This is a genomic window from Pararobbsia alpina, assembly GCF_902859895.1.
Classification (GTDB): domain Bacteria; phylum Pseudomonadota; class Gammaproteobacteria; order Burkholderiales; family Burkholderiaceae; genus Pararobbsia; species Pararobbsia alpina.
Window position 1 is genome coordinate 56713 of record NZ_CADIKM010000019.1, and the last position, 42377, is coordinate 99089.

Genomic DNA, 42377 nt, shown 5'->3' on the forward strand with positions numbered 1-42377 from the left:
CAGCGCGCATTCGCCGGCGCTGATGACCCTGCGACACTCGAAAACGAGAAGGCGCGGTTCCTCGGCAAGACCGGCAAGATCACCGAGCTGATGAAAGGTCTCGGCAAGCTCGATCCCGACGCACGCAAGGCCGAAGGCGCACGGATCAATGCCGCCAAGCAACAAGTCGAAGAAGCGCTGAACGGCCGCCGCCAGGCGCTCGCCGATGCGCTGCTCAACCGCCGTCTCGCCGCCGAGGCGATCGACGTGACGCTGCCGGGCCGGGGCACGGGCATGGGCACGCTGCACCCGATGATGAACACGTGGGAGCGGGTCGAGCAGATCTTCCGGTCGATCGGCTTCGATGTGGCCGACGGCCCCGAGATCGAAACCGACTGGTACAACTTCACCGCATTGAACAGCCCGGAGAACCATCCCGCGCGTTCGATGCAGGACACCTTCTACGTCGACGCCAAGGACGAGCAGGGCCGCCCGCTGCTGCTGCGCACGCATACGAGCCCGATGCAGGTTCGCTATGCGCGCATGCACAAGCCGCCGATCAAGGTCATCGCGCCGGGCCGCACCTATCGCGTCGACAGCGATGCGACGCACTCGCCGATGTTCAGCCAGGTCGAAGGGCTCTGGATCGGCGAGAACGTGAGCTTCGCGGATCTCAAGGGCGTCTATACCGATTTCCTGCGCAAGTTTTTCGAGCGCGACGACATCAGCATTCGTTTTCGGCCCTCGTACTTTCCGTTCACCGAACCGTCGGCCGAGATCGACATGCGCTTCGAAGGTGGCCGGAATGCGGGACGCTGGCTCGAGATCTCCGGCTCGGGTCAGGTGCATCCGACGGTGATACGCAATATGGGCCTCGACCCCGAACGCTATATCGGCTTCGCATTCGGCAGTGGTCTCGAACGGCTGGCGATGTTGCGTTATGGCGTCGACGATCTGCGCTTGTTCTTTGAAGGCGACCTGCGCTTCCTGAGGCAGTTTGCTTGAGGCGCGTGCTTGATGCATTGCGGAGCGTGTGGCGGATGCCCGTGCTCCTCATCGGGTCAATGCCTGTGACAGGGCTTGAGCCGAGACTGTTTCAGCAAGCCTGATCATCCGGATGGATCAGAATCCGGGCGATCAGCCGGGCAGCCGACCCACGCGGTCCACCCAACAAAACGAACGTTAGCGATCCATGCAATTCCCAGAATCCTGGCTCAGAAGCTTCGTCAGCCCGCAACTGACGACCGACGAACTTGCTCATGCATTGACGATGTCCGGGCTCGAGGTCGAAGACCTGCGTCCGATCGCCCCGCCGACGTCGAAGATCGTCGTCGGCCAGGTGCTGTCCGTCGAAAAGCATCCGAACGCCGACAAGCTGAACGTCTGCCAGGTCGACGCCGGTACCGGCGCGACGCTGCAGATCGTCTGCGGCGCACCGAATGTCGCGCCGGGCATCAAGATACCGTGCGCGCTGGTGGGTGCCGAGCTTGCACCGGCTGAAGAGGGGGGCGCGCCGTTCGCGATCAAGCTGTCGAAGCTGCGCGGCGTCGAGAGCCAGGGGATGCTGTGCTCCGCCCGCGAGCTGAAGCTTAGCGAAGACCACAGCGGCCTGATGATCCTGCCGGTCGATACCCCGGTCGGCGAGGACATCCGCAAGGTCCTGAACCTCGACGACACGATCTTTGAAATCAAGCTCACGCCGAACAAGGCCGATTGCCTGTCAGTGTTCGGTGTCGCGCGCGAGGTCGCGGCGATTACCGGCGCGCCGTTGCAAACACCGGTATTTGCACCCGCGGCCGTCACACTTGCGGACACGCTGCCGGTGCGTATTGCCGCGCCCGATCTGTGTGGCCGGTTTTCGGGCCGAATCATTCGTGGCGTCGATGCCCATGCGAAGACGCCCGACTGGATGGTCGAGCGCCTCGAGCGCTCTGGCCAGCGCAGCCTCTCGGCTCTTGTCGATATCTCGAACTATGTGATGCTCGAGCTGGGCCGTCCGACCCATGTCTTCGATCTCGACAAGATCCATGGCTCGCTCGATGTGCGCTGGGGCCGCAAGGGTGAAACCCTCAAGCTGCTGAACGGCAACACGATCGAGGTCGACGACAAGGTCGGCGTGATTGCTGACGAACGCGAAGTCGAAAGTCTCGCCGGCATCATGGGCGGCGACAGCACTGCGGTCAGCCTCGATACGAAGAACATCTATGTCGAAGCCGCTTTCTGGTGGCCCGATAGCATTCGCGGCCGCGCGCGCCGCTACAATTTTTCGACCGATGCCGCTCATCGCTTCGAGCGCGGTGTCGACTACTCGACGACGGTTGAACATATCGAGTACATCACCCGGTTGATCCTCGACGTCTGTGGCGGCCATGCCGGCCCGGTCGACGACCAGCAAGTGAATGTGCCGGTGCGCAAGCCTGTTGTAATGCGTGTCGCCCGTGCGGGCCGCGTGATCGGGATTCCGATCAACGGCGAAGAGATCGCGGCCGTCTTCACGCGCCTTGGCCTGTCGTTCGAACACCGCGGTGCGGGCAGCGCCGACGAACAGTTCATCGTTACGCCGCCGCCGTACCGCTTCGACATCGAGATCGAAGAAGATCTGATCGAGGAAGTCGCGCGTATCCACGGCTTCGAGAACCTGCCGGCGGAGCCGCCGGTCGCGCCCAGCGAGATGCGGCCGACCGACGAGACCCTGCGCTCGATTCATGCATTGCGCCACGCCCTGGCGGCGCGCGACTACTCTGAAACCGTCAACTTCGGTTTTGTCGAAGAGGCGTGGGAACAGGACTTCGCGGGCAATACCGATCCGATTCGCGTGCTCAATCCGATCGCCTCACAGTACTCCGTGATGCGCAGCACCCTATTCGGCAGCCTGCTGAACACCCTGCGTTTCAACCTGAACCGTAAGGCAGACCGGGTGCGTCTGTTCGAACTCGGCCGGGTGTTCATGGCCGATTCGACCGTGGAGGCCGGCGAGCTTCAGGTCGCCGGTTTTCTGCAGCCCAAGCGAATCGGTGCGCTCGCTTACGGACCCGTGCTCGAAGAGCAGTGGGGTGTGAAGAGTCGTCCCGTCGACTATTTCGATGTGAAGGGCGATCTCGAGGCGCTGTTGGCGCCGGCTGTGCCGCGGTTCGTGAAAGACATGCATCCCGCCTTGCATCCGGGCCGTTCCGCGCGAGTCGAGTTGCACGGGAAGACGATCGGCTGGATTGGTGAACTGCATCCGCGCTGGCTGCAAAAATACGAGCTCCCGAATGCGCCCGTCGTATTCGAAATCGACGTCGATGCCGCGCAGATCCGTCCGTTGCCGGCCCTTGTCGAGGTGTCGAAATTCCAGCCCGTGAAGCGCGATATCGCGATCGTCGTCGACCAGAAAATCGAAGTCCAGAGCTTGCTGGACGAGTTTGCAAAAGCCCAGGAAGAACCTGCTTGCAAATACGTCCAAAAGGTTGTTTTATTTGATGAATTCCGTCCAACGGCGACCGTTTCAGGAGGCCTCGGAGTGGACCAAAAAAGCCTTGCGTTCCGTGTAACCCTGCAAGATACTGGCGGGACTTTGCAGGACGAAACGGTCGAACTGGCCATCAAGACATTGATGGATCGCCTGGCTCGAGTCTATGGCGCGCGCTTGCGCGGGTAAGCTACCTCCCGCGTAAAAATGCGCCTGTTTTTTTTGACCCTTAGAAAAAATGAACTCGAGTGAATTTGAGGCGCTTCTCGCAGCGCAGCGCACCGCGATGACAGAAGACAACGACATCAGCATCAACGGAAGCGGGTTGGCGCAGACAGACACGCCGACCCTGACCAAGGCCGAGCTGGCCGAGTTGCTGTTCGATCACGTCGGACTGAACAAGCGCGAAGCGAAAGACATGGTCGAAGCCTTCTTCGAGGTAATTCGCGACGCGCTCGAGAGCGGCGACAGCGTCAAGCTGTCCGGCTTCGGCAATTTTCAGCTACGCGACAAACCGCAGCGGCCCGGGCGCAATCCGAAGACCGGCGAGGCGATTCCGATCGCCGCGCGCCGCGTCGTGACATTCCACGCGAGCCAGAAGTTGAAGTCGCTTGTGGAGACCGGTGTCGGCCAGACCTCGTCGAACCTTTGAACGTGGGTTTGCGGGGTTTGCGTTGTTGCCCACCATTTATCGTTCCACTTTTTTGAGTCGACGGCCTGGCCTCGATGGAAAAAGTCACATTGCCTCCCATACCCGCGAAGCGCTACTTCACCATCGGTGAGGTCAGCGAGCTATGTGGCGTCAAGCCGCATGTGTTGCGCTATTGGGAACAGGAATTCACCCAGTTACGACCGGTTAAACGACGCGGTAACCGGCGGTACTACCAGCATCATGAAGTGCTGCTGATCCGGCGCATCAGGGAGCTGTTGTATGAGCAGGGCTTCACGATCAACGGTGCACGCAACCGGCTCGATGCCCAGGGCAACGAGATCGTGGAACCGATGGTGGAGCAGGTTGGGAAGGTGGGGCAGGGCAGTGGTGGTAGTGGGAGCAGTGTGCAAGGAATGGTCGATTTCGATGCCTTGCGTGCCGAGTTGCAGCATGTGATCGCATTGCTTGGAAAGCGATAGAAGTCTGCACAATGCGGTCGATTGCTCTGTTATAATTTCGTTCTTTCGGGGCGTAGCGCAGCCTGGTAGCGTACCTGCATGGGGTGCAGGTGGTCGGAGGTTCAAATCCTCTCGCCCCGACCAAAGAAATCAAGGCCTTATGGATGCATGTCCATAAGGCCTTTTTCTTTTTGCTGCGCCGTTACCGTCTGGTTACCTGAATGGCGGAAGGTCAGACTATCATCCGAACATTTTCGAATCGCAGGCAGATCGCGAGCTGATCGTTTGCGAGGACCGGTGCCGCGTAACTCGAGGGGAGGGCGTGTTTGTCCAACGACGCGGCCGCCTCACCAGCAGTGGCGCAGATCCATCCCGGCCATTTAGAATGGTTTCATGGTCACGCTCAACAAGATCAATACATGGCAACCCGACTGCTGGTGCATTGCGCAACTACAGTTGTGCGACCAGCATCTCGAGGAAACGCCGGCCGAAATCTTCCGCTATCCCGCCCAGTGGGTGTGGTTCGCCTGGCGACCAGGCGGTAGGGGCCTGCCGTTCCGGCTGCCGGATGGCTGGGGGCTGGCGCTGGAACCAGCCGACACTGCGCTAACCGACGAGATCGGCACGGCGCCAGTCTATCTGCTCGATGAAGACCAAGCCGACTGGCCTGCGCTGCTCGACATCCTGCTGGTTCATCGGATGCTACGCCATCGTTGGGGCCGATCATCGAGCAACTCCATAGCCTGAAAAGGCAGGTGTTGACACAGCGCTGCATAGCGCTCTACGGCGCCAATGAAGCCATCGCGTTCGAGCGTTTCATTCAAAGGACGGTTGCACATGCAACCGGTTCAGACCAGGAGCCAGCTTCGGTGAACGACGAACAGCACTGCGCGGAAGTCCGGTCGATCAAACTCAACTCGTTTTCGCGCAGTACCGCAACGGTCCAGCTGACGGACGACGGCGGCCTTCTGTTCGACTTTTATGACTTCGATTATCTCGGAAGCGGGCGTGCCGACATGTACCGGGTCGCGGTTCAATCGCTGCCCGGTCTTTACCAGGCCATGGCACACACGACTGGCGACAGCCTCCGAACTCCGGCGGAACTGCTTGCCTGTATCGGGCGGCACTATCCGGCCTGGGACGACGCGTTCAGCTGGCTCAAAAGCTCGGGCGTTCCATTCACGCACGAAGTCGACCCTTGGGCATAGGCACATAAACTAACTACGAAGAAAGGACCAATCCATGCTGACCGAAACCATCGGGCGCGCTGTCTTCGAGCGATTCACGGCTGGCGAGGAGGGCACGCTCTGGTACTACGGTGAGCTGTCGCGAATTTTTGCTGAGCGGCTGCCAGGTACACTATCGATGGAGATAGCCCGTACTGTGGATTCTATAGGGACGGCGGTCGCCAGTTGATGCTCCGAACGAGGCACGCAGTCAGACGAAAGGTTGCCCTCTGATCTCCGCCTCGTACGGCTTGCTGGTGTCGGTCATTGACTATCCGGAATCAACTCCAGCGCTACACCGACGGTTGCGGACCCGATCTTCGGCTAATGACTCGTGCGGCAGCCATCAAGGCAAGGAGATGGTCGAACACACGCGTTTCTTCTATTGTGTTGCATCGACCGGTTGAATCCACAGTCGACTACGGCCGCCCGCATTGGGCAGTAGTCGGCCAGTTGCGGCCGTTGGTCCACGCGTGCCAGGGGGCACTCTAGCGGCGGCTTTATGCTGATAGCGGCCCGCTGGAATCGCTCTCCTGTGCATTTCAAGGCGATGACCGCGGAGAGGAACGTATCTACCAATACGGGGTTCGGAATGCGAGTGCAGAATCCGGCGTTGACGATCGATGCCGCTGGAACGCAATGGCAGAACCGCGGAGGTTGCCGTCGAGACGCGCTTAACGCCGTTGCCCCCAATCGCTCACCGGGAATAGTCTGACGATGATGCCGCGCGAGTCGCAGCACGAGACGCGGCACCACCTGATCCTAAACGGCCCAGCACGAGCACCCCAAGGCTCCCCAGAAGCCCTTGAGGTCGGACGTCGGCACACTCTTCGACCATGCTCGCGCATGAGCGTGGGCGTGCACGCCACAGGCATTCGCGCAGCCGCAGCTTTGCGCGGCCTGGGCACGCTGCAACGGTGCGCCTTGCGCAGCACCCCAACCCGCGTAGCCACCGTACGCACGCACGGGTGACCAGTCAGGCATCGCGGGCGGCAGCTGCAGATCGTGGTCTGCAAATGGTCCGGCTGCGTAGACGACCTTGCCACCGACCACGGTCAGCAGCGCCGTCGTATGGGAGATCTCGGCCTCGGGGCAACTCAAATAGTCGCGATCCGGTACGATCAGGTCGGCAAATTGCCCCACCTCTATGCGGCCTTTCTTGCCCTCTTCGTTCGAGAACCACGTGACGTTTTCGGTCCACATGCGCAACGCGGTTTCACGGTCCAGACAGTTGCGTTGCGGATAGATCCGCAGCCCCGTCAGCGTTCTACCCGTGACCAGCCACGAGAGCGCCACCCATGGGTTGTAGGACGCAACCCGTGTCGCATCGGTTCCCGCCGATGTCTTCACGCCCTTCTCGAGTATGCGTGCGATGGGGGGCGTCGCCTCGGCTGCTTCTGCGCCGTAGCGCTCGACGAAGTACTCGCCCTGGTACGCCATCCGGTGCTGCACGGCGATGCCGCCGCCAAGTGCCGCAATGCGATCGATCGATCGTTCACTGATTGTCTCCGCATGATCGAAAAACCAGTTGAGCCCCTTGAGCGGAATGTCGCGATTGACCTTCTCGAAGACGTCGAGCGCGCGGCTGATGGTCTCGTCGTATGTCGCATGCATTCGCCACGGCCAGCGGTTTTCCGCGAGCACACGCACCACCTGTTCCAGGTCCTCCTCCATGTCCGCGCCCATATCGGGGCGCGGCTGGCGAAAGTCCTCGAAATCCGCGGCTGAGAACACCAGCATTTCGCCTGCGCCGTTATGCCGGAAGTAGTCGTCTCCCTGCTTGTACTTCGACGTCCTGGTCCAGTTCAGGAAATCCTCCTTCTCGCCCTTCGGTTTTTGCGTGAAGAGGTTGTAGGCGAGGCGGATTGTCAGCAGACCCTCGTCAGACAGCTTCTGGACCACGGCATAGTCTTCCGGATAGTTCTGGAAGCCACCGCCCGCATCAATCGCGCCCGTCACGCCAAGTCGGTTCAATTCTCGCATGAAATGACGCGTCGAATTGATCTGGTACTCGAGCGGAAGCTTTGGGCCTTTCGCCAACGTGGCATAGAGGATGCCCGCATTCGGCTTGGCGAGTAATAACCCCGTTGGATTGCCCGCGGAATCGCGCACAATTTCGCCTCCGGGCGGCTCGGGCGTGTCCTTCGTATAGCCGACCACACGCAGCGCAGCCGCATTGAGCATCGCGCGGTCATACAGATGCAGAATGAATACCGGTGTGTCGGGAGCGGCCGCATTGAGTTCCTCGATAGTCGGAAGGCGCTTTTCGACGAACTGATGTGCGGTAAAGCCTCCGACGACGCGTACCCATTGTGGGGGTGGCGTAATCGCCACCTGATGTTTGAGCATCTCCATTGCGACAGCGAGCGAGGGTACGCCGTCCCAACGCAACTCCATGTTGAAGTTCAGGCCGCCGCGAATGATGTGCAGATGGTTGTCGATCAGCCCCGGCAAGACGCGCTGCCCTCGCAGGTCGATCTGCTTCGTGGTGCTGCCTGCGAGCGGCACGATCTCGGCGTCGGTGCCAACGGCGCTGAACACGCCTTGCCGGATCGCGACGGCAGTGGCCTCGGGCTTGCTGCGGTCGAGCGTGGTAAAGCGGCCGTGATGCAGGATCAGATCGGGAGTATCAGTCACGCTGGTATTCATGAGCGTTTCTCCGGTGAATCGGCCGCGGCGGTACGAGCCGTGTCGCTGGCGTGACGTCCGGGCAATGACCCGAACATATGCTGGTTGCACTTCGACTCGCTCCACGCGGTGTGAAAGCCACTACCCGACAGCATCTGTTTCACAACCGGAACGATCTGCTCGCCGCCCAGGATGCCGAGCAGCCCGACCAGCGCGACGAGCGGCGGAGCCGGAGAGCGTACGTTGATAAGGCTATAGATCACGCCAACCAGGACGCCGGCGAGCAGGGAAAAAAGATAGAGTTTCATCGGCTTGTTTCCTGTAGTTCACGCGTTGTGTGAAGGCAGTACAAACGCGGGGGTGGTAGAAAACGGCGACAACAGGGGGCGCCCCCCTTTGTTGGTGGATCGATGAAAACTGAGGGCAATACGCTGAAGCCGCAACACCGGCAGCGCCGGGCATGCGAATCGTCATTCCGCGGCGAGCCTTGGTCTCGCAAAGACCGGCCCCATCGGCACCGGGCGGCACAGGCGACATGTCATGCTCCTCTGACGGCTGGACGCGGGATGCGTCGCTGCGTCACGCCAATGGCTGCTGGCACGCGAAAGAGTATCGGGTTTAAAGCGCGATGAAAATAGGGAGTGCGCCGCCGTTCTTCAGCGCATGCGTCTTTTGGAAATGCACTTATTTAATTTCTTTGGTGATCTCCATTACGTTGGAAAGGGATCGCCTCAGTGAGGTCTCACGACATAAATTGATCTGGTGAAGCACGAAAGCGCCAGGTTCGCGAGGGAATCCAAATTAACTTTGATGTCGAATGATCCTTGCATACACTTTCTAGCGTTGGCTTCGCGGAAGGCGGTTCGGGCTGACGAAAGCAATCTGCCTTGCACGGTATACCTTGTGCGGGCGGTGCCTCTCTTCTATCTAAAAGCGGATGGATCACACCATGAGCAACCCCAAGCTTGAAGTTCTGACGCCCACTAACAGTCAGATCCTTTTCATCGACCAGCAACCACAAATGGCGTTCGGCGTTCAATCGATCGACCGTCAGGTGCTCAAAAACAATGTCGTGGGGCTGGCTAAGGCAGCGAAGGTGTTCAACATTCCGACCACCATCACAGCAGTAGAAAGCGAAAGCTTCTCTGGTTATACGTATCCCGAATTGCTGGACGTATTCCCGGGTCATCCAATACTCGAGCGTACGTCGATGAACTCGTGGGACGATCAGAAGGTCCGTGACGCATTGGCAAAGAATGGCCGCAAGAAAGTGGTGGTATCGGGCCTGTGGACAGAGGTATGCAATAACACGTTCGCGCTGTGCGCGATGGCGGAGGGCGGCTACGAGATCTACATGGTTGCGGATGCATCGGGCGCCACGTCGAAGGACGCGCATGACTACGCAATGCAGCGAATGATCCAGGCCGGAGTCGTTCCGGTGACGTGGCAGCAGGTCATGCTCGAATGGCAACGCGACTGGGCAAACAGGGATACTTACGATGCGGTCATGGCCATTGTCAAAGAGCATTCTGGCGCATACGGCATGGGTGTCGACTACGCCTATACGATGGTTCATAAGGCTGCTCAACGTGTGAAGGACACGCACGAAGTTCTTGCGCCGGTCGCGGCGCCAATCGCGAAGTAGTCGCTGGATCGATAGCTATGCTGCGGCACCGCGCTTGGTCGGGTATGCGAAAGACACGCCGGAACGTCCCGGTGGACAGATCATGCATGACTGCGACGGTAACCCGACGGGGCTGTTGCTTGCCAAACCGAACGCGTCGATCCTCTATGCAACCCTGGCGAAGGGACCGAAGCTGCTATTCGAGTATCAGCTTAATTCGACGCCTCATTTCATGCGAGACGTCGGACCGTATTACGGCGCTTGGAGGAGGCATCGCGGTGCAGCACAGAATGGCGTACCAGGGCAAGTACTTCGTCAGACGCTATGGCACGGCTGCCGCGAAAGCCACACCGCCTGTTGCGAGAATGCTGGAGAAGGGTGTTCGAACGTCAGCGGGTACGGATGCGACGCGCGTGGCATCCCACAACCCGTGGGTGTCGCTCGCATGGCTCGTGACCCGCAAGACGGTCGGTCACCGGCGTCTCTATCTGCAGCGCAAGCTCTCGGACCTCACGATCGTCGGCGGCCGTATCCTTTATGGCGCAGGCGAGCTCGGTCATCTCGATCGCAATGCGTCGCTGCTGGGCCGTCTGACGTGAGCCGCGACGCACAGAAAAATCCCGGCTGGGTCACTGCGATCCTTGCCCAGCCATGGCTGCTCCCGGCGGCACGTGCGGCGCTCGTCTCCGCCTATGTCGTTGGCGGTCTGGCCAAGCTCCTGAACTTTCATTCCGCCGTGCTGGAGCAGGAGCATTTTGGCCTGCACCCTGGATGGGCGTGGGCGATGCTCGCGATCGTCATCGAGCTTGGCGGGTCGGTCTGCGTGATCGTCAACCGGATGGTATGGCTGGGCGCAGGCGGACTGGGCGCATTGACAGCTGTCGCCATGCTCGTCGCCAACGACTTCTGGAATCTGACAGGCGAAGCGCGCTTCATGGCTTTAAATGCCTTCTTCGAGCACCTGGGACTGATCGCGGCCCTCGTCATGGCGACATGCCTCGCAGGTGTCAAACATTCGTCCGGCATTGCCGGTGTCCACGAACAACCTTAATGGACCTTCACCATCATGCATAGCCTCCGTTCCCTGATTGGGACGATGATCGTTGCCGTCGGTCTTGCAGCATCGTCTGCCGCGACGGCCAGGCCGGCAGCCGCGTTGCAGGTCGCCGTCGGACCGCAATACGACACTACGCATATCTATGTCGCGCCGGAAGACTTCGACAAGTTCACGGACAGCTTCGCCGCGACGTTCGGCGGTCACAAGTCGCAACAGGGCGTCTTTCAGGTGACGCCCACGCCGAGCCAGACGATGTCGCAACTCGTTTTCACGCCAGTCGGCACGGTGTCGGTGTTCGGCTTTAAGACACCGGTTCCGTACCCGTTCGGTAATGAGCGCACCGGGTATCTCGTGACCGACATGGACGCGGCCGTCAAGTCGGCAAAGGCGCACGGTGCGGACGTCACGGTCGCGACGTTCCCCGATCCGATCGGGCGCGACGCGATCATCGCGTGGCCTGGCGGCGTCAACATGCAGCTCTACTGGCACAAGCAGGCACCGAACTACGAACCGCTGCAGACCGTCCCGGAGAATCGGGTTTACGTGTCGCCGGAACGTGCCGATGCGCTGATCCGCAATTTCGTGGCCTTCTCGCACGGCAAGATCGTATCGGATGATCGCAAGGCGCCTGGCGTCGAAATTGGCCGGTCCAACGACACATACCGGCGCGTGCGTATCGAGTCGGGCTTCGGCAAGATGACGGTGCTGGTGACGGACGGCCATCTGCCCTATCCATTTGGCCGCGAGATCACGGGCTATGAAGTGGCAAACTTCGCCGACACGCTGCAGAAGGCGAAGGGAGCAGGAGCGACGGTGCTGGTTCCGCCGTTTACGTCGGATAAGCGCGAAGCCGCGCTCGTACAGTTCCCGGGTGGCTATATCGCCGAGATTCATGCAGTTGCGCAGTAATCGCGAGTCGTGCTCCGGGAAGTGCAGCGGGCGCTTTTCGGACCGTGGCCACATGCACGAGGCCGAGCCAGTTCACTTTGATTCGGCCCTTAGACGGGGGGCGGTCGATGAAATCTGAAGACAGCGTGCTCGCAACCATCGCGGGCTACGTGGACACGCTCAGCTTTGTTGCACTCTTCGGTCTGTTCGCCGCGCACGTCACAGGCAACTTCGTGCTGATCGGTGCTGAGGCGGCAGGGTTCGGTCAGGGCGTGTTCATGAAGCTGATGGCCTTCCCGGCATTCGTCGCGGGTGTGGTCATCAGTAGTGTTCTCGCGAAACGCGTCCGGGCCACGACGCCAAACCGAGCGGCCTGCCTTCTCTATGCTGTCCAGGCTGCGCTGATGCTGGCTTTTTGCGTCGCTGGCGTCGGTGCCGCTCCTGTCGTTCATCCGAACAGCACGCCAGTCATCGTCTGCGGGATGGTCGGCGCGGCGGCGATGGGCGTGCAAAACGCGCATGCCCGGCTCGTCTCTCGCCCCGGGGTGCCGAATACCGTGATGACGGGCAACGTGACGCAGGCCGTGCTCGACGCGATCGATCTCCTGTCGCCGAAAGCGCCATCCGATGCAAAAGCCGCGGCTCGAGAGCGTCTGGGCAAGATGCTGCCGACGATCCTCGCGTTTGCAGCCGGTGCGATTGCGGGCGCCATCGCCTACCGGCATGTGGGGTTCTGGGCATTGCTGCTTCCGTTTGTCGCCCTGGTGTGGCTCGCGTTCAAGGCATGGAGCAGTCAGCCGGACATGACGGCTCCCACGAGCGCGGCAGATTCCAGGAAATAGCCGGGCAGGCCGGGGGACTGCCGTTCGCCGCAGTTCGCAGGTCTCATTGAGGGGTGTGTGCGTGATGCACTTCAGGTATGCCCGATGGGGGTCACGGGCATCGTATCGCTCAAACTTCAACACGGGGAGATCTTATGATGCGTGTGTGGCCCAGGCCGCTTGCTGGTACGGACGCTGTCGCGTTCCTTTCCATTCTCGTTGCCGGCGGGGCTTTGGCGCTGAGCGACGGTGCGCGGGCGGATACGGACGAGACTGCGCCCGCTGATGGAGCTGCGTCCGCCTGTACCGCAAAACGGCCGGTGGTGCTGTTCAACCGCTGGCAGGAAGACTGGTCTGTGCTTGCGGACAAGTGTGTGCCCCGGGAACCACTGGACAGTCTCAAGTACATTCCGCTCGGCGGCGATCCCGATTCTTACCTGTCGCTTGGCGCCAATCTGCGCGAGCGGCTCGAGGTCAACGATGCGCCTCTCTTCGGAATTGGCTCGGCACACTCGGATACCTACGTGATCCAGCGCGCACAGGTCAGCGCCGATGCACGTATCGGCCCGTATCTTCAGTTCTTTGCGCAACTCGAGGATGCCAGGCCGTTCGGCAAAGATACGGTGACTCCTGTGGACAAGAATCCGCTCGATCTGGAGCAGGCATTCGTGGCGTGGGTCAGTCCGCTAGGACCCGGCACGGTGAAATTCCGCGTCGGTCGCCAGGAGATGGCGTTCGACCTTCAGCGATTCATTTCCGTTCGCGATGGTCCGAATGTACGGCAGGCATACGACGCGATATGGGCTGATTACGAGTACCAGAAATGGCGCTTCATCGGTTACCTGACGCAGCCTGTGCAATACCGCGATGTGACGGTGTTTGACGATGTCTCAAACCGGAATCTCACGTTCAGCGGCGTGCGTTTCGAACGTCAGGACGTCGGACCAGGCGACCTCTCCGGATACTACTCCCTTTACAACCGATCCAATGCACGCTTTCTGGATGCGACAGGCGATGAGCACCGGGATGTCTTCGACCTCCGGTACTCGGGAAAGGCAGGCCGCGTCGACTGGGATGTGGAAACGATGTTCCAGACAGGGCACGTGGGCACCAACACGATCGGCGCGTGGGCGGTGGGATCGCTTGCCGGTTACACACTCGACTTTCCATGGGCACCACGTGTCGGCATACAGATCGATGCGGCGTCGGGCGATAGACATCCCGGTGATGGAAGGGTGGAGACGTTCAATCCGTTGTTCCCGAATGGATACTACTTCACACTCGCGGGCTACACAGGGTATGCGAACCTCATCCATGTCAAGCCTTCCATCACGATGAAGCCAACGAGCAGCCTGGCGCTACTCGGAGCGGTCGGATTCCAGTGGCGCGAGACAACGGCAGATGCCGTGTATCAGCAGGCGAGTGCGGTGGTGCCGGGAACAGCCGGACATGGCAGCCTGTGGACGGGCATGTATGTGCAACTGCGGGCCGACTTGATGATCGCCGCGAACTTGATCGGCTCAGTGGAAGCCGTCCATTTCCAGGTCGGAGACTCGATTCGCAATGCCGGTGGCAGCAATGCAGACTACGTGGGTCTTGAGCTGAAGTACGGGTGGTAGTCATGTCGGATCAGTCGGCATACATAGTGCGTCAGCGCATGTACTTGGCGTCACGTTGCCCTCGTTGAGCAAGTCGAGGGGTGACGCCTTCGCGAAGCGCGTCGTTTCGCTGCTCAATAAAATCTTGAGCTTGCGGACTGGAGGACGCTTCGCAACGGAAATGAGAGCGACCAGGTAGTTCCGGTAGTTCGAAATAAGCTGGTGTATGGAAATCACGTTTCAAGGTACGCGGAGATGACACAGGGTTGTCCGAATGAATGATTTCTACGCGGCAACATCTGGGAATGGTCGAGCGAATGAATGGCTACGTCTAACTAAGTTTTTATTCAATTCCAAAGCGCCGTTGGCAGAAGCGCCAGGTCGCATGCTGTTGGCCCGATTAGGTATCACGGGTCAGCATAGCCGGATCGTCGCGCCTAGCCCGGCCAGGCGAAACGCGGGCTTCCCGGGGGCCGCGAAACGGCATCGGCCTCGCCATCATGTCGGCCGCCGCAATTCGAACCGGAGCGCTAGCGAGCCGTCGCGCGAGAAGTGCATTTGTCTGTACGACAGCCAACGCGGAAAGCCATCTGATCGTTAGGGTTTGCCTGGCAGCAAGTCGCGCTTTCTTCGACTATTTTTCGAAAACATTAGCGTATAAATACAAGAACCTTACGTGTCTCCAGTAGACGGCCGCACATGATTCAAAGTGACCGGATGTTTGAGCACGACTGTTCCCCCGGAACACGCGTAAGGTATCGGTCCCCTGTGAATGCACGCGTCCACCTTTCTCGTAGACTCGAGGAGCAGACCATGTTCGGGGCAGAAAGTCGAAGCCGATCATCGAGCAGAATGATCTTGTTGGCCGTCGCTGCGGCGGCGGTGGTATTGCCTGCATGCACGATCCAACTGGCACCCGCACCCGACCAGGCACTGAGTGACGGAATCCGGGGCGTGAACAACGACATCATGAACCTGTACGCATCGGCGAGCATGGGGGCAACGAAAGACACCTTCCCGCAGCGGGTCGAGCGATACAACAAGATTATCGGTACGACCGACGCGCTCGCGTTGCAGTCGCAAAGCCGCCCGGTACCGGATAGCGCTATTCGAGACAGGCTCGAACATGCCATCCGGGAACGGCTAGCTAGTGATCCGAGACCCTCCACCGCGTCGGTTGAGGCGCTGACAATGGCAGCCGACGAATGCGCCGAGGAACGCCATGTGCCGCGATCACCCGTCACATCTGCGGCAATGGCCCCACCCGCCGAAGGGCAGCAATACGTCCCGGCCAGCGCGATGGCGCTGACACAGGTTTCGCGTGCAATCGCATTCCTTCGCGATACTGACTGCGCCCATGGTCTCAACAGCGGGCGGGTGGCGTCGAACAAAGGGGAGGTACAGCACTTCATTTCAGAAGCGCTCTTCTACGAATACATTTTGCAAAGATGAATCTGCGACCCTAAGGAGTTGTCATGGCACTGGATCTGACAGAGACCGCTGCGGTTTTCAAGGATGGCATTTCGTCAGCCGTCAAGACCGTGACCAGCAAGGACTTGGCGAATGTGGCGGGATTTGCTCAAAGCCAGCTCCGATCGCTTGCTCAACAGTCTGCACTTGTGGCCGGGATGATCGAGGCCAATGCGTTCACTGCCGCCGAGCGAATCTTCTATCTCGATGGGCTCGAGCAGATGGCAAAAGGGTTCGTGGAGACACTGGTTCAGGTCATCGTGGTCGAGATCGAGAAGATATACAACGCGGTGGTTTCAGCAATATATGAATCCATCAACAAGTTGACCGGCGTTGCGTTGGTCGCATCACACGCGGCGGTGTGAGACTGAGTGCGCAAAGCCGCCTTTGCCGCCTGAGTGGAGGGGGTCCCGATCCAAGGAGAAAGAGATGACGCAACTGAGTGAACACTTTGGGCTTGTCGAATTTACGCAGAGCCAGACCGCGACGCGGCGGGGCATCAATAACACGCCCTCGGCAAAGGTAATTCAAGACCTTACTCGGGTGGCGCAGTTGCTGGAAAGCGTGCGCACTCTTCTCGGCGACCGCGCGATATCGATCGCGTCGGGTTACAGGTCGCCTGGTGTGAATGCAGCAGTGGGTGGCGCGCCCAATAGCAGGCATCTCCTAGGGCTGGCGGTCGACTTCACTTGTCCGTCCTTTGGCACTTCGTGAGACATATGCCTCGAGATCAAGGACTCCACGCTGACGTTTGATCAACTGATTTTTGAGGGAAGCTGGGTGCATCTCGGACTCTCCCCGGCGGGAGGGCAGCCGAGGAGACAAGTCCTGACTGCGCACTTCAATGGCGGGACAGTCACCTATAGCGCGTCCCTAGCGTAAGTGAGCGATCAGCCGGCTTTGTTTAGGGAGGTTGGAGCACGCTCGACAATCGTGCACATCCTCGCTACATGACTCGCCATGCGTAGTTTGCGATGTGCGATGCCAGGCTCTGCCTGGCGAGGCATCCGCATCCCCGAAAACCGAGCCGGCTTCGCTCGTATCGGGGACGCCCGCCCCAAAAGGTACACCCGCGCGCCTTCCAAACAAGAAGGACTTTGGAATCCCCGGGGCGATTCAAGCATCAAGCAGCAGATGAATCCGGCCTACGAGCAACAAAGTCAATTTCGACGAGCGCGTCGCGCGCCAATCCAGTCACACCGATACAGGTCCGCGCCGGCAATTTCCCAGGCGGGAAACAGGCAGCATAGACCGCGTTCATCGTCGCGTAGTCTCGTTTGAACTCGGTCAGAAAGATCCGCACGGAGACGACATGTTCGAGGCCAAGCCCGATCCCCTTTAACACGAGGACCAGATTGTCCATGACCCGGGTCGTCTGTGCGGCGACGCCTTCGGGAAGCGGTGCGCTGTCATCGTCGGGCGATGTCGGCATCTGGCCGGTGAGAAACACCCAGCCGTCCTGTTCGGTTGCATGAGAGAAGGGACCGACGGGGGTAGGCGCGCCCTCGACCATCCAGAATTTCGTTGATGAATCCATCTGCTGTTACTCCATGAACAAAGAAAAGCGTCGTGCGCGTACCACGCCTGGCCGCGCCATAGCGAACGCATCACAAATTGATTAGCCCTCGAACAAGGCCTTGCGGATGATCGCGTGCACACCCCAGTTGCCATCGACAACCTGTGTCACGCCGAAGTCGACCGCAACGGACATCAACGAGATAGCTTCATCTTCGGTGAGGCCCTTGGTCGTCATTAGAAAGCGGCGCGTTTTGATGAACGCGTCGCGCATTGCGAGATCTAGCGTCGGCTTCTCATAGACCTTGCTCTGCGCGTGCGCGCCGAATTCAGCAAGATAGTTTGCATGGCTGAAGCCGTGCAGCACCCACTCATCAGGTGTTTCGACGAGCGGATAAGTAAGGTCGGCATACGGTTGACCGGCAAGCGTCGCGCTCTTGTGCAAGACCAGTTGAAAGTCGCCGGTCAGCGAGCATTCGATCGCGGTCCCACATAGTTCCGAATCGCCCTGCGACGCGTGCGGATCCCCGAGTGACAGCAATGCGCCAGGCGCGCCAATCGGCAGAAAGACGCTGGCGCCCTGCGCGACGCGCCAGTTGTCGAGGTTGCCGCCGAACGCGGACGGCGGGATCGAATCGATGAGGCCATCCTGTTGCGGCGCGACCGCGATCAGGCCGAAATGCGGGCGCACGGGGATCTTGACACCCTTCAGGATCCCATGGTTCTCCTCGATCGTCGAAGGATCGACGGGCACGCCCGGATAATCGATCGTGGGGTGCACCACACCGAATGGATCGCGCTGCGGCGTCCAGCGGTAGTTGTAGACCGCCCGCGCATAGGACGGACCGTGGTCCGGCTGCGGCTCGGCGTCGAGTTCATAAATCGTGACAACTTCGCGCGGTTTGGGCTCGGTCAACAGCTCGCGGTAATGAAAGCCCCACCACGCGGCCGCATTGCTGCCGAACGCGCGCCCGCTGAATTGCGGATTCGCGCAGCGCCGCGGACGCACATCGAGAATCCTGACTTCCAATACGTCGCCCGGCTCAGCGCCGCGTACCGCGATCGGACCGGTGCAGATATGCACTCCGAACCCTTCGCCGGCCCCGCGTCCATAGATCGATGCATCGAGCGGCCCGGCACCGCGCCGGTTCACGTTCTTGCGCTCGGCGGTCCAGTGGAACACGCTTTCAGCGCCTGGATCACCGGCAATCATGCGCGCCCAATCGTCCGATGCATGCTGCGTCAGTGTCTCTATCGTCACGGTATCGCCGCTGTCGACTTCGAGCACGGGTTTCAAGTCGTGCGAGAAATAGCCCCAATGCACCGTGTTTGCTGTCGCACGCAAGAGGTGGTGGCGCGCCTTGCCCGGTCGACGGGCAACACCCTTCGTGGAATCGGTCCGTGTGTCGACAGGGGGGCAGGCCACGACCGTATTCATATCCTCGATCGCTGCTTCCTGCGGCCCTGCCTGCGCGCTGGCGAGTGCCGCGCCTCGCGCATGGAGCAGCAGCGCTTCTGTTTTGAACGGTAGTCCGCGCGAAATGCTCCGCACCAGATGCCGGGTCAAGTCCAGACTTGCTTCCTCACGGAAGGCGCGCGGTGAGGTGTGATACTGCTCGCGAAACGCACGGCTGAAATGCGCCGGATCGTTGAAACCCCAACGGAAACAGATGTCCGAGATCGACATCTTTGCGCATAGTGGATCGACGAGTGCAACCCTGCAGCGTTCCAGGCGGCGCAGCCGCAAATAGGTGGAGAAGCTCTGGCCGGCGATTTCGAACAGCTTTTGCAGGTAGCGCTGCGAGACGCGCTCTTCTGCGGCGAGAAGCGTGAGACTGATTTTCGGGTCGCCAAGCCGCGCATCGATGCTACGGCAGACGCGCGAGAAGATGGCCCCCTGCGACGATGTCAGCCCGCTGATCGGCGCTTCGCGCTGATGCGACGCGAGCATCGCTACCAGGATCTCGACAAGCACGAGTTCAAGCGGACGCAACTCGTTGGTCGACAATGTCGCCATGCTTTCCGCCAGCGACGCCAGAAAACCGGAGAACACGTGTCCGACGCCGGTATCGCCGGCGATCCGCCAGGCACACATCGACGACAAGGCAAGGAGTCGCCCTTTGATCGCCGCGTGCGGTATACGTACGACAAAGGCGCGGAAATCCGTCGCGAAAACCAGCGAGGCACCCTCGCGCGACGGCAGATAGACAAGGTCGTTCAACGACAGGGGCTGACGTCGGCCGTCGGCGACCAGCGTCGCCGCGCCGTCAAGATGCAGCACGATCAGCACGCTTTCGCCATCGACAGCATTCGGCTCGAGCGTCTGCGCAGCGGACCCCAGCAGGCTCAGATCGAAGCCGCCAATCGACCGCTGAGCCTGGATCATCCCGTGCAAGCCCTGTGCAGGCGGTATCGCGTCGCTACGCCACCCCATCCTGTCTAGCGCTTCCCGCCAGGCGCGAAGCCGTTCAATTTCCGGATGAGATTCGGTAGTAAAGCGAAGCAGATGCAAGGGGACTCCAAGGCCGATGCCCGGGCGCGTACGCGTCACAAGGCACCCGCCGCTCTTGGATGGTCTCGAAGAGGCGGACAGGTCATCGCAGTGAGCAATATTCGCGCCATTGCACGTCGACTGCATCGATCGCCCCCGCCCCTGAGCGTTAGTGTGTGCGGGGCCGACACAGTCCCCGCGCGTGCACTAACAACGCTCCTTTGCACCACACTGGCACATCCAGCACACCAGCCAAGTGCTCCGCAACGCTCGCGGCCGGACGGGAACGCTCACCCCCCCGCGCCGACGAAGACGTTCTTGCGGATCGAGCCATGCACGCCCCAGTTGCCGTCGACGACTTGTGTGACACCGAAATCCGCGGCGACCGACATCAACGCGATGGCCTCGTCCTCGCTCAGCCTGTGTACGGTCATCAGGAAGCGGCGTAGCTTGCGGAACGCGTCACGCATCGCCTTGTCGAGGCTCGAGTGCTGTGCCACCTCGATCTGTCCGGCCGGGCCGAGCTCCGCCAGGTAGTTCGGGAAGGTGAAGCCATACACCGACCATTGGTCGTCGGTTTCCAGCATCGGGTGCGTGAGGCCTTCGAGGATCGTGCCGCCGAGGTCGTTCTTCTTGTGCAGTACGAATTCGAAGTCTCCGGTCAGCGAGGTCTCGATCGCGGTACCGCCGAGCTCGCTATCGCCCTGCGCCGCATGCGGATCGCCGACCGAAAAGAATGCGCCTTCGACGGCGACCGGGTAATACATCCGCGCCCCTTTGCCGACACGCCAGTCGTCGATATTGCCGCCGGTGTAGCTGGGTGGATTGGAGCTGACGTAGTCGAGTTCCTTCGGCGCGAGTCCCATGGTGCCGAAATGCAGCCGGGCGGGTACCTTCACGTTCGACAGGATGTTCTCCCGCTTCTTGACGAGCGAATGGTCGACCTCCACGCCGGGGTAGTCGATCGTCCGATGCACGATGCCGTCCGGATCCGTCTGCGGCGTCCACACGTAGTTGTACACCGCACGTGCGAACGGCTCGCCCGAGGTGTCGAGCTCGAAAATCGTCACGACTTCGCGCGGCTTCGGCTCCTCGATCAGATCGCGATAGTGGAAGCCCCAGGATGCTGCAACGTTCGAACCGAAACAGCGGCCGCGATAACACGCATTGCAGCTCGGGCGCGGCCGCACGTCGAGTATCCGCACTTCGAGCACGTCGCCGGGCTCCGCCCCTTCGATCGCGACCGGCCCGGTCAGCAGATGCACGCCGATACCTTCGCCGGATCCGAGCGTAAAGGGTCCTTCGGTTGGCCCCGCGCCACGGCGCGGCATGGCCTTGTGCTCGCGGGTCCAGTGAAAGATGCTTTCGGCGCCGGGGTCGCCCGCGACCATCCGTTCGTGATCGTCGTTCGCATGGTGGGTCAGCGTCTCGATCGTGACCCGGTCGCCAGAGCGCACCGTCAACGAGGGCGCGACTTCCTTGCTGAAGTAACCCCAATGAACCGTTTCGGGCGATACAGGCAAAGTATGGTGCTTCATGGGTGTTAGAACCTTGTAATGTGCCCGGCGCAAAGGGCCGGGCAATGCCGAACGGCGCGTGCCGTTACGATGCGACTTCGACCCGGTCGTCGGCGCCCATCACGCTCAGGAATCGCGCTGTCAACGGATGGCGCGGGCGTGTGAGCACTTCGTGCGCAGGCCCCTGTTCGACCACTGCGCCGCCGCTCATGAACACGACGCGATCGGCGACCTGATCGGCGAAGCGCAACTGGTGCGTTGAGATGATCATCGTCAGACCGCCTTCGTCCACGAGCCGCTGGATCACGTCGAGCACTTCGCCGACGAGTTCGGGGTCGAGCGCGGACGTCGGCTCGTCGAGCAGCAGCACGCGAGGATTGGGCGCAAGCGCGCGGGCGATCGCGACGCGCTGTTGTTGGCCGCCGGACAGATGGCGCGGCAACGCGTCGGCGCGATGACTGAGGCCGACGCGTTCGAGCAGTTCACGCGCTCGGCGCTCGGCATCGGCGGGCGCCATGCCGTGCACCCAGCGCAGCGGCCCGGCGATGTTCTCGCACGCCGTCAGATGACTGAACAGGTTGAAATGCTGGAACACCATGCCGACGCCGGCACTCGCACGCTCGTTGGCGAGATCGCCCTGAGTCATCGGCCGACCATCGACCCGAAAACCGAGACGCTTGCCGGCGATGCGGATTTCCCCCGAATCCGACTGCTCCAGGTGATTGATACAGCGCAGCAGCGTGCTTTTGCCCGATCCGCTCGGCCCGAGCAGCGCGATGACCTCGCCGAAGCGGACGGTGAGGTCGAAGCCGTCGAGCACCGTCTGCTCGCCGTAGCGCTTGCTTAGACCCTTCACCTGCACCGTCGCGCTCTCCTTCTGGAGCGTCGCGTAGCGCTGCGCGCGTTCCGCGTGAACGTCACGCGCCTTGGGCATGGGCACAGGCGACGGCGTGGGTTCGAGCCGCGCATCGGCGCGTGGCGACGTCCCCGCGCCGGGTGGGTTCGCAGCGATCGGGGCACGGCGCCACGGCAGCAGCCGTGAAAATCGTCCAGACGGCTTGCGATCGAGATCGAGCGCGGTTTCGGCAAACAACTGGATCGCGGTGATCGCGCCGGTCAGCACGAGATACATCAGGCCGGACGCGAAGAAGATCGAAAAGAAATCGAACGTCGACGACGCGAGCTGGGTGCTGCGCAAGGTCAGTTCGTCGACCGCGATCACGGAAGCCAGCGACGAGTTCTTCAGCGCGGTGACCGATTCGTTCCCGAGCGCCGGTATCATCGTGCGGATCGCCTGTGGCGCGATCACGCGGCGCAGCAGCACGATCGGCGTCATGCCGAGCGCCTGCCCCGCGAGCACTTGCCCGCGGTCGACACCGAGCACACCCGCGCGCAGGATCTCCGCGATGAACGGCCCCTCGTTCGCCGCGAGCGCGAGACCCGCTGCGCCCAAGGCGCTCAACTTCAACCCGATGTGCGGCAACGCGTCGTACGCGAACACGAGTTGCAGGATCAGCGGCGTACCGCGAAAAATCACCGTGTAACCGCGCGCGATCGCAGCGAGCGGGCCCACCTTGCTCAGTTGCATGCTCGCAAGCACCAGCCCTACGATCAGACCGCCCGCCAGCCCGAGGGCCGTGACCGCGATCGTAAAGCCGATGCCGCTTAGCAGATACGGCAGGCCAAGATAGTGCAGAAACAAATTCATCAGTTCGAGGCAATCAGCTTGGGAGTTTCGAGATTTTCAACGCCGAGCGACCACTTCTTCAGCAAGTCGGCCTGCATGCCGGCCTTCTGGATCGCGACGAGCGCTGCCATCACGGCTGCGCGCATTGCCAGGTTGGTTTTCGGCACGGCGATACCAATCGAATACGGCAGCGTCACCGCACTGGCCTTTTCGAGTTGGTTCGGATACGCCTTGACTGCCTGGTCCACCGTGTTCACGTCGTTGATATAGGTGTCGGCGCGGTCCGCGAGAATCGCCTGGATCGAGTTCGCGTTGTTGTCATACAGCTGCACGGCCGCTTCCGGCTTGTTCGCCGCCTTGCAGGCCGGCGCAAGATTCTGGATCAGTGGCACTTCAACGTAGCCGGTGTTCTCGGCGGCAGTCGTGCCGCACATCGTCGGGTTGATGCCGGTGATCTTCTTCGGATTGCCCTTTGCGACGAGCACGCCGTCGAACACCTTCGAATAGGTGATGAAGTCCGCCGCCTTCGCGCGCTCTTCGGTCGCATACATGTCGGAGATCACGATGTCCGCCTGGCCGCTTTGCAGTGTCGGCAGCAGCGCCGCGAACGAGACGGGCTTGTACGTCATCTTGAAGCCAAGGCAGTTGCCAATCGCGTCGCCGAGGTCGATGTCGAAGCCGACATATTTACTGGGGTCATTCGGGTCCAGCGCTTCATAGCCCGGCGTGTGCGGGTTGATCGCGTTGATCAGCGTCTTGCCCTTGAATTGCGGGTATTTCGCCTGTAGCGCCGTGCATTCGGCAGGCGCCGGCGCGGCAGCCTGTGCGTGGCCCGACGCCAGCAGGGCCAGCAGACTGACGGCGCCAAGAACCAGCTCGCGCCAGTGACGGGCAAAACCGCTTGCGTGCCGCACTCGATGCCCATGATCGACAAGATTGGTATACATCCCTGAACTCCCTGAGCGGCAGATGTCAATGGCTTACACGATGTAGGCCTTGTTGCATTGCGCCAGCGCGAGGGTATGTGAACGAAATTCCGCGGACTTGTCCCAGAGCGCACAAATGCTTGTACGGGGGTGAAGGAAACGCGGCTATCGATACCGGATGACCGTCATTGATCAAAAACTCGTCGTTCTGCCGAATGGCTTGCCGATCGGGAAGCCGAGGCCAGTTAGGAGGTCTGACAGGTCGAATTGAATTCCACGGTTCTATCGGAGTTTTGGCCTTGGCCATGTTCGCGTGAAATAGACAGGCCGGTTCGAGTGTTCTTGGTACAGGCCTCAGCCTGTATTCCTGCTGAGCGTAGCGGGTATCCTGACGGATGTAGGCAAAGACGAAGCCGACGCACGAATGACCCGGCGGGGGCAATAAAAAGGCCCTTCGGACAAAGTCCGAAGGGCCTTCAGTTCAGCGGGAGAGCATTGAGTCAAAGCGGCGCCAAGCATCCACCGCTTCGCTTTGCGCTTAGCTGCCATTGCCGGTGGCGGTGGGTGCATTGTTGCTACCCGACGTTGTGACTCGCATGGCGGCTGCATGCTCCGCTGCGACCTTCGCTTCAGCAGCCTCGATCTTATCCGGGTAGGTGTAGCCTTCATGCGCCGGACGCCAGCCTGTTTTCTCGAGTTCAACGAGCTGCGCGCGAACTTCTGCGCGGGTCAAGCCACTTTGGGATTGCTGGGCAAAAGCCGCGAGCGGCATGGCAAGCGTTGCAACACAAACGGCAACAGTCGATAGCTTCATAAGGGTAATCTCCGATAGACGTAGGCGAGTTCGCAAGTGCCGCGCGAAGCCCATGCCCGAATACTAGGGAAAACCCTCAGCAAAGAATAGCCCTGAATTACTTAACTAACCCTTTTCTGCAGTGCAACAATGCGCTCGGATCACGAGCCGCTGCGTCGGTGGGCCGGGAAACACAGTCGCACCTTTCTGTTGCGCTCGACATTCCTTTCGATATCCATTCACTCCCGCCCGCGCAACTGCCTGCGAATGATTTTCCCCGTCGGTGTCATCGGCAGCGCGTCGATGAACTCGATCAGCCGCGGATACTCATGTGCGGCAAGCCGCACTCTGACGTGTTGCTTCAGTTCCGCCACAAGTTCGTCGCTCGGCGAATGACCCTCGTTGAGTATGACGAAGGCCTTGACCACTTCCGTGCGCTCCCGATCCGGCACGCCGATCACCGCCGCCACTCGCACGGCCGGGTGACTCAGCAGGCAATCCTCGATCGGCCCAGGACCGATCCGATAGCCTGCGCTCGTGATCACATCATCGTCGCGGCCCAGGAAACGCACGTGGCCGTCCTCATCCATCATCCCGAGATCGCCGGTCAACAGATAGTCGCCAATGAACTTGGCCTCGGTCGCAACCGGGTTGTTCCAATAGCCGAGAAACATCACGGGATCGGGTCGTCGCACCGCGATCTGGCCTTGTGTGTTGGAAGGCACCGGTTTTCCCTCTTCGTCCACGATGGCGAGCTTATGCCCTGGCACGACCTTGCCGACAAAACCCGTGCGCCGGTCGAACATCTTCGAGCATGACGACAGCACGAGATTGCATTCGGTCTGCCCATAGAACTCGTTGATCACCACACCCAGGGTACGCAGGCCCCAAGCGACGAGCTCATCGCCCAGGGCCTCGCCACCGCTTGCCACACTGCGCAGATCGAGATGCGAGGCCCATGTCGACGTCGGATCGGCCGCACGCATCATCTTCAAGGCAGTCGGTGGCAGGAAGGTATTCCTCACGCGATGCCGCGCGATCAACTCGAACGCCGATACACTGTCGAACTTCGCGAACCGCCTGGCGAGCACGGCGATGCCGTGATGCCACGATGGCAGCAGCACATCCAGAAGACCGCCGATCCATGCCCAGTCGGCGGGTGTCCACATCAGGTCGCCCGGCTGCGGGAAGAAATCGTGCGACATCTCGACGCACGGCAAGTGGCCGAGCAGTACACGATGCGGCAGGACGGCACCCTTCGGCTTACCCGTCGTACCCGATGTGTAAATGATGACTGCGGGATCGTCGGCTCGCGTCTCGACAGGCACGAACGCGTCGCTTTGCGAATTGAGAACATCCCAGAACGAATGAACGTCGAGGCCCGCTGCCAATGCGGGGTGATCGGTGCAGTAGATATGCTTGAGCGCGGGTAGCTTGTCGAGGATCGGCTGGATCTTTGCGTAGCCTTCGCTATCGGTCACGAGCACGCTTGCCGCGCTGTCACCCAGCCGATACGCAAGTGCCTCTTCGCCGAACAGCGCGAACAAGGGCACGGCCACCGCACCAAGCTTGTACGCGGCGAGATGGGCGAGCGCGGTTTCAGGCGATTGCGCCAGAAAGATCGCCACGCGTTCACCTGGCTCGACGCCTTGCGCACGCCACGCATTGCCGAGTTTCGCCGAAAGCACTTTGAGGTCATCGAAGCTGAAACGCTGGACATCGCCGTTCTCAGTCTCGTGAATCAGCGCGAGGCGCGCGCTGCCATCGGCCCATTTGTCGCATGTGTCGATGCCGATGTTGTAGAGGTCCGGCACCCGCCATTCAAACGATGCGTAGAGTGAGGTGTAGTCATCCGTCGGAGTAAGCATGATGGGCCTTGCACGGCTAGACGCCGAGATATTTGCGTTGCTGCACCTCGTCATGAAGCAGATCCGCGGCCGGCATGTCGGCGACGATCGCCCCTTTTTCGATGATGTGGGCATGGGTGCCCAGTCTCACGACGAAGTCCAGGTTCTGTTCGACCACGATGACTGCGATGCCGCGCTTCTCGTTGATTGCGCGAATGGTGTCGGCGATCTGGTCGACGATCGAAGGCTGGATGCCTTCGGTCGGCTCGTCGAGAATCAGGAGTCGCGGCTGGGTGATGAGGGCTCGCGCGAGTGCGAGAATTTGTTGTTGGCCGCCGCTCAGGCTAGCGCCGCGTGCTTTCTGCTTCTCGGCGAGCACCGGGAATTCGATGAACAGTTCGTCAACGCGGGCTTTCCAGTCGAGCTGGCCGGTACCGAATGCCGCGGCCTTCAGATTGTCGAGCACACTGAGCGAAGGAAAGATCTCACGTCCCTGCGGCACATAGGCAATGCCAAGGCGTGCGCGTTCGTGTGTCGGCAGCTCGCCAATGGTCCGTCCGTCGAACATCAGCTCACCTTGCTGAAGCCGGATCGCACCGACGATCGCACGCAGCAGGGTGGTCTTGCCTACGCCGTTACGGCCGAGGATCGCGACACGCTCGCCCGCGCCGACGCGCAAGTCGATCCCGCGCAGTACGGTGCTCAGGCCATAGCCCGCATGGATATCGCGCAGTTCAAGCACCGTGAGCTCCGTGTCTGCCAAGGTAGATGTTGAGAACGCGCTCGTCGCGCTGCAGGTCCTCAAGTGTTCCCGAAGCGAATACGCTGCCCTGGTGGAAGATAGTGACAGGAACATCGAGTTGACGCACGAACTCCATGTCATGCTCGACGACGATCACGTTGACGTGGCTTCCGAGCGCCGACACGAGTTGTGCCGTGCGGGTGGTTTCCGTTCTCGTCATGCCCGCCGTCGGCTCGTCGAGCAACACGATGCTCGGTTCGGTGGCGGTCACCATGCCGATCTCGAGCCATTGTTTCTGACCGTGCGACAGCTCGCCGGCGAGGGTGTGCCGCTGTGCGCCGAGCCCGAGCCAGTCGGTGATCGCGCTCGCCCGCGCCTCGGCCTCCGTGCGCGAATGCAGCTTCGCATAGGCCGACAGCCACATGTTCTCGTGTACCGACAGTCCCGGAAAAATGCTTGCGATCTGAAGCTTGATACCCATGCCCGCGCGAGCGCGCGTATGCGGTTCGGCGTGAGTCATGTCGCGTCCGGCAAACATGATCTGCCCCGATGTCGGTGGGAAGCGGCCGGCGAGCAGATTGAAGAAGGTGCTCTTGCCTGCGCCGTTCGGGCCGATCAGACAATGCACGCCACGTTCGGCAAACGAAATCGATACATCGTTGACCGCCCGGAGTCCGCCGAAGCGCTTGTGCAATCCAGTGACACTCAGCTTGCCGCTGATGGAACGCCCGACGGGCAGACCGGGTGGCAGGGTTTCGGCGACGGTGTCACTCGACAATTCCGCTTCCGGCGCGTCGTCCGCGATCGCATGAGCGCGGGTCCGCGTGCGCGGCTTCAATCGCGCCTGCACCGCTGGAACGACGCCCTGCGGCAAGAGCAGGACGACGAGAATCAGGACGACACCCAGCACGATCGGCGTCGCATTGCCACCACCGCTACCGAGAACGGCGGACAGACCCTCTACGAACACCACGCCGCAGAATGCCCCGGCGATCGACGCCCGCCCGCCCACCAGCACCCAGATGACGACGAGCGCTGCCTGCTGAAGTCCGAACACTGTGGGGCTCATGAACATGCTCCACGCCGCGTACAGTGCGCCCGCAAGGCCGGCAACCGCGCCGCCGATCATGAAGACCAGCAGCTTGCGCAGGCGGACGTCGTAGCCGAGCAGTTGGGTTCGCTGCTCGTTCTCGCGCAGGGCCGACACGATATAGCCGAAGGGCCGAGAGAGCAGGGCGTACAGTACACAGAGCACGAGTGCCGCGAGCGCGATCACGACGGCGAGCGTTTGCCAGATCGTCAACGCTTCGGATGGGCCGCCAGGCCAGCCGAGCGTCAGAGGCGGAACGCCCGCCATGCCGTTGTAGCCGCCCAGCAGCGCGTCGCCGACGTGATAAACCGGGCTGGCCGTGCTCGACATGAACGTGAACAGCACCAGCGTACTCGCGAGCGTGACCACGCCGACGTACACATCCCCCACCTTGCCGTAGAACATGAAGTAGCCGAGCAAGCCCGCGGCGAATGCCGCGCCGATCACCGCGAGCACGACTGCCGAGAAGGTCTCATTGGTCGTCGCGACGAGATTGATCGAAGCAATGCCATAGACGTAGCCGCCGATACCGAAGAACGCCCCCTGTCCAAAACTGAAGATGCCGGCCTTGCCCCAGACGAACACGAGGCTCGCGCCAAGCAGCCCGAAAATGATCCAGTTGGATGCCTGCGACTGCAGGAAGTCGGGGATCCATAGCGAGCCAACGATCAGGACGATGGCGAGGGCGAGCGTCACGCGTATCGGCGTGGGACGGAAAAGCATCTGCGTCATCGGGAAAGTTCTGTCGCCGGGCAATGGAAATAGAGGGGCGTCGGGATCGTCGCGTGTGCCGGACTCAAAGCTGACGCTGCCAGCGTCCGGAAATGCCGGTCGGCAGCAGACGCACGGCGATGATTGCGACAATCAGCAACGCGCCCTGGCCGAAAAAAGGCGTGCTGAGATACGACACGACGTTCTCGATGCCGCCAAGCAGAAGGGACGAACTCGCCGTCCCGGTGATGATGCCCGGGCCGCCGACGATCACCGTCATGAAAGCGCGTGCGATATACGCCTCGCCCATCGACGGCATGACACCGACCATCGGTGCGAGCAGTCCGCCCGCCCAGCCGGCGAGGGCGGCGCCGAATGCGAAGTTAAGCGCGTTCAGCTTGCGCGGATTGATCCCGACCGCCGCGGCCATGCCCGGATTCTGAACAGCCGCGCGTGCCATCACGCCATATCGGGTACGCGTGAACATCAGATACACAAGCGCCATCAGCAGCACTGCGCAGCCGATCAGCACGAACGCATAAAGCGAAAACGAATAACCGTCGATCGACAGGCTGCCGAGCGGGGTGGAAATGCCTTGCGTGCTGGGCCCGAACGCAAGAACGGTCATCTGCGCCATGATGAGACTGAGCCCCCACGTCGCGAGCATGCTGTCGGCCAGCCGTCCATACAGAAAGCGGATCAGCAGCCGCTCGACGGCGTAGCCGAGTACGCCGACCACCAGGCCCGCCAGCGGTATGGCGAGCCACAGCGGCGTATGAAGCCGTGTCAGGGTCAGCGTCACGTAGGCGCCGAACATCAGGAACTCGCCGTGGGCGAGGTTGATGATGCCCATCATGCCGAACATGACCGCAAGTCCGAGTGAGACCAGCGCGAGAATCGCGATGCTCAGTGCCATCGACACACCGATATTCAACAGCCAGCCAACCGAAGCATGTTCCATGAGAAGCCGTGTTGCGTCCGGAGCGATGAGTAATGAGAAAAGTGACGCTTTTACTGTCCGGGCAGGAACTGAGTATGCAGTCCGGGATTGCGGATCAGGTCGCACTTCTCTTTTTCGAACGCGGGCGGCACGGCCTTCTGGTCGCCGACGATCGTAAAGCCGTGTGAATCGTTGGCTTGTGCAAAATAGGTGTTCTGGATCACGTGATGCGAAGGGCCATCCATCGTGACGGTTCCGGAGGGGCTCTCGATCGAGATGCCTGATTCGAGCGCTTCAATGACCTTCGCACGATCTGTCGTGCCTGCCTTCTGTACCGCTTTCGCCCACAAATGCCAGCCGTTCCACACCGCTACGGCACTATCCGTGATGTAGCCGTGATTGGCGCCGTACTTCTTGCTCCAGAGCGCCATGAAGGCGGTGTTCTCTGGCGTCTTGACTTCCTGGAAGTAAGGATAGATCGCGACGATGCCCTTGGCTTCCTTGGCATCGAGCACGGTCTGTTCATTGCCGAGGCCGAAGGTTGGCGAAACGATCGTCATCTTGCCGTTGAGTCCGGCGGATGCGAACTGCCGATAGAACGCAATGTGATTGCCACCGACGAGCAACGACACGACGACATCCGGCTTGCTGTCCTGAAGTTTCGTAATGATCGAACCAAACTCGGCGACATCGAGCGGAATGAAGTCGGTGCCGACAACCTGCGCTCCGGCCTTCGTGGCATAGGTCTTGACCCAGTCGGCGGAGATATGGCCGTAGTTGTAGTCGGCGGCGAGCACATACAGATGCTTGCCATAGTGCTTGACCGCATAGTCGACCAGTGGCGCGAGCTGTTGCGAGGGCACGATGCCCGTGCTGAAGACATTCTTGTCGCAGACGCCGCCTTCATATTGCTCGTTGTAGAAGTACAGAGTTTTGTTGCGGTCGGCCACAGGGCGGATCGCTTCGCGCGACGCACTTGTGATGCCTCCCATGATGACCACGGCCTTGTCGCGCAGTGCGAGCTGGTTTGCGTACTGGGAGTAGTTGGCGTTGTTCGACTGCGCGTCGTACGACACCAGCTTCAATTGCCGGCCCAGCACGCCGCCGGAGCTATTGATATCCTCGATCGCGAGGCGGGTCGACTCGGCCATCGCCTTGCCGTAGATATTCAGCCCACCGGTTTCATCGAGGATGCTGCCGACCACGATGGGGTCCTTGCTTTGCGCATGAGCGGCCATCAGCGGCACGAGCGCAAGCGCGAGAATCAGTGTCTTGCCGGACAGTTTGAACATATGCCTTCCTGGTCTGCGATGGTCGTTATGAGAGCGTGCAAGGCGCGATTAGATAGCCGGCGCCCGGCGATGAAAGTCCGTCACCGACTGATAGGATGCGCCAATCTGGAACAACAGTGCTTCGTCGAACGGCTTGCCGATCACTTGCATTCCGATCGGCAGCCCATCGTCGTCGAAGCCGCAAGGAACGTTTAACGACGGCAGGCCAGTGAGGCTCGGCACACCGGTGTATTGCATGATCGCGGAGAGCATGTCTTCCTCGATGCCGTCTTCGATGACCACTTTGGTTTCACCGATACGTGTTGCGGTGAAGGGCAGGGTCGGGCAGATGAACGCATCGACGCGCCGGAACGCTTCCATGAACTCGTTGCGCAGCAGCGTGCGATAGCGTTGCGCTTGTACATAGTGCGTGGCGAGCAGCATTTCACCGACCTCGAGCAGGGTGCGCACGTCGTCGCCGTAGTCCTGCGGGCGTTCGCGAAGCCAGCGCTGGTGATAGGCCGACGGTTCGGCGGCTTCGACAGTGAGCTGGGCAGAAATGTTACCGTGGATGTGACCGATTTCGACGTCGACGATTTCGGCTCCGAGACCCTCGAGCGTCTTGAGCGCCGCCTGGACGGCATGCTTGACGGGCGGTTGCAGATGATGGAAGAAATAGCCGGGAACGATGCCGATGCGCAATCCCTTCACCGGTTCCTTGAGCCGGGCCATATAGTCCACCGTGCCCACGCGCGCAGTCGTCGCGTCTTGCGGGTCGTGACCCGCGAACGCGCCGAACATCAAGGCGCAGTCTTCGACGGTACGTGCCATCGGACCCGCGGTGTCCATGCTCCAGGCGAGCGGAATGATGCCGTGGTTGCTCACCCGTCCGTACGTCGGACGCAGGCCGGCGATACCGTTGATCGCCGCGGGCAGACGAATCGAGCCGCCGGTGTCCGTGCCGATCGCGCCGAAGCACATCCGCGAGGCGACAGCCGCACCTGAGCCGCCGCTCGACCCCGCCGGAAAGCGCTCTGTGTTCCACGGGTTGCGCACCGTGCCATAGTGCGGATTCTGCGACGTGCCGCCCCATGCGAACTCGTGCATATTGAGTTTGCCCAGGAACACCGCGCCGGCCTGACGCAGACGCGTCGTAACCGTCGCATCGTGATCGGGAATCCAGTCGCCGAGAATCCTGCTTCCCGCCGTGGTGCGCAGGCCCTTGACCGAGACATTGTCTTTGAGCGCAAGCGGTACCCCATGCAGCGGGCCGAGATCGTGGCCGACCATCGCCATCAATTCAGAGGCCTTGGCGACCTGCCGGGCTTCATGTTCGAATACGCTGATATAGGCGGACAGTTGGCCGTCGACGGCGGAGATGCGCTCCAGTGAGGCGTCGACGAGTTCGACTGGTGAGACCTGCCGGGTTCTGACCAATCCGGCGACTTCGGTCAGGGAGCGGTCGAGCAGTTCACTATAGGAGGACGCCATTTACTTGTCCTCGTCTTCGGCAAGCGGGTGAGCGAATACCGTCACGGGGACCAGCGTTTGAAATTGTGCCGCGCTCATTTTGCGGCTGAGCGCATTGGCGTCCACGAGCCAGGCCTGCAGCACGCCATCAACCTCTGCTTCGCGTTCGGCGGGAATATCGAGCCCTGCGGCTGTCGCGAGCGCACGCAGTTGTGCGTATTCCTTGTTGTCGCCTGTCATGTCGGCGCCTCCTGGTCTCGGTCAATGGTCGAGCTTGATGTGATGGTTTGCTCTCGACTCGCCAATTATCAATGAAGGATATTCGATAGCACTTGAATTGTGCTTGCCGGGTCATGGGGTCCGTTTCAAGGCACGCCGGAACTCAGGCAGGGGTCGATGTGCTGCAGTGCACCTCGGACCGCGATGGCATGCGGCTAATGCGCGGACGGCAAATCCCTGTTGCGTCGCACGATGCGGACTGGCGGCGAGACTGGGCGAGCGCGCGCCTGGCGGGTCGCACCGGCAGCGACCCTCGGAGTGAATTCCTGCAGGCGTGCCGTGAGAGTATTTCATCTCGGGAGGGTCAGGGGGCCCCCTGGAAAACCCCGAGATCGGCCTGGGCCGACTCATGGACCTCGTTGGACATCCAGGCCAGAAAGGCCGTGACGGGAGGCCGCGTCATATTGCTTTCCAGCGCATACGCATAAAAATAGTCACCCGGCCGTTCGACCGGATGCGCGATCGACAGGCGGCTTTGCTGAAGATAGGGCTGCATCATCCGCCTCGGTGCGAGTGCGAGCCCGGTGCCGGCCGCCGCGGCCTCGAGCACCATGACGATGTCCCGGCATACGAGCGTCGGCTGGAGTGTCCATTGACCGCCATGCGCGCTCGTCAGCCAGTCGTTCCATGAGAATTGCGGATGCTCGAGCAGGGCGTAGGTCCGCACGAGCTTGCCGAGATCCATCTGCTGCGTGGTTGCCGCCAGGGCAGGGTGAGATACCGCGACCAGTGTTTCGCGCCACAGCGGCATCGCAAGCGTTGCATGCGGTGCAAGCCGCCCGTAACGGATCACGATGTCCGATTGCTGGAGTTCCGCTTCGACAGGGGTATCGGCCACGGTCAGGTTCAGGTCGACCCGCGGGTGCCGCTGCACGAACGATTGCAGGCGCGGCCCCAGCCACAGGCGCGCAAAGCCGGGCGTGACCGACAGGCGCAGCGGCACGCGCGACACCGACGACAGCCGGAATAAGGCATCCCCTGCACTGCGCGCGAAGAGGTGCACGGCATCGTGATAGTATTTTCCGGCCGTCGAAAGTTCGACAACGGGTGCCGTACGTAGAAACAGTCGCACTTGAAGTTGGCGCTCGAGGATGCCGATCGAGTGCGTGAGGGCAGAGCGCGTCACCCCAAGTTCGCGCGCCGCATAAGCCATGTTGCGATGGCGCGCTATCGCATCGAACGCGATCAGCGCATGCAGCGGCGGCAACACGCGTGGGGCACGATTGTGATGCGGACCGCCGCGCTCGATGTCGAATGACATCAGGCTGGTGGCGAGCGCCGGATCGGCTGCGAGTCCCGGTTGTTTCTCCTGTGAAATGCCATGCCCTCGACTGTTGAGTTTTCCCACTTAAAGAATCTCCCGTTCAAAGAGCTCTGCGCATTCGAGGCCGCCGCGCGGCTGGGCAGCTTCACGCTGGCTGCTGACGAATTATGCGTTACGGGTTCCGCGGTGAGCCACCGGATTCGCCATCTCGAGGAGCAGCTCGGCGCGCAGTTGTTCCGGCGCAGCGGCAACCGGATGAGCGTGACGGCTGTGGGCATCACGTATCTCGACGCAATCACCAAGGCCTTGTTCGGTTTGCGAGCGGCTGCCGATACGATCGATGCGACCGAACACAAGCTGATCCGCATTATCGTCGCACCGATGCTCGGGACCACGTGGCTGCTGTCGAGACTGGCCCGCTACCAGGCACAGCATCCGGACATCCTGTTCGAGATCACCACAGTCAATGCGGCCGATGATCCGCTCACGGCCGATTGCGATATGGTCTTTCACTACGGGCAGCAGGATCAGATGGGGATGCGAAGCATTGAAATCTTCACGGATCACCTCTATGCGGTTTGCAGTCCCGCGTACCTGGCAGCGCATGGGCCGTTTGAGTCGTTTGAGGATTTCCTGCGCAACGATCTGGTGCGGTATGGATTGTTGCCCTGGCAGGAGTGGTTCAAGTCTGCATTCGGACGCAATCACACCCCGTTGCATGGATGCTATTTCGATGATGCGCTGACGATGCTCGAGGCGGTTGCGCATGATGCGGGCATTGCGGTGATCACGAACGTCTGCATTCAGGGCATGCTGCGCGATGGTCGGCTGGTGCTTGCGCATCCGCACGTGGCGGGGACTTATCGGTACTTCGCGGGGGTGACCTCGGCAGGGTCGATCAAGCCGGCCGTGCAGGGGCTGTTTGCGTGGATGGCGGGGGAAGTGGCGCATGGGGCGTCGTTTACCGACCCGCGCAGCGCTCGACACGATCTTCCAATAGATTCCGGGCCGGCTTAGTGATCTGCGTCTGGCTCGATTACTGCGACGCCGACGCGCATGGGTGAACCACGGCTGTCCTCATAAGAGCTGTGGCCGGATGCCGATCTAGTCAGACAGATGGCACCCGTGGCTCCACCTTGCGTTCGATTTCCTTGCGTGTGGGAAGGATCTTCAGGTCGTACGTCGTTTGTAGATTCATCCAGAACTCCGGCGTCGTATCAAAATAGCGCGACAGTCGAAACGCCGTGTCGGCGGTGATGCCTCGCCGTTCCTTCACAATTTCATGTAGCCGCGTCGCGGGGACATTCAGGGCGCGGGCAAGCGCTTTCACGCTCATGCCAAGTGGCGCAACAAAATCCTCTCGCAGGATCGCCGCCGGATGGACGGGGCGCATCTTGTTGGTCAGTTTCATGAGTTCCTCTCCCTTGTCGCAATCTTGTCACTGACGAGAGAGATTGGCAGATTCGCGACGCCGCAATCGGCGCTTTCCTACGCGGAAGCGGACACCCCGAAGCCGCGAGTACATGTACCTGTAGCGATGCTTCTTCCGTGCCGCACACATTGCATTGATCGCCACACCGATTCGATTCCGTGATCGATCAATCCCGTTTTCGAATCAACGGCTATCGAGGGGCGTGCCTATAATCGTCGCCTGCCGGCCCGCCGCCGATGTGGCGATCGTCGAGCGCTCATTTGCCACGGAATTCACTACGATGAAAATCAAACATGTCCGCACGCGTGTATTCGAATGGAAGGGCAAGATCGTGCCGCCGCAGTCCCATTTCTGCACGAATGCGGTTGACCTTCTCTATGAGCGCGGCGATGCGATGGGTTCGTTCCGCTTCCACGGCTGGCTGGTCGTCGAAATAGAAACGGACGACGGTATAGTCGGTATCGGCAATTGCGCCCTGGCGCCGCGGGTGGCCAAGCAGATCATCGACGAGCACCTCGCGCCGATTGCGATCGGCGAAGATCCGTTCGACAACGAATATATCTGGCAAAAAATGTATCGCCGAACCCTGGCCTGGGGCCGCAAGGGTATCGGCATGGCGGCCATCTCCGCGGTCGACATCGCCATCTGGGACATCATGGGCAAGGCTGCCAAGAAGCCCGTGTTCAAGTTGCTGGGCGGCCGCACGAAGGAAAAGATCTGGTGCTACGCATCCAAGCTCTATAACAACGACGATCGAGACGCGTTGCTCGCCGAGGCAAAGAGCTATGTCGACCAGGGCTTCACGGCGATGAAGACGCGTTTCGGCTACGGGCCGAAGGATGGTCCGAAGGGGATGGCGAAAAACGTCGACCAGATCCGTGTGCTGCGTGAGTATCTTGGCGACGAGGTCGATCTGATGGTCGACTGCTATATGGGCTGGACACTCGAATACGCGCGCCGAATGCTGCCGCGCCTGGCGGAATTCAATCTGCGTTGGCTCGAGGAGCCGGTGGTCGCCGACGATATCGAGGGCTACCAGGAACTGAAGAAGATGAACGCGATGCCCATCTCGGGCGGCGAGCACGAATACACGGTCTATGGCTTCAAGGACTTGCTCGAACGTCGCGCGGTCGACGTGATCCAGTACGACACGAATCGCGTCGGCGGCATTACGGCCGCGCGCAAGATCAATGCGCTCGCCGAGGCGTGGTCGGTACCGGTCATTCCGCATGCGGGCCAGATGCACAACTATCACCTGACGATGTCGACCGGCGCAAGCCCGATGTCGGAATTCTTCCCCGTGTTCGACGTCGAGGTCGGCAATGAGTTGTTCTACTACATCTTCGAAGGCGAGCCCCAGCCGGAAAAGGGCTATTTGCAGTTGTCCGATGATCTGCCGGGCCTCGGTCTCTCGCTGAGCGACAAGCATCTGAAGGACTTCAATATCATCGAGTAAGCGGCCGCGCCGAAGGGCAAGCCGAATCCCCTCACACCATGCCACGCCTCGCGACGCTTAGGTCGCGGCGGCGGTGCGGTGCAGCATTCTCTGTGTACGGGCATTGCACTCGCACCTGTCTGTTTCGGCCCATTTCCTTGCCCGCGCGAACCGGCTCGACGGACAGACGATGGACGAACTCAACGCGATCGAACAATCGAACAATCGAACAATGAAGCAAGACGACGTGGCGGCGGCACCGCAGGCGGGCCAGACCTGGCATCTGGAGTGGGCGTACGGCGAGCTCGATGTGCATGCGCGGGGCGGCATGCTAGGTGGAGTCCGTTTGAAGGTCGGACCTGAACAATGGATCAGGCCGTTCTATGAAGCGCCATGGATCGGTGCCGGGCTCCCCTGCGAACCCGCACTCCTCGAGCATCTGCGTAGTGAGTTTGTGTGCCTGCCGTTCGGCGGCGGTTACGCGGCCGACGCTGTCGTTGAGCACTGGCGCCCGAGCATGACTGCGGAAAATGCCGAGGGCGAACGCGAACGCACCGATGATGCCTTACCGCATGGCGATTGCTGCGTCGCGGACTGGACGCTCGTGAACCGGACCGCGACAGGCATCACGATAGCAGTGGACTACCCGGAGTCGTCGCCAATCGCGCGACTGACTCGCACCGTGCAATGCGACCCCGCGAGTGCGGCAATCGAATTCTCGCTGAGCGTCGAGAGCCGCAGAATGGCCCGGCGCCCCATGGGTCTGCATCCGAACATCGCGCTACCTGAGTTGGCTGGTGCGCTGCACATCGACCCGGGTGAGTTCAGGTTCGGCGTGGTCCACCCCGCCGGGCCGGAAACCGGCGTGTCTCGCGCAGCGCCGGGCGGCGTGTTCGAACAGCTTGCCGCGGTACCGCTCGCCGCGGGCGGCGATGCACGATTCGACCGATTGCCGTTTGCGTACGACACCGAGGAGATCTTGCAGTTGTGCGGCACGGACGGCGTGGTCTCGCTGTTCAACGACGAAGAAAAGACAGTCTACCGGCTGACGTGGGATGCGAGCGTGCTGCCTTCGCTCTTGCTGTGGATGAGCAATCGCGGTCGCGCGGCGGCGCCGTGGAACGGTCGCAATCTTTGTCTCGGTGTCGAGCCGGTTGCAAGCGCGTTCGACCTCGGCACGGGCGCGGCACTCGCTGCCAATCCGATCAACGAACGCGGCGTGGCGACGGCGATCACGCTCGATCCCGCGAAGCCGACGACGATCCGCTACCGCTTCAGCGCGGCACACCAGTGATGCCGTCACTAGCGTGTTTGGCGATCCCGCTTGACCGGGTGGAATGAGCGTTCTACCATTGCGCCCAGTGCTCGGCTAATGCCTGCCGGGCAGGATGCTCGTCGCTGGTGGTCACCAGGGACAGCGACAATGACCGACATCTACCCTGAAGCGACCTGTGTGTCGCTGGAGCTTTCCATATGGATAACGAATCCCGCCCGCCGTTGCCCCCGTTCACCCTCGAAACCGCGAAGCAAAAGGTCCGCGCCGCCGAGGACGGCTGGAATACGCGTGACCCGGAGCGGGTCTCGCTTGCCTATACGAAAGACAGCCGCTGGCGCAATCGTGTCGAGTTCACGGTCACGCGCGCCGAGATCGTCGGCCTGCTGACGCGCAAATGGCAACGCGAACTCGACTATCGTCTGATCAAGGAGTTGTGGGCATTCACCGGCAACCGGATTGCCGTGCGCTTTGCCTATGAATGGCACGATGATGCGCAGAACTGGTATCGCTCATATGGCAACGAGAACTGGGAATTCGACGAGCATGGCCTGATGGCGCATCGTCATGCGTCGATCAACGACAGGCCGATCAAGGAAGCGGACCGGCTGTTCCATTGGCCGCTTGGCCGTCGGCCCGACGATCTTCCGGGGCTCAGCGAGCTGGGACTGTGACGACTTCATCCCTGGGGCCGCGCGAACGTCTTCTCGAAACGGCCGAGCGGCTTGTCTATGCATCAAGCATCCAGGGTACGGGGGTGGACGCGATCGTGCGCGAGTCGGGTACGGCGCGCAAAAGCTTCTACCTGTATTTCTCGTCGAAGGAAGCGCTTGTCGCGGAGGCGCTGCGTCGCCGCGATGAACGCTGGATGAACTGGTTCGAACGGTGCACGCTGGCATCGGCAACGACACCTTCCAAGCGATTGCTCGGCATGTTCGACGTACTGCGTGAATGGTTCACGAGCGGGCAATACCACGGATGTGCCTTTCTGAACGCCGCGGGCGAAATCAAGTCGCCGGAGAACGAGATATTCAAGGTGTCGCGCCTGCACAAGGAGCGTCTGCTGACGTTTATCGAGCAGCTTTGCAGGGAGAGTGGTGCAAGGGATCCGGTATCGCTCGCACGGCAACTGCTGGTGCTGGTCGACGGCGCGATCGCGGTCGCCCTGGTCAGCGGCGAGCCCACGGCCGCCGGCGACGCGAGGCAGATTGCGGCCTGCTTGACGGGGGCGGCGACTGGTTCGGCGGGTTGCTGACCGGCATGGGCAACGGCAGCGCTTCGAGTCGGGAGCGCATGTGGTCGATGGCCTGTTCCATTTCCCTCGATCGCTGAATGATTTCGGCTTGCGCGGCCGAAATGCTCTTGCCCGATTCGAACGCAGCAATCATGTTCGACAGCACAGTCGCGTTGAAGGCACCCACGCCGAGCACCGCGCCGATGGCGGTGCCGACGATCCAGTAGCGCTGGTTGCTCAGGGTTCGCTTGACATCCCGCATTTCGCTCGCGATCTCGTCCACTCGGAGATTCGTCAGGCGCCAGCGCTCATCCATATGAGCGAACTTCGCATCCAGCACCTTGTCGCGCAGGTCGAGCTTGGCGTCTCGTGCTTTGTCGTGTTCTTCCGCACGAACGACGAAGCTTTCCAGCGTGTCGCGCAGATTGTCGATGCTCGCATATATCCGCGCTCCGAACACTTTCAGCGTGGAGTTCAGTTCCGTCCGCGTGATGGTGTCCATATCCATAGAAAGTCTGGTGAGAGTTGGTGTCTCGGTCGTGGATCGCCCCCCATTCTTGAGGCGTCAACTGGAGCACAAAAACAACGTCAAAGCCGTCCTCTTACTCCCCGGCCTGAAGGCCGAGGTTTCCCGGGGGCAGTGATAAAAAGATACCAAGAACTGCCTGGGTGCAAAGCTGCTTTCCACTGCGACATATCCGATTCTCAATGCTGTCTCTTCCCGTCTGCATATCGCCTCCGGCGACGACGGTCTTTACGCGTTAAATACATCGATGAGATTCAACTGAACGTCATAGGGGTCATCAGAGGAATAAACTAAGGACAGATTCGGATGTTACTTAGGCGACATCCGTCCAGTTATCGCATCGACCGATGTTGTCAACAATGAGGTAGCCATGTCCCGTCTTGTCGTCGTTTCGAACCGCACTGCCGACCTTCGCAAGCCTGCCGCTGGCGGCCTCGCAGTGGCGCTCGGCGAAAGCCTTCAGCAAAGGGGGGGCGTGTGGTTCGGCTGGAGCGGGAAGATTCTGGAGGACGTCGACGGCCAGCCCGCACCGGAGGGCAAAGTCAACTTCCAGCGAGCGGGCAAGGTCACGCTGGCGACGGTGGATCTTGGGCGGGCCGATTACGATGCGTATTACGCCGGCTATTCGAACGATGTGTTATGGCCGGTGTTTCACTATCGGCTCGACCTGGCGAATTTCGACACGCGCTTCGCGGCCGGCTATCGTCGCGTGAATCAGTTGTTTGCACGCAAGCTTCTGCCGATGTTGAAACCCGACGACCTGATCTGGGTCCACGACTATCATCTGATTCCGCTCGCGGCTGAACTTCGCGCGCTGGGCTGTACGAACCGGATCGGTTTCTTCCTGCATGTCCCCATGCCGCCGCCGCTGATCATGGCCGCGATTCCCGAGCATGAATGGCTGATGCGATCGCTGTTTGCGTTCGACGTCGTGGGTTTTCAGAGTCGTGCGGATCTGCTGCATTTTTCGCATTACGTCGAATCGGAAGCCGGCGCCGAGGTGCTGGGCGACGGCCGCTTCAGGGCGTACGGTCGTACGACACACGCGGGTGCGTTCCCGATCGGCATGGATGTCGACGATTTTTTACGGCTCGCCGAAGCGAAGGAGGGCCGTGAAATGTTCGAGCGGATGCGCGACGAGTATTCGCGACGTCAGCTTCTTCTCGGAGTCGATCGCCTCGACTATTCGAAAGGACTGCCGCAGCGCATTCACGCATTTCGCGAGTTGCTTGCGCAGTACCCCGAAAACCGCAATAGGGCGACGCTGATCCAGATTGCGTCGCCGAGCCGCGAGGACGTCGAGGCCTATGGCGATATCCGGCGGCAGATGGACAGCCTGTGCGGCGCGATCAACGGCGACTACGGCGAACTGGACTGGATGCCGATCCGGTATATCCACCGCAATATCGCTCGTAAGCGCTTGCCCGGGCTTTACCGTGCAAGCCGCGTCGCCTTGGTCACACCGTTGCGAGACGGCATGAACCTCGTGGCGAAGGAATTCATCGCGGCACAGGATCCTGCTGATCCAGGAATGCTTGTCCTCTCGCGCTTCGCGGGTGCGGCGGAACAACTGAAGGATGCGTTGCTCGTGAATCCCTATGACACACAAGGAACTGCTCAGGCCATCCAGCGCGCCTTGACGATGCCGCTTGAAGAACGGCGCAACCGTCACGCGAACCTGTTGCGCAGTATCCGGGAGCAGAATATTCACTGGTGGACACGCAGCTTTCTTGATGCGCTGGCGGGCGCACAAAAATAAATTCGTACATCTGCTTGTCATGAACGAAGGGGAGGGCTAATATTCGCCTCCTCGTTGCAAGACGAGCTTCGCCGGGTAGCAAAAACGGTGGGGGTGGAAGGGAGGTTGGTGCGGCAGTCGGGTGCGCTGTGAGGCCGGTGGGACGGGCCTGAGCAGACGGTGAGCAAGTCGAAGGTGAAGTAAAAAACTTGTTGACGACCTGAAGTGCAGCAGACATAATCTCGCTTCTCTGCTGCAAACGCAGCGACGCAAACGCCGGACCGGATGAGTGGTTCAAAGCAGTCAGGCGCAGCGTATGTTCTTTAAAAATTCACAGCCGATAA

Annotated in this window: 38 protein-coding genes, 1 tRNA gene and 2 pseudogenes (1 of these 41 running past the window's edge); 23 read left to right on the top strand and 18 right to left on the bottom strand. The window is 61.0% G+C overall.

What is annotated here, in order from left to right; genetic code table 11:
• From pheS to HV670_RS18275, 8 genes are all read left to right on the top strand, one after another.
• Nucleotides 1-984: the 3' portion of a phenylalanine--tRNA ligase subunit alpha gene (gene pheS / locus HV670_RS18240; protein WP_175106251.1), read on the top strand. The gene continues 30 nt to the left of window position 1, outside the view; 984 of the gene's 1014 nt are visible here — the last part of the coding sequence; the start codon falls outside the window, past its left edge; the stop codon is at nt 982-984.
• Nucleotides 985-1171: 187 nt separating this feature from the next.
• Nucleotides 1172-3619: a phenylalanine--tRNA ligase subunit beta gene (gene pheT, locus HV670_RS18245; RefSeq protein WP_175106208.1), complete on the top strand. Its 2448-nt coding sequence runs from the start codon at nt 1172-1174 to the stop codon at nt 3617-3619.
• 49 nt (nt 3620-3668) lie between these two features.
• Nucleotides 3669-4082, top strand: coding sequence for an integration host factor subunit alpha (locus tag HV670_RS18250; RefSeq protein WP_175106209.1), 414 nt, complete (start codon nt 3669-3671; stop codon nt 4080-4082).
• 74 nt (nt 4083-4156) lie between these two features.
• Nucleotides 4157-4561 carry a MerR family transcriptional regulator gene (locus HV670_RS18255; RefSeq protein ID WP_175106210.1) on the top strand — a complete coding sequence of 135 codons (405 nt, stop codon included), beginning with the start codon at nt 4157-4159 and terminating at the stop codon, nt 4559-4561.
• Between the two features lie 46 nt (nt 4562-4607).
• Nucleotides 4608-4684, top strand: a tRNA-Pro gene (locus tag HV670_RS18260).
• 249 nt (nt 4685-4933) lie between these two features.
• Nucleotides 4934-5287 (top strand): hypothetical protein, encoded by a 354-nt coding sequence (locus HV670_RS18265; RefSeq protein WP_175106211.1) that lies wholly within the window; start codon nt 4934-4936, stop codon nt 5285-5287.
• A 122-nt stretch (nt 5288-5409) separates the two neighbouring features.
• A complete protein-coding gene (locus HV670_RS18270; protein ID WP_175106212.1) occupies nt 5410-5748 on the top strand; it encodes a hypothetical protein in 339 nt (112 codons plus the stop codon).
• A gap of 34 nt (nt 5749-5782) precedes the next feature.
• A complete protein-coding gene (locus HV670_RS18275; RefSeq protein WP_217478458.1) occupies nt 5783-5956 on the top strand; it encodes a hypothetical protein in 174 nt (57 codons plus the stop codon).
• Nucleotides 5957-6528: 572 nt separating this feature from the next.
• On the opposite strand, the gene HV670_RS18280 is transcribed toward HV670_RS18275, so the two are convergent.
• Both HV670_RS18280 and HV670_RS18285 read right to left on the bottom strand, forming a co-directional pair.
• Nucleotides 6529-8415 (bottom strand): amidohydrolase, encoded by a 1887-nt coding sequence (locus HV670_RS18280; protein ID WP_175106213.1) that lies wholly within the window; start codon nt 8413-8415, stop codon nt 6529-6531.
• Nucleotides 8412-8702, bottom strand: a complete 291-nt coding sequence (locus tag HV670_RS18285; RefSeq protein WP_175106214.1) for a XapX domain-containing protein — start codon at nt 8700-8702, stop codon at nt 8412-8414. Before HV670_RS18285 ends, HV670_RS18280 begins: the two co-directional genes overlap by 4 nt.
• A 641-nt stretch (nt 8703-9343) precedes the next feature.
• Between HV670_RS18285 and HV670_RS18290 the strand changes: the two genes are divergently transcribed.
• From HV670_RS18290 to HV670_RS32040, 9 genes and pseudogenes are all read left to right on the top strand, one after another.
• Entirely contained in the window at nt 9344-10039 is a 696-nt protein-coding gene (locus HV670_RS18290) for a hydrolase (RefSeq protein WP_175106215.1), read from the top strand.
• Nucleotides 10040-10245: 206 nt separating this feature from the next.
• Nucleotides 10246-10506: pseudogene (locus HV670_RS32245) on the top strand (amidohydrolase family protein); the annotation flags it as partial.
• A gap of 107 nt (nt 10507-10613) precedes the next feature.
• On the top strand, nt 10614-11069 hold the full coding sequence (locus HV670_RS18300; protein ID WP_246257658.1) for a DoxX family protein: 456 nt from the start codon (nt 10614-10616) through the stop codon (nt 11067-11069).
• Between the two features lie 15 nt (nt 11070-11084).
• The gene (locus tag HV670_RS18305; protein ID WP_175106217.1) at nt 11085-11984 is read left to right on the top strand and encodes a glyoxalase; all 900 of its coding nucleotides are present in this window, start codon (nt 11085-11087) and stop codon (nt 11982-11984) included.
• Between the two features lie 107 nt (nt 11985-12091).
• Nucleotides 12092-12805: a YoaK family protein gene (locus tag HV670_RS18310; RefSeq protein ID WP_175106218.1), complete on the top strand. Its 714-nt coding sequence runs from the start codon at nt 12092-12094 to the stop codon at nt 12803-12805.
• A gap of 134 nt (nt 12806-12939) precedes the next feature.
• Entirely contained in the window at nt 12940-14403 is a 1464-nt protein-coding gene (locus HV670_RS18315) for an alginate export family protein (RefSeq protein WP_175106219.1), read from the top strand.
• 792 nt (nt 14404-15195) lie between these two features.
• Nucleotides 15196-15834, top strand: coding sequence for a hypothetical protein (locus HV670_RS18320; RefSeq protein WP_246257660.1), 639 nt, complete (start codon nt 15196-15198; stop codon nt 15832-15834).
• A gap of 23 nt (nt 15835-15857) precedes the next feature.
• Entirely contained in the window at nt 15858-16217 is a 360-nt protein-coding gene (locus tag HV670_RS18325; protein ID WP_175106220.1) for a hypothetical protein, read from the top strand.
• 64 nt (nt 16218-16281) lie between these two features.
• Nucleotides 16282-16566, top strand: a complete 285-nt coding sequence (locus HV670_RS32040) for a D-Ala-D-Ala carboxypeptidase family metallohydrolase (RefSeq protein ID WP_343054464.1) — start codon at nt 16282-16284, stop codon at nt 16564-16566.
• 409 nt (nt 16567-16975) lie between these two features.
• Here the strand turns inward: HV670_RS32040 and HV670_RS18335 are convergent, their stop codons facing one another.
• From HV670_RS18335 to HV670_RS18400, 14 genes and pseudogenes are all read right to left on the bottom strand, one after another.
• The gene (locus HV670_RS18335; protein ID WP_175106221.1) at nt 16976-17389 is read right to left on the bottom strand and encodes a RidA family protein; all 414 of its coding nucleotides are present in this window, start codon (nt 17387-17389) and stop codon (nt 16976-16978) included.
• A gap of 81 nt (nt 17390-17470) precedes the next feature.
• Nucleotides 17471-19879, bottom strand: coding sequence for an acetamidase/formamidase family protein (locus HV670_RS18340; protein ID WP_175106222.1), 2409 nt, complete (start codon nt 19877-19879; stop codon nt 17471-17473).
• Between the two features lie 269 nt (nt 19880-20148).
• Nucleotides 20149-21393: pseudogene (locus tag HV670_RS18345) on the bottom strand (acetamidase/formamidase family protein); the annotation flags it as partial.
• Nucleotides 21394-21460: 67 nt separating this feature from the next.
• Nucleotides 21461-23083 (bottom strand): amino acid ABC transporter permease/ATP-binding protein, encoded by a 1623-nt coding sequence (locus HV670_RS18350; RefSeq protein WP_175106224.1) that lies wholly within the window; start codon nt 23081-23083, stop codon nt 21461-21463.
• Entirely contained in the window at nt 23083-24009 is a 927-nt protein-coding gene (locus tag HV670_RS18355; RefSeq protein WP_175106225.1) for an ABC transporter substrate-binding protein, read from the bottom strand. Before HV670_RS18355 ends, HV670_RS18350 begins: the two co-directional genes overlap by 1 nt.
• Nucleotides 24010-24526: 517 nt before the next feature.
• A complete protein-coding gene (locus HV670_RS18360) occupies nt 24527-24802 on the bottom strand; it encodes a DUF4148 domain-containing protein (protein WP_175106226.1) in 276 nt (91 codons plus the stop codon).
• A 218-nt stretch (nt 24803-25020) separates the two neighbouring features.
• Complete coding sequence (locus HV670_RS18365; protein WP_175106227.1) at nt 25021-26649, bottom strand: acyl-CoA synthetase; 1629 nt, start codon at nt 26647-26649, stop codon at nt 25021-25023.
• 16 nt (nt 26650-26665) lie between these two features.
• Nucleotides 26666-27370, bottom strand: coding sequence for an ABC transporter ATP-binding protein (locus HV670_RS18370; protein WP_175106162.1), 705 nt, complete (start codon nt 27368-27370; stop codon nt 26666-26668).
• Nucleotides 27363-29192, bottom strand: a complete 1830-nt coding sequence (locus HV670_RS18375) for an ATP-binding cassette domain-containing protein (protein ID WP_175106228.1) — start codon at nt 29190-29192, stop codon at nt 27363-27365. Before HV670_RS18375 ends, HV670_RS18370 begins: the two co-directional genes overlap by 8 nt.
• A gap of 64 nt (nt 29193-29256) precedes the next feature.
• A complete protein-coding gene (locus tag HV670_RS18380; protein WP_175106229.1) occupies nt 29257-30132 on the bottom strand; it encodes an ABC transporter permease subunit in 876 nt (291 codons plus the stop codon).
• Between the two features lie 50 nt (nt 30133-30182).
• Nucleotides 30183-31403, bottom strand: a complete 1221-nt coding sequence (locus HV670_RS18385; protein ID WP_175106230.1) for an urea ABC transporter substrate-binding protein — start codon at nt 31401-31403, stop codon at nt 30183-30185.
• A 48-nt stretch (nt 31404-31451) separates the two neighbouring features.
• On the bottom strand, nt 31452-32873 hold the full coding sequence (locus tag HV670_RS18390) for an amidase (protein WP_175106231.1): 1422 nt from the start codon (nt 32871-32873) through the stop codon (nt 31452-31454).
• Nucleotides 32874-33092 carry a hypothetical protein gene (locus HV670_RS18395; RefSeq protein WP_175106232.1) on the bottom strand — a complete coding sequence of 73 codons (219 nt, stop codon included), beginning with the start codon at nt 33090-33092 and terminating at the stop codon, nt 32874-32876.
• A gap of 343 nt (nt 33093-33435) precedes the next feature.
• Complete coding sequence (locus tag HV670_RS18400; RefSeq protein ID WP_175106233.1) at nt 33436-34479, bottom strand: LysR substrate-binding domain-containing protein; 1044 nt, start codon at nt 34477-34479, stop codon at nt 33436-33438.
• Between HV670_RS18400 and HV670_RS18405 the strand changes: the two genes are divergently transcribed.
• On the top strand, nt 34453-35412 hold the full coding sequence (locus tag HV670_RS18405) for a LysR substrate-binding domain-containing protein (RefSeq protein WP_175106234.1): 960 nt from the start codon (nt 34453-34455) through the stop codon (nt 35410-35412). The two genes, HV670_RS18400 and HV670_RS18405, sit on opposite strands and share 27 nt — an antisense overlap.
• Before the next feature lie 91 nt (nt 35413-35503).
• Here HV670_RS18405 and HV670_RS18410 read toward each other — a convergent pair whose 3' ends face one another.
• On the bottom strand, nt 35504-35806 hold the full coding sequence (locus tag HV670_RS18410) for a HigA family addiction module antitoxin (protein ID WP_175106235.1): 303 nt from the start codon (nt 35804-35806) through the stop codon (nt 35504-35506).
• 301 nt (nt 35807-36107) lie between these two features.
• On the opposite strand from HV670_RS18410, the gene HV670_RS18415 reads away from it, so the two are divergent.
• The 4 genes from HV670_RS18415 (at nt 36108) to HV670_RS18430 (ending at nt 39790) form a co-directional block, all read left to right on the top strand.
• Nucleotides 36108-37283, top strand: a complete 1176-nt coding sequence (locus HV670_RS18415) for an L-rhamnonate dehydratase (protein ID WP_175106236.1) — start codon at nt 36108-36110, stop codon at nt 37281-37283.
• Nucleotides 37284-37452: 169 nt separating this feature from the next.
• Nucleotides 37453-38556 carry a hypothetical protein gene (locus tag HV670_RS18420; RefSeq protein WP_246257662.1) on the top strand — a complete coding sequence of 368 codons (1104 nt, stop codon included), beginning with the start codon at nt 37453-37455 and terminating at the stop codon, nt 38554-38556.
• 179 nt (nt 38557-38735) lie between these two features.
• Nucleotides 38736-39209 carry a nuclear transport factor 2 family protein gene (locus tag HV670_RS18425; protein WP_175106237.1) on the top strand — a complete coding sequence of 158 codons (474 nt, stop codon included), beginning with the start codon at nt 38736-38738 and terminating at the stop codon, nt 39207-39209.
• A complete protein-coding gene (locus HV670_RS18430) occupies nt 39206-39790 on the top strand; it encodes a TetR/AcrR family transcriptional regulator (protein ID WP_175106238.1) in 585 nt (194 codons plus the stop codon). The genes HV670_RS18425 and HV670_RS18430 overlap by 4 nt, the downstream gene beginning before the upstream one ends.
• Here the strand turns inward: HV670_RS18430 and HV670_RS18435 are convergent.
• Nucleotides 39705-40277, bottom strand: coding sequence for a hypothetical protein (locus HV670_RS18435; RefSeq protein WP_175106239.1), 573 nt, complete (start codon nt 40275-40277; stop codon nt 39705-39707). The genes HV670_RS18430 and HV670_RS18435 overlap by 86 nt on opposite strands.
• A 388-nt stretch (nt 40278-40665) precedes the next feature.
• Here HV670_RS18435 and otsA point away from each other — a divergent pair, with 388 nt between their 5' ends.
• Nucleotides 40666-42054: an alpha,alpha-trehalose-phosphate synthase (UDP-forming) gene (gene otsA, locus HV670_RS18440; protein WP_175106240.1), complete on the top strand. Its 1389-nt coding sequence runs from the start codon at nt 40666-40668 to the stop codon at nt 42052-42054.
• The last annotated feature ends 323 nt before the right edge of the window (nt 42055-42377 follow it).

Bases quoted from the DNA above. Each gene is read 5' to 3' on its own strand.
- HV670_RS18360 (WP_175106226.1), bottom strand. From the start codon at position 24,802: ATGAAGCTATCGACTGTTGCCGTTTGTGTTGCAACGCTTGCCATGCCG.
- HV670_RS18380 (WP_175106229.1), bottom strand. From the start codon at position 30,132: ATGGAACATGCTTCGGTTGGCTGGCTGTTGAATATCGGTGTGTCGATG.
- HV670_RS18325 (WP_175106220.1), top strand. From the start codon at position 15,858: ATGGCACTGGATCTGACAGAGACCGCTGCGGTTTTCAAGGATGGCATT.
- HV670_RS18410 (WP_175106235.1), bottom strand. From the start codon at position 35,806: ATGAAACTGACCAACAAGATGCGCCCCGTCCATCCGGCGGCGATCCTG.
- HV670_RS18305 (WP_175106217.1), top strand. From the start codon at position 11,085: ATGCATAGCCTCCGTTCCCTGATTGGGACGATGATCGTTGCCGTCGGT.
- HV670_RS18395 (WP_175106232.1), bottom strand. From the start codon at position 33,092: ATGACAGGCGACAACAAGGAATACGCACAACTGCGTGCGCTCGCGACA.
- HV670_RS18435 (WP_175106239.1), bottom strand. From the start codon at position 40,277: ATGGATATGGACACCATCACGCGGACGGAACTGAACTCCACGCTGAAA.
- HV670_RS18420 (WP_246257662.1), top strand. From the start codon at position 37,453: ATGGACGAACTCAACGCGATCGAACAATCGAACAATCGAACAATGAAG.
- HV670_RS18335 (WP_175106221.1), bottom strand. From the start codon at position 17,389: ATGGATTCATCAACGAAATTCTGGATGGTCGAGGGCGCGCCTACCCCC.
- HV670_RS18280 (WP_175106213.1), bottom strand. From the start codon at position 8,415: ATGAATACCAGCGTGACTGATACTCCCGATCTGATCCTGCATCACGGC.
- HV670_RS18275 (WP_217478458.1), top strand. From the start codon at position 5,783: ATGCTGACCGAAACCATCGGGCGCGCTGTCTTCGAGCGATTCACGGCT.
- otsA (WP_175106240.1), top strand. From the start codon at position 40,666: ATGTCCCGTCTTGTCGTCGTTTCGAACCGCACTGCCGACCTTCGCAAG.
- HV670_RS18350 (WP_175106224.1), bottom strand. From the start codon at position 23,083: ATGAATTTGTTTCTGCACTATCTTGGCCTGCCGTATCTGCTAAGCGGC.
- HV670_RS18375 (WP_175106228.1), bottom strand. From the start codon at position 29,192: ATGACGCAGATGCTTTTCCGTCCCACGCCGATACGCGTGACGCTCGCC.
- HV670_RS18385 (WP_175106230.1), bottom strand. From the start codon at position 31,403: ATGTTCAAACTGTCCGGCAAGACACTGATTCTCGCGCTTGCGCTCGTG.
- HV670_RS18415 (WP_175106236.1), top strand. From the start codon at position 36,108: ATGAAAATCAAACATGTCCGCACGCGTGTATTCGAATGGAAGGGCAAG.
- HV670_RS18265 (WP_175106211.1), top strand. From the start codon at position 4,934: ATGGTCACGCTCAACAAGATCAATACATGGCAACCCGACTGCTGGTGC.
- HV670_RS18255 (WP_175106210.1), top strand. From the start codon at position 4,157: ATGGAAAAAGTCACATTGCCTCCCATACCCGCGAAGCGCTACTTCACC.
- HV670_RS32040 (WP_343054464.1), top strand. From the start codon at position 16,282: ATGACGCAACTGAGTGAACACTTTGGGCTTGTCGAATTTACGCAGAGC.
- HV670_RS18365 (WP_175106227.1), bottom strand. From the start codon at position 26,649: ATGCTTACTCCGACGGATGACTACACCTCACTCTACGCATCGTTTGAA.
- HV670_RS18425 (WP_175106237.1), top strand. From the start codon at position 38,736: ATGGATAACGAATCCCGCCCGCCGTTGCCCCCGTTCACCCTCGAAACC.
- HV670_RS18390 (WP_175106231.1), bottom strand. From the start codon at position 32,873: ATGGCGTCCTCCTATAGTGAACTGCTCGACCGCTCCCTGACCGAAGTC.
- HV670_RS18250 (WP_175106209.1), top strand. From the start codon at position 3,669: ATGAACTCGAGTGAATTTGAGGCGCTTCTCGCAGCGCAGCGCACCGCG.
- pheT (WP_175106208.1), top strand. From the start codon at position 1,172: ATGCAATTCCCAGAATCCTGGCTCAGAAGCTTCGTCAGCCCGCAACTG.
- HV670_RS18405 (WP_175106234.1), top strand. From the start codon at position 34,453: ATGCCCTCGACTGTTGAGTTTTCCCACTTAAAGAATCTCCCGTTCAAA.
- HV670_RS18355 (WP_175106225.1), bottom strand. From the start codon at position 24,009: ATGTATACCAATCTTGTCGATCATGGGCATCGAGTGCGGCACGCAAGC.
- HV670_RS18320 (WP_246257660.1), top strand. From the start codon at position 15,196: ATGTTCGGGGCAGAAAGTCGAAGCCGATCATCGAGCAGAATGATCTTG.
- HV670_RS18285 (WP_175106214.1), bottom strand. From the start codon at position 8,702: ATGAAACTCTATCTTTTTTCCCTGCTCGCCGGCGTCCTGGTTGGCGTG.
- HV670_RS18310 (WP_175106218.1), top strand. From the start codon at position 12,092: ATGAAATCTGAAGACAGCGTGCTCGCAACCATCGCGGGCTACGTGGAC.
- HV670_RS18290 (WP_175106215.1), top strand. From the start codon at position 9,344: ATGAGCAACCCCAAGCTTGAAGTTCTGACGCCCACTAACAGTCAGATC.
- HV670_RS18315 (WP_175106219.1), top strand. From the start codon at position 12,940: ATGATGCGTGTGTGGCCCAGGCCGCTTGCTGGTACGGACGCTGTCGCG.